This is a genomic window from Pseudomonas putida (assembly GCF_050990305.1).
GTDB lineage: Bacteria > Pseudomonadota > Gammaproteobacteria > Pseudomonadales > Pseudomonadaceae > Aquipseudomonas > Aquipseudomonas putida_AH.
Genome location: NZ_CP158817.1, coordinates 4523547 through 4580875, shown reverse-complemented (window position 1 = coordinate 4580875; position 57329 = coordinate 4523547). Strand labels below are relative to the sequence as shown.

The window sequence follows — 57329 nt, the reverse complement described above, 5'->3', positions numbered from 1 at the left end:
AGCGACAGTCACCCTGTGGGTAGTGCCGACATGGCGGGCAATCAGCCCGCTGTCGTTCAGTTCTCCGATCCTGAACGTGACATCCAGACCCTCGCTGACCAAATCCTGATTCTGATCACTCAGTTGCAGGTCAATCTGAACCTCAGGATGGCGCCTGAGGAACTCCGGCAGGCGCGGGGCAATCTGCAAGCGCCCGAAGCTGACCGAGGAGCCGATTCTCAGAGGGCCTGCGATGACTTCCCGGCCGGACTGGAAACTGTGCTCCGCAGCATCCACCGCTGCGAGGATTTGTCGGCATTGGGTGTAGTAGCGCTGACCTTCGTCGGTCAGGGACAGCCGTCGGGTACTGCGGGCAATCAATTTTCCACCCAGGTCTGATTCCAGTGCGCGCAACACTTTGCTGATGGTCGGTTGGCTGGTCTGTAATTCACGGGCGACGGCGGAAAAGCTGCCGCGCTCGACCACGCGAACGAAAACGGCCATTGCGTTGAGTTTGTCCACGGTGTTTCTCACTCATGCCAATAGGGCATGGTCACTATAGCTATATAGCGTCTTATCGGAATGAGAGAGGTGACGGAAGATCGACCCTGCATCCACCTCTGATGGGAATAGACGAAATGATTGACTCACTGCAAATGCGCGCGCTGATGGTTGATTCAGCCAATGCTCCATTGCGCTTGGCTGCCATTGCTCGACCGGTTCCAGGTGCGGGTCAGGTATTGTTGCGGATCGCGGCCAGCGGGGTGAACCCGCTGGATGGGAAAATCCGCTCAGGCCAGGCCACTCACGCGCGTCAGCCGTTGCCGGCGGTGTTGGGCATGGATTTGGCGGGAACCGTGGAGGCAGTGGGTGAGGGTGTCAGTGGCTGGAAGCCGGGCGATGAGGTCTACGCCATGGCAACCGGAATTGGCGGCGCCCAAGGATCGCTGGCTGAATTCGCGGTGGTCGATGCGCGGCTGCTGGCGCGCAAGCCTAGTAGTTTGAGCATGCGTGAAGCGGCGGGGTTGCCGTTGGTGCTGATCACGGCCTGGGAAGGATTGGTTGATCGAGCCCAAGTGCGCTCCGGGCAGAAGGTGTTGATTCATGGCGGGGCGGGTGGCGTCGGGCATGTCGCGGTGCAAATTGCTCGCGCATTTGGTGCCAAGGTATTTGCTACCGGCTCTGCGCGACAGCAGGGAATCATTGAAGAGCTGGGGGCGACCTTCATCGATTACCGCCACACTTCGGTCGAGGACTATGTGGCTGAGTACACGGCGGGAGAGGGCTTTGATATCGTCTATGACACGGTGGGTGGCGAGACCCTGGATGCCTCCTTCAAGGCCGTTCGGATGTATCACGGTCACGTGGTGAGTTGCCTAGGCTGGGGTCAGCACAGCCTTGCGCCGCTGTCGTTTCGTGGCGCCACCTATTCCGGGGTGTTCACCTTGCTGCCGTTGCTGACGGGGCAGGGACGTGAGCATCACGGTGAGATTCTCGGCGAAGCGGCACACTTGATCGAGGCGGGCGGGCTCAAGCCGATACTCGATCCGCGCCGCTTTACCTTGCAAACTGCTGAAGCCGCCCATGAGCTGCTTCTGTCAGGAGCGGCGCAGGGGCGGCTGGTCATCGAGATTTAGCTCAAGGCTTCGCGGACGAATTCCAGTCGGTCCTGGCCGAAGAACAGTTGACCATCGACAAACATGCTCGGGGCGCCGAATACACCACGTTGGACCGCTTTCTCGGTGTTGTCCTTGAGCGCGGTCTTGACCTCCTCATCAGCGGTCAAGGCCAGCACTTCGTTGGGGTCGAAACCGTTCTGAGTCAGAACAGCGGCGACGGTTGCCGGCTCGTCGAGACTACGGCCGTCAACCCACAACGCCTTGAACAGGCAATCGATGAAGGCGGCAAAGCGCTCGGGATGACGCATTTGCATGCCGGTGACGGCGCGCATCAGCATCAGGGTGTTGATCGGAAAATGCGGATTGAATTTCAGCGGCACGCCATAGCGGTTTGCATAGCGGGCGAGGTCCTGAAACATGTAGCGACCTTTGGCGGGAATAGCCGCTGGGGTGGCGTTGCCGGTGGCTTTGAACACGCCGCCGAGCAGGATCGGGACGTAAATCAACTGGCTGTCGGTTTGCTCGCAGATTTTCGGTAGCTGGGTGTAGGCCAGGTAGGTGGCGGGGCTGCCCAGGTCAAACAGGAACTCCACGGTTTTGCTCATGGTCGATGCACTCTGCTTATTGGCGTTGGGGAGGGTTTACCAGCGTTCGCTCCAGGGACGCAGGTCCAGTTCGAAGGTCCAGGCGTCGCGGGGTTGGCTGTGCAGGTACCAGTAATTTTCGGCAATGTGTTCGGGGTTGAGAATGCCATCCTCATCCTTGGTTGCGTACTTTTCGGGGAAGGTGTCGCGAATGAAGTCGGTGTCGATGGCGCCGTCGACAACGACGTGTGCGACATGAATGTTCATCGGCCCGAGTTCACGGGCCATGCTTTGCGCCAGCGCACGAATTCCGTGCTTGGCGCCGGCGAATGCGGCAAAGCCGGCGGCACCGCGCATGCCGGCGGTGGCCCCGGTAAAGAGGATAGTGCCCCGTTGGCGCTTGGCCATGCGTTTGGCCACTTCCCGGGCATTGAGAAACCCTGAGAAACAGGCCATTTCCCAAATCTTGAAGTACTTGCGGGCTGTTTCTTCGAGAATGCTGCAGGGCACGTTGGCGCCGATGTTGAACACGAACGCTTCGATGGGGCCAATCTCACTTTCGATCTGCTCGATCAGTGCCACCACGTCTTCTTCTTTGCGGGCATCGCAGGCAAACCCGTGGGCTTCACCACCAGTGGCCTTGATGGATTCCACCAAAGGCTGGAGCTTGTCCGCGCTGCGGCGAGTCACGCAGGCAACAAATCCTTCCTGTGCAAAGCGTTTGGCAATGGCGCCGCCGGTGGCATCACCTGCGCCGACGACCAGTACGACCTTCTTGTTATTCATGGGTAGATCCCTTTAGTAAACGATCGTTAACTAAACGAACGTTATGCTACGATTCGACCAACGTCAAGACGATCAACTCTGAGGGAAGGGCAATGCGTTACTCGGCCAATCACAAGCTGGAAACAAGGGAGAAGCTGCTGCAAAGCAGTGCGGTATCTGCCAAGAAGTCCGGTTTTTCCACGGTAGGCGTCGACGGCTTGATGAAAGCGATTGGCTTGAGTGGCGGTGCTTTTTACAGTCACTTTTCGTCGAAGGACGAGTTGTTCGCTTCAATCGTCGAACATGAATTGCGCCAGAGTCTGGAGCGATTGGGTGTGGGCCAGGATCGTGACAAGCTTGAGCGCTGCCTGAAGCGCTACCTCAACATGTCCCATGTCGAGCATCCGGAAACCGGCTGCGCGCTGCCCGCATTGGGTGCCGAGATTGCCCGTTCCGACGAGAGGATTCGCCAGCAGGCGGAGCACTGGATTTGTCAGCTTCAGCAGAGCTGGGCGCAGGTGTTGGAGAGTGACAGCCTGGCTTGGGCCATCCTGTCGCAATGTGTCGGAGCGTTGGTGGTGTCGCGGATGCTCGCCACGCCGGAGCTTCAGCGCACTGTGTTGAAGTCCAGTTACGATGAAATTGGCCGTCAGATTTCGGGCGCGGGAATCTGACGGCGCACGATCAGTTTATTTACAGATGACGATCATGCTGCGGCTGGTGTAGCCCGCGGGGTTGAGGCCGAATGGATAATCACCGGGTTCTTCCACGGCGTCCCCAGACTTGGCAATGACCTTGTATCCCTTGGGAGCGCAGGAGTCGGCGGCACTGGCGTAGCACTTGTCCCAAGAGGATGACAGGCCAGAACAGTTGATATGCAACCCTTTCTTGCCGTGCTTCACCTGTGTTTTCGATGTCGCCGCGCAGCCCGCAATGGCGAGTACGGCGATCAGTATCAACATTCGTTTCATTGCTGTCCTTGGTGCATTCCGGATCTCACGCCCGGTCTGACAATTTTCGCTTTCGCACGAAGTGTTCTGATGTCCCTATCCTGAAAAATCCCTGTCGAGCGCTGGGTTGCGGACCCAACCTTGGCCTAAATAAGCGGTAAATACCAGCGTCACTTCAAATGTTGCATCAATCCACCGCAACTGCGGGCTTGGCGGAGCTGCCCATGGTCATGGTGGCACCGATGGAGGCCAGAATGATGCAGAGGATAGCCATCCACTGTGACAGGGAGAGATATTCGTGGAGGAACAACAAGCCCGACAGTGCGCCGAAGGCGGGTTCAATGCTCATTAATGTACCGAAGGTTCTGGCCGGCATGCGTGTGAGGGCGACCATCTCCAGCGTATAGGGAAGGGCGGTAGACAGGATGGCGACACCGATGGCCACCGGGATCAGTGACGGAGTCAGCAGCGCGGCACCGGCATGCACAATGCCTATGGGGGCTACGAACAGGGCGGCGATCATCACGCCCAGCGCGGCCGTCTGCACGCCGTTATCAGCACCGGCCTTTTGGCCGAAAAGAATGTACAGCGCCCAGCAGACTCCAGCACCCAGTGCGTACCCGGCTCCCAACAGATCGATACCCGCCGTGGTGGCACCTGTCGGTATCAGCAGCAGCAAGCCGACAGCGGCGAGGGCAATCCATAGAAAGTCGATTGCCCGGCGTGAAGCATAAATGGCAACGGCCAATGGCCCGGTGAACTCCAGTGCCACGGCAATACCCAGCGGGACTGTACGCAAGGACATATAGAAGAGGAAATTCATGCCGCCCAGCGCCATGCCGTAAACGATGACAGTGCGCAGTGACTTGGCCGTGAGTTTCGCGCGCCATGGGCGCAGCAGAAGCAACATGATCACGCTGGCAAAGATCAACCGCAGGGTTGTGGTCCCTTGAGCACCGATTACAGGGAACATGCTTTTTGCCAGGGAGGCACCGGACTGGATCGACGCCATGGCTATTAATAGCAGGCCGACCGAAAACAAGGTCGAGGCAAGGCTGCGAGGCTGATCGTTCATTGAGAGGCATCGTCCGAAGTAGAGAGCAGGGGTGCTGTTCTTGATATTGGGCAATATACTGCGCAATCGTCGGTGCTGAGTCTATATATAGACAGCAATTTGTTCTTCTTGATAGAAAAACCAAATCAGGGCTTGACGGCAGATTCTAGAGGCCTATAATTCGCCCCACTTCCGGCGCAGTCGAAACGGAAAACTCCTTGGTAAACAATGAGTTACGCAGTTTTCGACAGCAGGTTGCTTCAGGTCATCGAAGCCGAAAGGAAGTTGAAAAAGAGGTGTTGACAGCAGCGAGTAACGCTGTAGAATTCGCCTCCCGCTGACGAGAGATCGAAAGCGCAAGTGGTTGAAGTTGTTAAGGAAATCCTTGAAAACTTCTGAAAATAATCACTTGACAGCAAATGAGGCTGCTGTAGAATGCGCGCCTCGGTTGAGACGAAAGATCTTAACCAACCGCTCTTTAACAACTGAATCAAGCAATTCGTGTGGGTGCTTGTGGTATCAGACTGCTAGTCAACAGATTATCAGCATCACAAGTTACTCCGCGAGAAATCAAAGATGTAACCAACGATTGCTGAGCCAAGTTTAGGGTTTTCTCAAAACCCAAAGATGTTTGAACTGAAGAGTTTGATCATGGCTCAGATTGAACGCTGGCGGCAGGCCTAACACATGCAAGTCGAGCGGATGAAAGGAGCTTGCTCCTGGATTCAGCGGCGGACGGGTGAGTAATGCCTAGGAATCTGCCTGGTAGTGGGGGACAACGTCTCGAAAGGGACGCTAATACCGCATACGTCCTACGGGAGAAAGCAGGGGACCTTCGGGCCTTGCGCTATCAGATGAGCCTAGGTCGGATTAGCTAGTTGGTGAGGTAATGGCTCACCAAGGCGACGATCCGTAACTGGTCTGAGAGGATGATCAGTCACACTGGAACTGAGACACGGTCCAGACTCCTACGGGAGGCAGCAGTGGGGAATATTGGACAATGGGCGAAAGCCTGATCCAGCCATGCCGCGTGTGTGAAGAAGGTCTTCGGATTGTAAAGCACTTTAAGTTGGGAGGAAGGGTTGTAGATTAATACTCTGCAATTTTGACGTTACCGACAGAATAAGCACCGGCTAACTCTGTGCCAGCAGCCGCGGTAATACAGAGGGTGCAAGCGTTAATCGGAATTACTGGGCGTAAAGCGCGCGTAGGTGGTTTGTTAAGTTGGATGTGAAAGCCCCGGGCTCAACCTGGGAACTGCATTCAAAACTGACAAGCTAGAGTATGGTAGAGGGTGGTGGAATTTCCTGTGTAGCGGTGAAATGCGTAGATATAGGAAGGAACACCAGTGGCGAAGGCGACCACCTGGACTGATACTGACACTGAGGTGCGAAAGCGTGGGGAGCAAACAGGATTAGATACCCTGGTAGTCCACGCCGTAAACGATGTCAACTAGCCGTTGGGGACCTTGAGTCTTTAGTGGCGCAGCTAACGCATTAAGTTGACCGCCTGGGGAGTACGGCCGCAAGGTTAAAACTCAAATGAATTGACGGGGGCCCGCACAAGCGGTGGAGCATGTGGTTTAATTCGAAGCAACGCGAAGAACCTTACCAGGCCTTGACATCCAATGAACTTTCCAGAGATGGATTGGTGCCTTCGGGAACATTGAGACAGGTGCTGCATGGCTGTCGTCAGCTCGTGTCGTGAGATGTTGGGTTAAGTCCCGTAACGAGCGCAACCCTTGTCCTTAGTTACCAGCACGTTATGGTGGGCACTCTAAGGAGACTGCCGGTGACAAACCGGAGGAAGGTGGGGATGACGTCAAGTCATCATGGCCCTTACGGCCTGGGCTACACACGTGCTACAATGGTCGGTACAGAGGGTTGCCAAGCCGCGAGGTGGAGCTAATCCCATAAAACCGATCGTAGTCCGGATCGCAGTCTGCAACTCGACTGCGTGAAGTCGGAATCGCTAGTAATCGCGAATCAGAATGTCGCGGTGAATACGTTCCCGGGCCTTGTACACACCGCCCGTCACACCATGGGAGTGGGTTGCACCAGAAGTAGCTAGTCTAACCTTCGGGGGGACGGTTACCACGGTGTGATTCATGACTGGGGTGAAGTCGTAACAAGGTAGCCGTAGGGGAACCTGCGGCTGGATCACCTCCTTAATCGACGACTCAGCTGTACCATAAGCTCCCACACGAATTGCTTGATTCATTGAAGAAGACGATAGAAGCAGCCCGAAATTGGGTCTGTAGCTCAGTTGGTTAGAGCGCACCCCTGATAAGGGTGAGGTCGGCAGTTCGAATCTGCCCAGACCCACCAATTTTGTGTGGGAAACGCCTGTAGAAATACGGGGCCATAGCTCAGCTGGGAGAGCGCCTGCCTTGCACGCAGGAGGTCAGCGGTTCGATCCCGCTTGGCTCCACCACTACTGCTTCTGAAGTAAGAGCTTAGAAATGAGCATTCCATCGAGTGATGGTGAATGTTGATTTCTAGTCTTTGACTAGATCGTTCTTTAAAAATTTGGGTATGTGATAGAAAGATAGACTGAACAGCACTTTCACTGGTGTATGTTCAGGCTAAGGTAAAATTTGTGAGTGACTCTTAAGAGTTTTGCGAATTTTCGGCGAATGTCGTCTTCATAGTATAACCAGATTGCTTGGGGTTATATGGTCAAGTGAAGAAGCGCATACGGTGGATGCCTTGGCAGTCAGAGGCGATGAAAGACGTGGTAGCCTGCGAAAAGCTTCGGGGAGTCGGCAAACAGACTTTGATCCGGAGATGTCTGAATGGGGGAACCCAGCCATCATAAGATGGTTATCTTGTACTGAATACATAGGTGCAAGAGGCGAACCAGGGGAACTGAAACATCTAAGTACCCTGAGGAAAAGAAATCAACCGAGATTCCCTTAGTAGTGGCGAGCGAACGGGGACTAGCCCTTAAGTGGCTTTGAGATTAGCGGAACGCTCTGGAAAGTGCGGCCATAGTGGGTGATAGCCCTGTACGCGAAAATCTCTTAGTCATGAAATCGAGTAGGACGGAGCACGAGAAACTTTGTCTGAATATGGGGGGACCATCCTCCAAGGCTAAATACTACTGACTGACCGATAGTGAACTAGTACCGTGAGGGAAAGGCGAAAAGAACCCCGGAGAGGGGAGTGAAATAGATCCTGAAACCGTATGCGTACAAGCAGTGGGAGCAGACTTTGTTCTGTGACTGCGTACCTTTTGTATAATGGGTCAGCGACTTATTTTCAGTGGCGAGCTTAACCGAATAGGGGAGGCGTAGCGAAAGCGAGTCTTAATAGGGCGTCTAGTCGCTGGGAATAGACCCGAAACCGGGCGATCTATCCATGGGCAGGTTGAAGGTTAGGTAACACTGACTGGAGGACCGAACCGACTACCGTTGAAAAGTTAGCGGATGACCTGTGGATCGGAGTGAAAGGCTAATCAAGCTCGGAGATAGCTGGTTCTCCTCGAAAGCTATTTAGGTAGCGCCTCATGTATCACTGTAGGGGGTAGAGCACTGTTTCGGCTAGGGGGTCATCCCGACTTACCAAACCGATGCAAACTCCGAATACCTACAAGTGCCGAGCATGGGAGACACACGGCGGGTGCTAACGTCCGTCGTGAAAAGGGAAACAACCCAGACCGTCAGCTAAGGTCCCAAAGTTATGGTTAAGTGGGAAACGATGTGGGAAGGCTTAGACAGCTAGGAGGTTGGCTTAGAAGCAGCCACCCTTTAAAGAAAGCGTAATAGCTCACTAGTCGAGTCGGCCTGCGCGGAAGATGTAACGGGGCTCAAACCATACACCGAAGCTACGGGTATCACTTAGGTGATGCGGTAGAGGAGCGTTCTGTAAGCCTGTGAAGGTGAGTTGAGAAGCTTGCTGGAGGTATCAGAAGTGCGAATGCTGACATGAGTAACGACAATGGGTGTGAAAAACACCCACGCCGAAAGACCAAGGTTTCCTGCGCAACGTTAATCGACGCAGGGTTAGTCGGTCCCTAAGGCGAGGCTGAAAAGCGTAGTCGATGGAAAACAGGTTAATATTCCTGTACTTCCGGTTATTGCGATGGAGGGACGGAGAAGGCTAGGCCAGCTTGGCGTTGGTTGTCCAAGTTTAAGGTGGTAGGCTGGAATCTTAGGTAAATCCGGGATTCTAAGGCCGAGAGCTGATGACGAGTTACCCTTTGGGTGACGAAGTGGTTGATGCCATGCTTCCAAGAAAAGCTTCTAAGCTTCAGATAACCGGGAACCGTACCCCAAACCGACACAGGTGGTTGGGTAGAGAATACCAAGGCGCTTGAGAGAACTCGGGTGAAGGAACTAGGCAAAATGGCACCGTAACTTCGGGAGAAGGTGCGCCGGTGAGGGTGAAGCACTTGCTGCGTAAGCTCACGCCGGTCGAAGATACCAGGCCGCTGCGACTGTTTATTAAAAACACAGCACTCTGCAAACACGAAAGTGGACGTATAGGGTGTGACGCCTGCCCGGTGCCGGAAGGTTAATTGATGGGGTTAGCTAACGCGAAGCTCTTGATCGAAGCCCCGGTAAACGGCGGCCGTAACTATAACGGTCCTAAGGTAGCGAAATTCCTTGTCGGGTAAGTTCCGACCTGCACGAATGGCGTAACGATGGCGGCGCTGTCTCCACCCGAGACTCAGTGAAATTGAAATCGCTGTGAAGATGCAGTGTATCCGCGGCTAGACGGAAAGACCCCGTGAACCTTTACTATAGCTTTGCACTGGACTTTGAATTTGCTTGTGTAGGATAGGTGGGAGGCTTTGAAGCGTGGACGCCAGTCTGCGTGGAGCCATCCTTGAAATACCACCCTGGCAACTTTGAGGTTCTAACTCAGGTCCGTTATCCGGATCGAGGACAGTGTATGGTGGGTAGTTTGACTGGGGCGGTCTCCTCCTAAAGAGTAACGGAGGAGTACGAAGGTGCGCTCAGACCGGTCGGAAATCGGTCGTAGAGTATAAAGGCAAAAGCGCGCTTGACTGCGAGACAGACACGTCGAGCAGGTACGAAAGTAGGTCTTAGTGATCCGGTGGTTCTGTATGGAAGGGCCATCGCTCAACGGATAAAAGGTACTCCGGGGATAACAGGCTGATACCGCCCAAGAGTTCATATCGACGGCGGTGTTTGGCACCTCGATGTCGGCTCATCACATCCTGGGGCTGAAGCCGGTCCCAAGGGTATGGCTGTTCGCCATTTAAAGTGGTACGCGAGCTGGGTTTAGAACGTCGTGAGACAGTTCGGTCCCTATCTGCCGTGGACGTTTGAGATTTGAGAGGGGCTGCTCCTAGTACGAGAGGACCGGAGTGGACGAACCTCTGGTGTTCCGGTTGTCACGCCAGTGGCATTGCCGGGTAGCTATGTTCGGAAAAGATAACCGCTGAAAGCATCTAAGCGGGAAACTTGCCTCAAGATGAGATCTCACTGGAACCTTGAGTTCCCTGAAGGGCCGTCGAAGACTACGACGTTGATAGGTTGGGTGTGTAAGCGCTGTGAGGCGTTGAGCTAACCAATACTAATTGCCCGTGAGGCTTGACCATATAACACCCAAGCAATTTGACTACTCGAAAGAGCATCAGATTGCGGTGTGTGAAGACGCAATGAACCGAAAGTTCGCGTAACTCGCAAATCACCGAAAGCTGTCACATACCCAATTCGCTGGAACGTCGCAAGACGGCCCGGCTCAAGAATTTCTTGACGACCATAGAGCATTGGAACCACCTGATCCCATCCCGAACTCAGAAGTGAAACGATGCATCGCCGATGGTAGTGTGGGGTTTCCCCATGTGAGAGTAGGTCATCGTCAAGATTAAATTCCGAAACCCCTATCTGCGTATGCAGGTAGGGGTTTTGTTTTGCCCGCAGGAAAGTCCAAGCAGCTATTTTCGAAAGAAAAACGCAAGACTGGGCCTATCACTCTTGAGCCAATAGCACGATTCCACCGCCAAGATGAAAAACTCTTCACCCTCCATGACCGCCGCTGGAGGAAATCACCCTCAATTGACCGGCCGGTTTTTGATAGGGTGCAACTCCTTTTTAAAGGACTGATTTGCGGCCCACGGATAGGCACCGTCTTTTCACGAGTTGCCGAAGAAATGCCCGAACCGATCCCAATCAAGGACCACGAAAAAGAGACGCGCCTGGTCAACAAACGACTGATGGCCTGCGCCTTGTTTGTCGTCGCCATCTCCTGCGCGCTGGTGGTGCGCATGTACATCCTGCAAGTGGTCGAATTCGACTATCACTCCACGATCTCCGAAAACAACCGCGTCCATGTCCTGCCGATCACGCCAACCCGTGGCTTGATCTATGACCGCAATGGTGTGGTTCTCGCGGACAACCGCCCCAGCTATAACCTGACCATCACTCGCGAACGCGCCACCGATGTCAAAGAGGAGCTGGACGAGGTCGTCAACCTGCTGCACCTACCGGCTGAAGATCGCTCTCTGTTCGACAAGGCGATGAAGCAGGCACGGCACCCCTTCGTGCCGGTCACGCTGTTCTATGAGCTGACTGAAGAACAGATCGCGGTACTGGCGGTCAACGAGTTCCGTTTGCCTGGTATCGATGTCGAGCCGCAGTTCGTGCGCCATTACCCGTTGGGCGAACACTTCGCTCATTCGGTCGGCTACGTCGGGCGAATCAACGAGAAGGAATCCAAGACCCTGGATTCGGTGGAGTACCGAGGCACCCAATCGATCGGCAAGACCGGCATCGAGAAGTTCTATGAATCAGAACTGCATGGCCATGTCGGTTACGAAGAAGTCGAAACCAACGCCCAGGGTCGTGTGCTACGCGTGCTGAAACACACCGACCCCATTCCCGGCAAAAACATCGTACTGAGCCTCGACGTCAAACTTCAGGAAGCCGCCGAGCAGGCCTTGGGTGATCGTCGTGGTTCGGTGGTCGCGCTCGACCCGTCGACCGGTGAAGTGTTGGCCATGGTCAGCAACCCGAGTTTCGACCCGAACCTGTTCGTCACCGGTATCAGTTCCAAGGAATACTCTACGCTTCGCGATTCGATCGACCGACCGCTGTTCAACCGTGTGTTGCGCGGGCTATACGCGCCGGGTTCAACCATCAAACCGGAAGTGGCGATTGCCGGCCTCGACACTGGCGTCGTTACCCCGCAGACCCGAGTGTTCGATCCGGGGTATTACCAACTCCCGGACTTTGATCACAAGTACCGCAACTGGAACCACAGCGGTGACGGTTGGGTGGACATGGACGCAGCGATCATGCGTTCCAACGACACCTACTTCTACGATCTAGCCCACAAACTGGGCATTGATCGCCTGCACGATTACATGGCGATGTTTGGCCTGGGTGAGAAAGTCTCCCTGGACATGTACGAAGAATCCCCCGGCCTGATGCCCTCCCAGGCCTGGAAGCGCGCCACACGCCGTCAGGCGTGGTTCCCGGGCGAGACAGTCATTCTGGGGATCGGCCAGGGCTACATGCAGGTCACGCCGCTGCAACTGGCCCAGGCCACCGCACTGATCGCCAACAAAGGCGTGTGGAACCGCCCGCACCTGGCCCAGACGGTGGACGGTGTTGCGCCGGTCGACGAGCACCCAATGCCGAATATCCTGCTCAAAGACCCGCGAGACTGGGAGCAGGTCAACCACGGCATGCAGATGGTGATGCACGATGCCCGTGGTATTGCCCGGGCGGCAGCAGCGGGTGCGCAATACCGCATCGCTGGCAAGAGTGGTACCGCGCAAGTGGTGGCCATCAAGCAAGGCGAGCGCTACAACCGCGAGAAAACCCGCGAGCGCAACCGTGACAACGCCTTATTCGTCGGTTTCGCCCCGGCCGAACACCCAAAAATCGTGATTTCAGTGATGATCGAAAACGGTGAGGCTGGTGGCCGCGTCGCCGGCCCCGTGGTCCGGCAGATCATGGATGCCTGGCTACTCGACCAGGACGGCCACCTGAAACCGCAATACGCCACCCCGACCAAGGCACCGGGCGATCCTCACGTCTAAACCGCGAAGGCTTCACAGCACAGGCTCACGAATGCTGAGCATGTGCTGGAAGCTCTCCAGGAACACCGTTTCGGCCTGGCTCATTTTCTGCTCGCGATTCCACAGCAGCTGGATGTCGAAATCCACCACCCCCTCTTCCGGCGGCAAGCGCCAGAGAACGCCTTGCTCGACATCCCGGCGTACCAAGTGCGTCGGTAGGGCACCAATCCCGTAACCGGCACAGATCAAGCGGTGAATTTCCTCGAAACTGGTAGAGGACGCGACGATCTTGCCGGTAAAACCTTGCTGGTCCCGGAACAGTGTCAGGGGGGAAAGATTGCCGCCGAGTTGATCGCTGGTGAAGCTGACGAAGTTTTCCGCCGCCAACTCTTCCAGCGTCAGATTCTCCTGCCCGAATAACCGATGACGCTGTCCGCAGAAGTACGCATAAGTCTCACGGAATAACACCCGTTGCTCGAGGCGCGGCTGGGGCAAACGGCACAAGCCGACACCCACGGTCGCTGTCTTTTGCAGCAACGAACTGATGATGTTCGAACTGCCCATCACCTCGACTTCCAGCTCGATTTTCGGGTGAGTTTCATGGAAGTCGGCAAGGAATTCATCGTAGTGCCGCGCCTGCACGCCACTGACAGTAAGGATGCGAATCTTGCCCACCACGTCATCGTGACGACTCTCCACCACCGTGCCCAAACGCGAAATATCGCCATAGATATCCGCCGCAATGCGCAGCACTTCTTCCCCGGTTTCCGTCAGATCGAAGCGCCGCCCGCTACGGGCGATCAACACGCACTCCAACTGCTCCTCAAGACGTTTCAACGCCTGGCTGACCGCCGATTGAGTGATGTGCAGGCGGGCAGCAGCGCGGCTCATGCTGCCTTCCTGGCCGATGACCAAATAAGTGCGCAGCAGGTTCCAGTCAAGGCGATCGTTCAGAAAGCGCCGGCCGACCCAGGGATTGGCAGTGGAGGACATAAAAAATCCATGTAGTAGCAGGGCTAATAGTAAAGATAAGGATATGAAAATTGACTAATCCTGGCATGGAAGCGATAAAGCCCACAAGCGCCACAGAGCGCAACCGTACCGGCCTTAGCACCTGCCCAAAACTATAAGTACACAGGGTCCTTGCATGCATACCACCCCCCAACCGCGCCGAGCCGCGGCCGCCGCCTTCATTGGCACGACCATCGAGTTCTACGATTTTTACATCTACGCCACCGCCGCGGCGTTGGTACTCGGGCAAGTGTTTTTCCCCAGCAGCGATCCGGTGATGAGCACCCTGGCCGCCTTCGGCAGTTTCGCCGTCGGCTTCATCGCCCGCCCCATGGCCGGGATGGTGTTCGGACATCTGGGGGATCGTCTCGGTCGCAAGAAGATGCTGCTGGTGACCATGGCCCTGATGGGAATCGCCACGGCAGGCATTGGTCTGTTGCCGAGCTACGCCAGCGTCGGTATCTGGGCACCCATCGGTCTGATCGTGCTGCGACTGATCCAGGGCATTTCGGTTGGCGGCGAGTGGGGCGGTGCGGTGCTGATGGCCAGCGAGCACGCGCCGGCCAAGCGCAAGACCTTCTACGCATCGTTTGCCCAACTGGGCAGTCCCGCCGGTCTGCTGCTGGCCCTGATCGCTTTCCGCTTGGTCACCTCTCTTGAGCCGGATGAATTCCTCGCCTGGGGCTGGCGTCTGCCGTTCCTCTTCAGCGGCGTGTTGATGATGGTCGGGTTGTTGATCCGTTCCGGGGTTCATGAATCGCCGGAATTCGCCAAGGTCCAAGACAACAACGAAACCGCCAAATACCCGGTCATGGACGTGATCCGCACCTGCTGGCGGCAGATCCTGTTCGCCGCGGCGGCCGTGACCATCGGTTCGGCCGGGTTCTTCTTCACCAACACCTTCATGATCACTTACGTCACCCAATATCAAGGCATCGCGCGCTCGACGATTCTCGATTGCCTGTTCCTGGTGACCATCATTCAACTGCTCTCGCAACCGGTCTCGGCGCTGCTGGCCGAACGCATTGGCGAAGACCGTTTCCTGAAGTTGGTCGCGCTGCTGTGCATGGTCACGCCGTACCCGATGTTCCTGCTGGTGGGCACGCAAAACATCCTGTTGATGACCCTCGGCATTGCCCTGGCCGTGGTGATTCTCTCGGCGCTGTACGCGGTGATCGCCGGCTACATGACCCAGGCCTTCCCGGTGCATCTGCGCTACTCGGGCATTTCCATCGCTTACCAACTGGCGTGCGCCGTGGCCGGTGGCACCACGCCGCTGATCGGCACGCTGCTGGCCAGCAAGTTTTCCGGACAATGGTTGCCGCTGGCGGTGTTCTTCACCTTGCTCTCGGCCCTGTCCCTGATCGGTGTTTGCGGCCTGGCCCGCCTGCGCGCCAACCCGATCGTCACCCACGCTGCTAAAGAGGTGTATTCGTGAGTAAACCTGCACACATCGACCCGGTTGAATGGCAAGCGCGCTGTGAGCTCGCCGCCCTGTATCGCCTGGTCGCGCACTTTCGCATGACGGATCTGATCGACACCCACATCACCCTGCGCATACCAGGGCCCGAGCATCATTTTCTGATCAACCGCTACGGGGTGATTTTCGACCGCATGCGTGCCTCGGACCTGGTGCGCATCGATCAGGAAGGACGCGTAGTCGATCCGGAATACGCAGGTCATCGGGTCAACGCCGCCGGCTTCGTGATTCACTCGGCGATCCACATGGCGCGCCCGGACCTCAACTGCGTGATCCATACCCACACCGCCGCAGGCATGGCGGTCGCCGCGCAGAAGCAGGGCCTGTTGCCGATCACTCAGCACGCGCTGAAGTTCTACGGCAAGCTGGCCTATCACACCTATGAAGGCATCGCCTTGTCACTGGATGAGCGTGAGCGACTGATCGCCGACCTCGGTCCGCACCGGGCGATGATCCTGCGCAATCACGGCTTGCTGGTCGGTGGCTCGGGCGTGGCCCAGGCGTTTCAGGAGATCCACTTCCTCGAGCGTGCCTGTCAGGCCCAAGTCCAGGCGCTGGCCGGTGGTTCGGAATTGCATTACCCGTCGCCGGAAATCTGCGCGCACACCGCCGAACAGTTTGATCGCGATGAACAGGACAACATCATCGACCTGGCCTGGCAGGCCGCTCTGACCCTGATCGAGTCCCAGCGCGAGTCTTATGAGTCATGAACATCGTAGTCCTACTGTCCCGCGATAACTTGCTGCTCAAGCAATTGCAGGCCGCGTTCGCCCGCAGTGCGCCACAACTGACGGCTGTGTTGGCCGACGATCCGAGGGCTGCCGACGCACAAATCGCCGCATGCTGGTTTCCACTGCCGGGCAGCCTCGAAGCATTGCCCAACCTGCGGGTGATTCACTCGGTGGCGGCCGGAATCGATCATCTGGACCACGATCCATCCTGCCCGGACCTGCCGGTCTGCCGAGTGGTCGATCCCGGTCACCGTCAGGGCATGACCGAGTACGTGCGTTGGGCGGTGATTCACTACCACCGTGGTTTCGATCAAGTGTTGTCGCAACAACGGGAGCAACGCTGGGAGCGGCCGCTGCAACGGACGGCTGGGCAATTCAAGGTTGGTGTGATGGGACTCGGTTCGCTGGGTAGCGCCATCGCCCTGGACCTGGCCGCAGCCGGTTACGACGTGCGCGGCTGGGCACGCAGCCGCAAGGAACTGTCGGGCGTGCAAACCTTTGCCGGAGCGCAAAACCTGCACCCGTTTCTCGATGGCGTGGAGTTGTTGATCAACCTGCTGCCGCTGACCCGCGAAACCCGAGGCATCCTCGGCAGCGCGACTTTCGAGCGACTGGCCAACGGCGCAGCACTGGTCAATTGCGGGCGCGGAGGGCACCTGAATATCGATGACCTCGAGCACGCCCTCAAACGAGGACAACTGCGCGGCGCCTTGCTGGATGTCTTCGAACAGGAACCGCTCCCCAGCGACCACCGACTCTGGACGATGCCCGGCGTGACCATCACCCCGCACATGGCCTCGGCTGCCTCCCATGACTGCATCGCCGAACAAGTGGCGGAAAACTTCCGCCGCCTGAATGCCGGCGAACCGTTACTCAACTGCGCCGACCGCCAACTGGGATATTGAACCAACACACAACCCCCTGTAGGAGCGAGCATGCTCGCGATGAACCCAAGAACACCGCGTTCAACCAGTGAACACGTGTAACCGTTAACGACCATCGCGAGCATGCTCGCTCCTACATGAACAGCATCACCTGTAGGAGCGTGGCTTGCCCGCGAAGAGGCCAGAAAACCCAATAAAGATATCGAATCAGAATAACAAGTAATGCCCTGCGCACTCGCCCACTAAACAAGTCGTGTGAGCCATAACAACAACCTTCGCCTCAACCGTTTTACTGCCAGTTCAAAACAATTAAATAAATTCCTGGAGTCAGTGATGAGCGATCTATCGTCCGCAGAAAAGTCCGCTGCACCACCGCAAGTGGCCATCAGCATGAAGAAAGTCGCAGTGGCCAGCGTGATCGGCACCACCGTGGAGTGGTACGACTTGTTCGTATTTGCCACGGCCTCGGCGCTGGTATTCAACAAAGTGTTCTTCCCGGATTTCGTGCCGCTGATCGGCACGCTTCTGGCCTTCGGCACCTTCGCGTCGGCGTACTTGGCGCGGATTGTCGGCGCGGCGTTGTTCGGGCATTTCGGTGACCGTTTGGGGCGCAAGTCGATGCTGTTGATTTCGCTGTTGACCATGGGCGCGGCGACCTTCGCCATCGGCTTGCTGCCGGACTTCGCCACCATCGGCATCTGGGCACCGATTCTGTTGCTGCTATTGAGGGTGGTGCAGGGCCTGGCACTGGGCGGCGAGTGGGGTGGGGCGGTGTTGATGGCGGTGGAGCATGCGCCGGCCAACAAGCGCGGTCTTTACGGTTCCTGGGTGCAGATCGGCGTACCCGCCGGGACTCTGATCGCCAACCTGGCCTTCCTGGTGATCGCCGCCTGCATGTCCCCTGAAGACCTGTTGGCCTGGGGCTGGCGCATTCCGTTCCTGGCCAGCGTGCTGCTGATTGCCGTCGGCTTGTACATCCGCCTGAACATCTCGGAAACCCCGGCCTTCAACAAGGTCAAGGAGGCCGACGTGCAAGTGAAAATGCCCCTGGCCGAAGTGTTCCGTAAGTACTGGAAGCAAGTGGTGTTGGGCGGTATTGCCACCATGTCCACAGGCGCCTCGTTCAACATCATCGTCGCTTTCGGCCTGACCTACGGCACGCAGAATCTCGGCTTCAGTCGCAGCGTAATGCTCGGTGTGGTGCTGCTGTCGTGCGCCTGGTGCATCGTCATGTTGCCGGTGTTCGGCGCGCTTTCGGACCGCTTCGGACGCAAGCCGATCATCGTCGGTGGCATCCTCGCCGAGGCGCTGGTGGCGTTCCCGATGTTCTGGTTGATGGACACCAAAGAGCTGTCGATGGTGGTCTTCGGTTACCTGTTGCTGATGACCGCGTTCGCCGCCAACTATGGGCCGATTGCAACCTTCCTTGCTGAACTGTTCGGTACCCGTGTGCGCTATTCCGGATTGTCGATTAGCTACATGTTGTCCGGCCTGCTGGGCAGCGCGGCCACACCGATTGTCACCACCGCCTTGCTGGCGGCGACCGGCAAAGGTTCGTCGGTGGCCTGGTACATGATCGGCGCGGCTCTGATTTCCCTGGTGGCGCTGTTGTTGCTGACCGAGACCTTCAAGCAAGACATCAGCGAAATCCCGAAAGTCGCCCCGACGGACGACGCTGCCCCCGGCAAACCCTTCAAATCGGCTACGGCCTGACTCCTGGAGTTAACACCCATGCGCAGAATTCAATCGGCCCCCGGCTACATCGGCCCGGTCGGCCCTTACTCTCAAGCCGTGGTCAGCGGCCACCTGGTGTTCACCGCCGGACAGATTCCGGCCCGTAACAACCTCGACGAACAACCCGCGGATTTTCCCGAGCAGGTACGGCAAACCTTGCGCAACCTGGAGGCGATCCTGATTGAAGCAGGCTCCAATTTCAGCCACGTGATCAAGGTCAACGCCTACCTGACCGATCCTGCGCAACTGGAGCCGTTCAACGCGGTGTATCGCGAGTTCCTCGGCCACGCGCCACCGGCTCGCACCACGGTGTGCGTAGCGCTGTGGGGTGTGTCGCTGGAGATCGACTGTGTCGCCGAATTGATTCACAAGGAGCCGCAACATGGATGAGTCGCCACTGATCGAACAGCTTAAGGCGGTGAGTTTTCCAACCCTGGGGCATTTTCTCGAAGAGGGTTTCGCCGATTCCCAACTGCGGGCCATGGTGCCCAATGTGAAAGTGGTGGGCCGTGCGTTGACCCTGAAACTGGCGGGCGCGGACGCGATCGCCGTCAACCAGGCGCTGGCGCGAATCCGGCCAGGCGATGTGCTGGTGATCGACACCGGCGGTGATCATCGCCACGCCCCGGTGGGCGCGGTCACCAGTTGCGCGGCACGTTGTGCCGGCGCGGTGGCCATTGTGGTGGACGGTGCGGTGACCGACCTGCTGGAACTGCGTGAAGCCGGGCTGCCGGTGTTCGCCCGTGGCACCAGCCTGTTGACCACAAAGTTGCACGGGCGTGGCGACAGTGAAATCAATCAGCCGATTCACTGTGCGGGCGTCACGGTGCAGCCGGGGGATTGGGTGCTGGCGGACGACAATGGCGTGCTGTTTCTCGACACGGCAACGGCGGCATCGGTCATCGAGCAGGCGCTGGTCTCGGATCTCGCCGAGCCGCGCCTGCTCGAGCGTTTGCGCGCAGGAGAACCGGTGGCGCAAGTCCTGCGCGTCTAATCCGTCAACCGCTGTTGCAGGCTTTGGAGAAAGATCGACTCGGCACGGCTCATTCGCTGTTCGCGGTTCCACAGCAAATGAATGTCCACATCGGCAATTCCTTCGTGGGGCGGCAGGCGCCAGAGCAATCCGGCGTCGACATCGGCCGCCACCACGTGTTCGGGCAAGCAGCCGATACCGAAGCCGGCGATCACCAATCGCCGGACTTCTTCCAGGCTTGGCGATGAGGCGACGATGCGTCCGCTGAAGCCCTGTTGATCGCGAAAAATCGTCAACGGCGACAGCATGCCGCCGATCTGGTCACTGGTGAAGCTGACGAAATTCTCCCGCTGCAAATCCCCTTCGGCGACGTCCTGTTGGCCGAACATCGCGTGATGTTTGCCGCAGAAAAACGCATAGCGCTGGCGCAGAAACAGACGTTGTTCCAGGCGCGGTTGCGGGCGGCGGTTTAGGCTCAAGCCCAGGGTCGCGGTTTTTTCCTGCAGGGCGCTGACGATGTCGGAGCTGCGCATCACCTCGACTTCTAGATCCACCCGTGGGTGCTGGCGATGAAAGTCTGCGAGGAAATCATCGAAGCGCTCGGAAAAGATCCGGCTGATGATCAACAGACGCACCTTGCCGATCACTTCGTCGGCCGGTGTTTCCAGCACGCTGCTGACCTGGGACATCTGCCCGTAGATCTCCCCGGCCAGGGCGAAGATCTGCTCGCCGACTTCGGTCAAGGCAAAGCGCGGCCCGCGACGGGCGATCAGTTGCCGGCCCAGTTGTTCTTCCAGTCGCTTGAGCGCCTGGCTCACCGCCGGTTGCGTCAGGTGCAGGCGGGCGGCGGCACGGCTGATGCTCAGTTCCTGGCCAATCACCCTGAAGGTGCGCAGCAGGTTCCAGTCCAGACGGTCATTGAGCAGGCGTTGCACGTCGCGTTCGGCCATGGCGGCTCTCGATTATAAGGTGGCGTAATACTGAGAATAATAAATAGAAAATTGACTAATCATAGCCCCGAGACGAAAAATCACCCCCAGACCGGCGCCGCCAGAGCGCCCCGGATTTGCCGTTTTCTCTCCTGCCAAAAAAACAATTCAAGGAGCCCGACCCATGAAGCCTCAAGCTTCGTCCCAGCCGCGCCGTGCGGCCGCCGCTGCCTTCATTGGCACCATGATCGAGTGGTACGACTTTTACATCTACGCCACCGCTGCCGCGCTGGTATTCGGCGCGCTGTTCTTTCCCTCCGACGACAAACTGTTCAGCACCATGGCTGCCTTCGGCACCTTCGCCGTGGGCTTTTTTGCGCGGCCGTTGGGCGGGATTGTCTTTGGCCATATCGGTGACCGTATCGGCCGCAAGAAGTCGTTGATCATCACCCTATTGATGATGGGCGTCGTCACGGTGTGCATCGGTTTGCTGCCGACCTACGCACAGATCGGCGCTGCGGCCCCGGTGCTGTTGATCCTGTTGCGCATCGTCCAGGGCATCGCCGTCGGTGGCGAATGGGGCGGGGCGGTGTTGATGGCCGGCGAGCATGCGCCCAAAGGCCGGCGCAATTTCTTCGCCTCGTTCGCGCAACTGGGCAGCCCGGCCGGTTTGATTTTGTCGCTGCTGGCGTTCAGTGCAGTCACCCGTTTGCCGGAAGAAGACCTGATGAGCTGGGGCTGGCGCCTGCCGTTCCTCGCCAGTTCCTTGTTGCTGCTGGTGGGCCTGGCGATTCGCCTGGGGGTGAACGAATCGCCGGAATTCCTCGCCAGCCGCGAACAGGCCAGCAAAAAACAGCGCAAGGAACAGGCGCCGGTCATGGAAGTGTTGCGTACCGCATGGCGTCCGCTGCTGTTGTGCATCGGCGCCAACACCCTAGGCATCGCCGGCGTCTATTTCACCAACACCTTCATGATCGCCTACACCACCCAGCAACTGGCGCTGCCACGCTCGCTGATCCTCGAGTGTTTGTTCTTCGTCGCGATCATCCAGTTCTGCATTCAGCCGCTGGCGGCGTGGATCGCCGAGAAAATCGGCGCGACCCGCTTCCTGTGCCTGGTGTCACTGCTGGCCATGGCTTCGCCCTACCCGATGTTCGTGCTGGTCAGCTCGGCCCAGGCGCCTTTGATCATCCTCGGTATTGCCCTGGCGGTGGTGTGCATGGCGTCGTTCTATGCGGTGATCGCCGGTTACGTCAGCGGCATGTTCGAGACCCGCGTGCGCTACACCGCGATCTCCCTGGCGTACCAGATTTGCGGCGCGGTGGCCGGCGGCCTGACGCCGCTGATCGGCACGATGCTCGCGCACAAGTTCGCCGGGCAGTGGTGGCCGATGGCGGTGTTCTACAGCCTGATCGCCGCGACCTCTCTTGTCTGTGTCCTGTCCCTTGCCCGTCGCCATGCCAGCGCTGAACGCGTCGAACTGGCCAAAGCCTGAACCCGTAGGAGCCGGCTTGCTGGCGATGGCAGCGCATCAATCAGCATTGATGGCGCCTGACCTACCGCTATAGCAAGCAAGCCGGCTCTTACGGATCGCATCGTTTTGAATTTTTTTTGGAGAAACCCATGTTGAAAATTAATGGCGAACGCCTCTGGGCGAGTCTGATGGCCATGGCTGAAATCGGCGCCACCGCACGTGGCGGTAGCTGCCGCCTGGCCCTGAGCGATGAAGACAAAGCCGGTCGCGAACTGTTTGCCCACTGGTGCCGTGAAGCCGGCATGACCCTGAGCGTGGATGCCATCGGCAACCTGTTTGCCCGTCGCGCCGGCACCGATCCGGACGCCGCGCCGGTCATGATGGGCAGCCATCTCGACACCCAGCCCGAAGGCGGGCGGTTCGATGGCGTGTACGGCGTGCTCGCCGGCCTGGAAGTGGTGCGTTGCCTCAACGACCTGGGGATCAAGACCCGCAAACCGCTGGAAGTGGCGGTGTGGACCAACGAAGAAGGCGCACGCTTCACCCCGGCGATGTTCGGCTCGGCGGTGTTCACCGGGATCATGGATCTGGACACGGCGCTGGCAGTACGGGATGTGAACGGCATCAGCGTTGCCGACGAATTGCGGCGCACCGGTTATGCCGGCGAGCGTCCGCTGGGCGGGGCGGTGGATGCGTATTTCGAGGCACACATCGAGCAGGGCCCGATCCTGGAAGACAACGCCAAGAGCATCGGCGTGGTCAGTGGTGGCCAGGCCATTCGCTGGCTCGACGTGCGGGTCGAAGGCATGGCCGCCCACGCCGGTACCACACCGATGCCGTTGCGCAAGGATGCCTTGTACGGCGTGGCGCGGATGATTCAGGCCATCGAAGGCCTGGCGGCGGATTTCGCCCCTGAAGGCCTGACCACCGTCGGCGAATTGAGCATCAACAAATCCTCGCGCAACACCATTCCCGGATTGGTGAACTTCACCGTCGACCTGCGTCATCACCGCGACGACGCCATCGCGGCCATGGAAGAGCAGGTGCGTGCGCGGCTCCAGGCCATTGCCGACGGTCGCGGCTTGAATCTGACCATCACCCCGCACTGGATCAGCCCGGCGACACCCTTCGACGCCGACTGTGTGGCGGCGGTGCAGCAGGCGGTGGACGGGCTGGGCTACGCTCAGCAGTCGATCGTCAGCGGCGCCGGGCACGACGCGATCCTTCTGGCGCGGTACTGTCCGACGGCGATGGTGTTCATTCCCTGCGTTGGCGGCTTGAGTCACAACGAAGCCGAAGACGTACTGCCCGAAGACGTGCGCCAGGGCACCGACGTACTGCTCAACGCCGTGCTGGCCCGCGCCGAAAAAATCTGAACAAACACCAAACCCCTGTAGGAGCGAGCGATGCGGCGACCCGACTTGCCCGCGAAGGCGTCAGCACATTCAACATCGACGTTGACTGACATATCGCCTTCGCGGGCAAGCCTCGCTCCTACGGTAGAGCTCACCCGGTTTCAGGATCTAAATTAACTGACAGGAATTGACCCCATGCGCAGTTTTTTCCACCCCGAACAATTGCTCCACCATCCCCGCAGCTACTACTCCCGTGGCCAGATGCGCACCCCGCAGGAAGTGCCGGAACGTGCACAGCGCCTGGTACAAGCTGCACACGCCTTGGGCTTTCGCGTCGAGCAACCCACCGATGCCGGACTAGAGCCGCTGCTGACCGTTCACGGCGCCCCCTACCTGGCCTTCCTGCAGGAAGCCCACCAGCGCTGGAAAGAAATTCCCGAGGATTGGGGCGACGAGGTGATGTCCAACATCTTCGTACGCGAGCCCAATGCCCTGCGCGGCATTCTCGCCCAGGCCGCACGGTACCTGGCCGACGGCAGTTGCCCGGTGGGCGAGCAGACTTGGCGCTCGGCCTACTGGTCGGCACAAAGTGCAATTGCCGGTGCCAGGGCTCTACTGGATGGCGAACCTGCCGCCTATGCCGTGTGCCGTCCGCCGGGCCACCACGCCCGGGCCGAAGCGGCGGGGGGCTTCTGCTACGTGAACAACGCGGCGGTGGCGGCGCAGGTACTACGTGACAAGTTCGCACGGGTGGCGGTGCTGGATACTGATATGCACCACGGCCAGGGCATCCAGGAGATTTTCTACGACCGTGACGACGTGCTCTACGTCTCGGTGCACGGCGACCCGACCAACTTCTATCCAGGTGTCGCCGGCTTCAATGATGAACGCGGTGTTGGCGCGGGGGAGGGTTTCAACCTCAACTTGCCGATGGCTCATGGCGCCAGCGAGCAGGACTTCCTCGGACAACTGGAGATCGCCTTGCAGGCCGTGACCGACTTCGGTGCCGAAGTGCTGGTGCTGTCCCTCGGTTTCGACATTTATGAACTGGACCCGCAAAGCAAGGTGGCAGTGACCCGCGAAGGCTTCGCCGCACTCGGCGAGCGGATTCGCAGCCTCGGGCTGCCGTGCCTGATCGTGCAGGAGGGCGGGTATCACCTGGAGAGCCTGGAGGACAATGCGCGGGCGTTTTTTGTGAATCCCGAGGTGTGGCAGCGCTGAGCTCAATGGCGTCTGTGATGACGCCTTCGCGGGCAAGCCTCGCTCCTACAGGGGATCGCGCCAGACCTGTAGGAGCGAGGCTTGCCCGCGAACAACGATAACGCGTCGGCGAGGTACTTGTGGCGAGGGGGTTTAGCGAAACGTCGCACCGCCCCGTTGGGCTGCGCAGCAGCCCTAAAACCAGCGACCACATGTCCGCAGATGTACAACGTTCGTCGGTTTGCGACTGCTGCGCAGTCGAACGGGGGTAAACCCCCTCGCCACAGGACTTGCCATTGCCCTGACGTTAACGTAAACATGGCTCCACAGCGCCGACATAAAAAGTAACGGCGCAGGGCGCACGACCCGGAGCGCGTGATGACGCTAATAAAAACAAACACTCCCAAAGAGCACCACGAAGCCCGGCTGGCCCGGGAAAAGCTGCACCTGGAAGGCGAAGTGCCGGACGGCGTGCTGCGCGCGGAAATCGATGCTTCGTGGCGACGCAGCCTCAGCCATGGCGTGCATTTCAATGCCAAGCATGAGCTGGCGCTGGAATCGAGTGCCAGCCTCGACGTGTTGCTGGCCAGCAACCGCCTGCTGATCGACGCCGCGTTGCCTTCCATCGATTACCTGGCCGAACGCCAGGGCAAGGAAGGCCTGATCATCCTCGCCAACTCCGACGCCACCATCCTCGCCGTCGAAGGGCGCGCCGACCGCCTCAAGGGCAGCGGCCTGCAAGACATCACCCTGGGTGCCTGCTGGAGCGAAGCCGTTCGCGGCACCAACGCCCTCGGCACCGCGCTGGTCGAAGCCCGTCCGACCCTGATCGATTGCGGCGAACACTACCTGGATCGCCTCAGCGATTTTTCCTGCACCTCGGTGCCGATCCATTGCCCGCAAGGCGAGATCCTCGGCGTCCTCGACCTGACCCGCGAAGGCCCGTTGGGTCGTGCCCACGACAGCACCGCGCTGCTGGCCATGGCGGTCAGCCAGATCGAAAGCCGGGTGTTCAACGCCAGTTACCCCGACGACATCGTCCTCGCGTTCCATAGCCGTCGCCAATACCTCGAATCCCCTTGGCAGGGCCTGCTGGCGGTAAGCCTTGGCGGGCAGATCCTCGCCGTCAGTGCCCAGGCCTGCCAATTGTTGCGTGCCGAACGCTCGGCGCTGGTCGGCCGGCGTTGCGAAGAGTTTCTCGGTGTCGATGGCCTGCAATTGCTGGCACGTCTGCATCAGGGCGGCGCCGGCAGCCTGCAGACCGCCAAGGGCGAATTCTTCTACAAAACCCTGCGCGCGCCACAACGAACCCTCAACATCGGAACGCCGCCACGCACCCCGGCGAAACCCGCCAAGGCCCAACCGGACCTCGAATCCCTGGCCGGTAGCAACGAGCGTTATGCCCGCGCCTTGCGCATGGCCCGCCAAGGCCTGGCCAACCAGTTGCCGGTGTTGCTGCTGGGGGAAACCGGTACCGGCAAGGAAGTCATCGCCCGGGCCCTGCACATGGCCGGCAGCCGCTGTGATAAACCCTTTGTCGCAGTGAACTGCGCGGCAATCCCCGAAGGCCTGATCGAGTCCGAACTGTTCGGCTACCGCGAAGGCGCGTTCACCGGCTCGCGCCGGGGCGGCATGGTCGGTCGCCTGCAGCAGGCCCACGGTGGCACGCTGTTTCTCGATGAAATCGGCGACATGCCGCTGGCCCTGCAAGCCCGGCTGTTGCGGGTGTTACAGGACCGCAAAGTCGCGCCGCTGGGCGCTGGCGAAGAGCAAGACATCGACGTCGCCCTCATCTGCGCGACCCACCGCGACCTCAAGCGTCTGGTGGAAGAAAAACACTTTCGCGAAGACCTGTTCTACCGGGTCAACGGCATCAGCGTGATGCTCCCGGCCCTGCGCGAACGCGAAGATTTCACTGCGTTGGTCGGCCGCCTGCTGGCCCGGCTCGAGGCGCCGACGGTGGTCTTGCATGACGACTTGAGCCGCCTGCTCGGCAACTACCACTGGCCGGGTAACATCCGTCAATTGGAGATGGTTCTGCGCACGGCGTTGGCCATGCGCGAACCGGGTGAAACCGTCCTCACCCTCGACCATTTGCCCGACAGCATGCTCGACGAGCTGACCGCGACCGAACGTCCTCAGTCCGGCAGCATCCGTGAAAACGAACTGGAGATGATTCGCCAGTCACTGGACAACCATCAGGGCAATGTCTCGGCCGCCGCCGATGCCCTGGGCATCAGTCGCGCGACCCTGTATCGCAAGCTCAAACAGTTGCGTTCGTGATGCGCCGCCTGATCGTCCGGCTGATCGACAGCCAGAACCCCGAAGCCCTGCAAGCATCGCTGCACTGGCTCTACAGTTTTGTTCGGCCCCATCGGCTGGCGATTGCCGGCTTGCTCGGGCTGTCGGTCTGCGCTTCGGCGCTGGTGCTGGTGCAGCCGTGGCTGACCAAACTGCTGATCGACGATGGCCTGCTGGCGCGCAACTTCCCGATGCTGGTGCTGATCGCCGGGCTGATGATCGTCGCGGGGCTATTGGGCACGGCGCTGTCGGGGATCAACCGTTATCTGCACACGCGGCTGTCCGGGCGCATGCTGTTTGCCCTGCGCGATGACCTTTATCGGCACTTGCAGACCCTGTCGCCGAGCTTCTACGGCCAGCGGCGTATCGGCGATTTGATGTCGCGCCTGGATGGCGACGTTGCGGAGATCCAGCGCTTTGCCGTGGACTCACTGTTCTCGGCAGTGTCCAGCGTGATTGGCCTGGTGGTGGCGGTGGCGATGCTGCTGACCCTGTCCTGGAAACTGTCGCTGCTGGCGCTGGTGCTGATCCCCCTCGATATACTCTGGCTGCGCTGGATGCGACGTAAGGTCGAGCGCGATGTGCGGCAATTGCGCGAACGTTCGGCGGACATGTCGTCGTTCATGGTCGAAACGCTGCCGGTGATGAAGTTCATCCAGTCCGCCGGCCAGCAACAGCGCGAAGCGCAACGACTTGAGCGATTGGGGCAGGGCTACATGAGCCAGTTGCTGCGCCTGCAAGTCACCGAATTTTTTACCCAGGCCGTGCCAGGTACCTTGACCTCACTGTCCCGCGCCTGTGCCTTTCTGATTGGCGGTTACTGGGTGGTGCAGGGCACTTGGCAATTGGGCGCGTTGATCGCGTTTTCCACGTATCTGGGCATGGCGGTCGGGCCGGTTCAGAGCCTGCTCGGGCTCTACGTGGCGATTCAACGCATGACCGTCAGCCTCGGTCGGGTAATGGAATTGCGCGGCGAACAGCCGACCGTGCTCACACCCGACGTACCCAAGCCGATGCCGAGCTCTGGCGAGCTGCGCTTCGACGACGTGCACTTCAGTCATCCCGGTCGCTCGACCACCCTGCGCGGTATCGAAGCGCGGATTCCCTACGGTTTGAAAGTCGCCCTGAGCGGCGGTTCCGGCGTCGGCAAATCGACCCTGATCGACCTGCTGCAACGCCACCACGACCCGCAATCCGGACGGGTGCTGCTCGGCGAGGTGGATGTGCGGGATCTGGACCTGTTCCAACTGCGCCGGCGCATCGCCGTGGTCAGCCAGGACATCGTGCTGTTTCGCGGCAGTCTGGCCGATAACCTGGCCTACGCGGTGCCGGACGCCAGCCGCGAAGCCATTGCCGAAGTGGCGCGCCTGGCGCAGCTCGACAGCCTGATCGCCTCCTTGCCCGAAGGCCTCGACAGCCCGCTGGGCGAGCGTGGCCAGCAGTTGTCCGGTGGGCAGAAACAACGCATCGCCATTGCCCGGGCGCTGTTGCAGGACCCGCTGATTCTGGTGCTCGACGAAGCCACCTCGGCCGTGGACGAAGCCACCGAGCGCGAAGTGATCGAAGCCATCGACCGGCTGTTTGCCGGGCGTACGCGCATCCTCATCAGCCATCGTCCCTCAACCCTGGCCGATGCCGACCTGCGTTTTGAATTGCTCGACGGCGTGCTGATTTCGAAAACGGTGTTGCATGAAGCCTGAGCGGTATGAAAAGCCCGAGCTGCGCATTGGCGTAGTGGACAGCGGTCACTCGGCGGCGCAGCGGGTACAGGTGATTGCCGGGCGGCGCTTTTCGCTAGTGGAGGACGGGCTCGCCGAAAGCGACTTGCGTGACGACCCGCTGGGCCACGGGAGCGCGGTGATCGAAGCTATCAGCCGACGTGCGCCGTCGGCGTTGTTTTGCGTGGCCCAGGTGTTCGACCAGCGTGGCGTCACCAGTGCCTTGCAGATCGCTTCGGCGATTGACTGGCTGGTGGCGCAGGACGTGCGTTTGATCAATCTGAGCCTGGGATTGCGGCAGGATCGCAGCCTGTTGCGCACCGCTTGCGCAGCGGCTGTGGAGCGCGGTGTCTTGCTCTGCGCCTCGAGCCCGGCGCAAGGCGAAGGCGTGTACCCGGCCAATTATCCACAGGTGCTGCGGGTCACCGGCGACGCGCGCTGCGCTGAACTGGAATGGTCATGGCTCAACAGCGCTCAGGCGGACTTCGCCGCCTGCGTGCATGGCACCTATCCGGGGCAGTCCGGAGCCAGCCTCGGTTGCGCAGCGTTGAGCGGGCACATCGCGGCGTATCTTGTGGAGCACCCCTTGGCGAGCAACCAACAGGTCATCGAGTACCTACGGCAAAACGCCCGTTACCGTGGACCTGAACGGCGCTTCGGGCCATGACCACGATTGTGATTCTCGGCGCCGGGCCTGCGGGCGTGGCGGTGGCGTTGGGGCTGCGGCGGCTTGGCTATGCGGTCACGCTGGTCAGCGAATGGCGACGGTTCGCCGCGCTGGAAGGGGTGTCCCTGCGGGTGCTGGAGGCATTGCGCGGTGCCGGTTTGCATCAGGCGCTGGCGCAAGCGCTGTTGCCTTCTCAAAGGCAGGTCAACTGGAACGGCCAGCAACATGCGCAGAACGTCGAATACCTGCTGGATCGCCCAACCTTCGATCGCGGCCTGCGCGAAGCGCTGCGCGTGGCCGGGGTCGAGCTGATCGAAGGCCGGGTGCTGTCGGTGCAGACCTCGACCACAGGCCATCGCATCGAGATCGACGGGCGCCAGGCCCTGGACGCGGACTTTCTGGTGGAGGCCCGCGGTCGACAGGCGCCAGCCCTTGGCAAAGGCCTGCGCGGGCCGGAAACGGTCAGCTTGCTCAATCGCTGGCAAGGCCCACTGGGCGCCACCGCCAGCGCCGTGGAAAGCCTCGCGGACGGCTGGGCGTGGATGGCACGCCGGGCCGATGGCCAGTGTTACTGGCAATGGACGGTGGACGTGGCCAGCGCCGAATTGCCGGGCAAGGCGCAGTTGCTTGAATACTGCCAGCGACGGCGCCAGGCATCGGCGCTGGCCCTAGCCTTTTTCGAGGGCGAGCCCGAAGTCGACCTGCAACTGCACGCCCGCAGCAGCACCGCGATCCTCAGTCCGCAAGTGTGCGGCGACAACTGGATTCGGGTGGGCGATGCGGCGATGGCGGTGGACCCGCTGTCGGGCAACGGCATCTTTCAATCCCTGTCCTCGGCCTTGCAAGCGCCCACGGTGATCAACACCTTGCTGCGCAAACCCGAAAGGGCGGCGTTGGCCCAGCGCTTCCATCAGCAGCGGGTAGAGCAGTTATTCCTGCGGTTCGCGCGCATTGGCCGGGATTTTTATGCCGATGAACAACGCTGGCTGGACCAGCCGTTCTGGCAGGCGCGGCGGCAATGGCCGGATGCTGTGGTCGCCCATGCCGAGGCGGATTTCGATGCACTGCGCATCGAGCGGGCGCCGGTGCTGCGCGAGGGGTTTGTCGATGAAGCCGAAGTGGTGATCACGGCGGATCAGCCGCTGGGGATCTGGCATGTGCAGGGGGTGGAATTGGCGCCGTTGGTGCGCAGGTTACGGACCGAACCCGCCGAGCAGGCGCTCGCGGGGTTGACGGTGGAGCAGGGGAGGTTGGTTCGGGGGTGGTTGCTGGCTCAGGGTTTCAAGCCCTGAGTCTTGTGTTTGCAAGTCCGGCCCCTTCGCGGGCAAGCCTCGCTCCTACGAGGGACCGCAATCCCCTGTAGGAGCAAGGCTTGCCCGCGATGGCGGACTAAAGAACGCCGCCAATCACAGCTTGATCAACACCGACTTCAACTCCGTGTAATGCTCAATCGCCGCATACCCCATCTCCCGTCCAACCCCCGACATCTTGTACCCGCCAAACGGCAGCGCCGGGTCCAGCGCGCTGTGGCAGTTGACCCACACCGACCCCGACTTGATCCGCGGAATCATCCGGTGCACCGCCGCCAGGTCGTTGGACCAGATGCTCGCGCCCAAACCATACGGGCTGTCGTTGGCCAGGCGCAGCGCCTCGGCTTCGTCATCGAACGGAATCGCCACCGCCTGCAGGCACTAAAACGAATACTCCCCGTATAAAGCAATAGGCTTATTTGGGGGGAGTTAGTGTGTTTAAACATAGTCTGAAAAACGTCTTCCCTCCTACGAAATAATCGGAAATAACCTGCAGGCCAGGATATTGACCGGTTTGGTGAGAAGTTATTAAATCTCCACAGGTTTTAAAGAGGCGCCAGTGTCTGCTAGGCAGCTCCTTTTAAATCTGTAAGTGGTTTATGCAAAGATAAAATTTGGATATCAAAAAATCTACAAATGGACTGGGTGGGTTTATGGCAACTACTATTAAACAATTAATTCTTAGTGAAAAGGAATGCCAACAGGTTCGTGGACTGCTTGACGAAATAATTGAAGTTCCTGCGATGACAAATCAGTACGATTTCATGGAGAAAGCAGCGCTTTATGCTCAGGAGTTACCACGAAAAATTCGCCAGGAGTTTTATGATTTTAAGCGAAATGAAGAAGCGGCGGCACTCTTGGTTTCCGGAAATCCAGTGCTTGGTGCCGGTGCTGGGCCAAGCCCCTCAAGATATATTGAGCTGGATGAAGAATACTGTTTGAATGACGCGAAAATCTTGCATGGCTTGTATGGGGCATTGCTGGGGGAAGGCGTTGGGTTTACCTCACAGCGTGGTGGGAGTCTTTATAATAATATTATTCCGCTGCAAGAACTGAGTGGTGTTGCAAATTCGAGTAGTGGTTCTGTCCTGAACTTTGGGTTTCACGTTGAAGATGCTTTTCACCCCGCACGCGCTGAATACTTGGGGCTTGTCTGTATGCGTAATGATGAACGTGCTTCAACCACAATTTCGTGCATTGATGGGATCGAGCTTAGCGCTGAAGAAAAACAGGTTTTGTTTGAGCCACGTTTCAAAATTCCTCACAATCCAATCCATAGTACGTCCGACATTGTAGAGGAAACCTCCCAATCAATCCTATTTGGTCATAGGGATGCGCCATACGTAAAAATCAATGCAGCCGCTTTAAATGTTGATGAGTATCATGGTATCGAATTGCAAGCTTTGAAAAAGCTTCTGAACTATTTTGCCGAGAATCGCATGACAGTCATTCTCGAAGCAAAAGATTGTATATTTATAGATAATTACCGTTGTGTGCATGCGCGAGACTCATTCAAAGCAAACTATGGCGACGGGGCCCGATGGCTGGCAAGGGTAGTGTTTGCTTCCAGTCTGCGGAAGTCGCGTGAAATGCGAAGCTCAATCAAAACTCGTGCCATTAATGCATAAGGTAAATGCCATGAATACCCTCGGTTCTGCATGGTCAAATATTCCAAAGCTGTGGCTTGGAAATGGATCCAGGTTTGATGGAGTGCAAGTGCTCAAGACTAGACGTCCAGTTGTAGTATTTGATTCTGGCGTAGGCGGCTTGACAGTTGTACGTGAGCTAGAGAGGTTGGTTCCAAATGCTAATATTCTATATGTGGCGGATAACGATTGGTTTCCCTACGGTAGCAAAACAGGATCTGATGTTGCTCAGCGGGTCGAACAATTGTTGGAGGCGCTTTGTACGAAACTTGACCCGGAGGCGATAGTCGTAGCCTGTAATACTGCATCAGTCGCAATAGTAGATCACTGTACCGAAAATTTTAGGCGAAAATGCTTCTTAGTTACGCCGCAAATAAATGAAGCTGTTGATGCTTCCAAGACCAAGTGTATTGTTCTTCTTGCAACCGCTGGAACACTAAAAAGCAGTCATGTCATCCAGGCTATGGCCAGATCCAAGATGAGTGCAAAAGTATGGCCGATTGCGACGCAACTGCTTGTAGCCCTAGCGGAGGCGATGCTGGCAGGTGAAGAGGCGAGTTTCGAAAGTTTTGAAGAGTTGATCTGTTTGCACCTTACAGAAGAGCAGCGATTATCTGTTGATACAGTTGTTTTAGGTTGCACTCATTTCCCGCTATTGATCGATGGTTTGCGAAGAGTATTTCCAGCTGCTGATAACTGGATTGATCCCGCCAGAAAAGTTGCTTTGCAGGTGGTTGCGTCAACTAAATTAGAGTCTGAATTCACTGGCAAGGTATCTAAGGTGGCTACTTTCACCAGAGGGTGCGATGCAACCAAGTATCAGCAGGTCTTCTTGAAGAATGGTTTTGGTTAGTTTTTCTTATTTGTGGAAAGCTCCTTCTGGTCAAATGTTTTTGTCAGTTGATTAATTGTTTTTATTGCTGGTAGATGCGCTGGGTGAGTTGGTGTGCGTAAACTTTTTGTGGTAAGGCGGTAGGGTGTTATTGTTATGTTTATAGTGGGGTTATATGTATGAGAATTTTTTCCAAACAATATCGCTGGGTGATTTTAGCTGTTGCCACATTTGCTCAGGCGTGTGCTTGCTTCTTTGTTCAGGGGTTTGGGTCTATTGCGCTAAATGTTCAAGCTGAAATGTCTCTCAGTAACTGGCAGATAGGTGTATTGGTTTCAGCAGCACAGTTGATACCACTTGTTGGGCTTTTGGTTGCTGGTGAATTGCTGGACAGATACAGTGAGCGGTTTGTTGTGGGGGTGGGGACTGTGATTGTTGGGGTTGCATTGTGCGCAGCAGCTCTAGCTGATTCCTACATTCAGTTACTGATATTTCTTACAATCTTAGGTCTTGGGTATAGTACAGCCCAGCCAGGGGGAAGCAAATCAGTATCTAATTGGTTTGCAGGTGATAAGTTAGGGTTTGCCATGGGGATTCGGCAGGCTGGATTACCACTTGGTGGTGCCTTAGCGACACTGATTCTTCCGTATATTGCCATTCGATTTTCGGTTCAGGCCGCTTTCTTGGCAGGTGGGGTAGTAGCGTTGTTCGGTGCGGTTATTTTTATGTTGTTATATCGTTCTCCACGAACTCATAACATCCTAAAAAAGCAACCCGCAAACTTAAAGCTGGCGATTTCATCACGGCTAGCGATGGCAAAAGAACCCTCAATGAGAAATGTCATGTTGTCGGGTGCCAGCCTCACTGCTTCACAGTACGCGATCTCAGTCTTTCTGGTTTTATATCTCCATACTTCGCTTGGGCTTGATAGTTTAGTTGCTACAACCATGTTCTTTGTCGTGCTTGGCTCAGGTATAGCGGGAAGAATAATACTTGCAACGTGGAGCGACCGCTGCAAGGCTGGGAGGTACTACCCGGTGTTGACTTGTTTGGGGGCGGTCAGTGTAGTCCTAATGCTTCTACCGCTATTGGAAACTAAAAATCTGGCTGTCGTGAGTGTACTTATGGTTCTGACCGGATTTTTTGCATATGGGTGGTATGGCCCTTGGGTGGCTTATATTGCTGAAACCGCTCCTGTTGAGCGAAAGGGCTTCGCCCTCGGAATGGCGATGACAGCTAATCAAGTTTCCGTAGTATTGGTGCCTCCAATTATTGGCCTTTCGAGAGACAGTCTCGGAACTTTTGCTTATGGTTGGGGGGTATTAGCCATAGTATCTGCCATTTTGTTATTTACTACCCGTAAGAGGAGCAAGCAAATCTTGGCGGTCTCAGAGTAGCTATTTGGAGAGTGCTGCTGATCAGAGCGAATGCCATGTTGCGAGATGGTTCTGAGTGGCGGTAACAAATGGCTGGGTGAAGACAGTTGCTCCCACAGTGATTTGTGTGATGTCGAAAATTTCAGCATCACCAAAAACCCTGTAGGAGCAAGGCTTGCCCGCGATGGCGGCCTAAAGGACGCCGCAAATCAAAGCTTGATCAACACCGACTTAAGCTCCGTGTAATGCTCAATCGCCGCATACCCCATCTCCCGTCCAACCCCCGACATCTTGTACCCGCCAAACGGCAGGGCCGGGTCCAGCGCGCTGTGGCAGTTGACCCACACCGACCCCGACTTGATCCGCGGAATCATCCGGTGCACCGCCGCCAAGTCGTTGGACCAGATGCTCGCGCCCAAACCATACGGGCTGTCGTTGGCCAGGCGCAGCGCCTCGGCTTCGTCATCGAACGGAATCGCCACCAGCACCGGGCCGAAGATTTCTTCCTGCACCAGTGAATGCTTCTGATCGACATCGACAATGACCGTCGGCTTGACGAAGAAGCCCGGCCCAAATTGTTCGCCACCGCAGGCGATGGTCGCGCCGCTTTCCCGGCCCTTCTCGATGTAGCCGTAGACGCGCTCCTGCTGCCGGGCGGAAATCAACGGGCCCATCTCCACGCTCGGGTCCAGGCCGTTGCCGAGTTTCATCGCGTTGGCGATGTCGCTGATGTCTGCCACCACGTTGTCGAAATGCTTGCGCTGCACATACAGGCGTGAGCCTGCGCAGCAGACCTGTCCCTGGTTGAAGAAGATCGCACTGGCGGCACCGGCGGCGGCGCTTTGCAGGTCGGCGTCGGCCATGACGATGGTCGGCGATTTACCGCCCAATTCCAGGGTGACCCGGGTCATCGAGTCCATGGCGATTTTGCCGATCTGCTTGCCCACGGCGGTGGAGCCGGTGAAGGTCAGCTTGTCCACCAGTGGGTTGTGGGTCAGGGCGGAGCCGGCGGTGATGCCGGTACCGGTGACCACGTTGAACACACCTTCGGGATAACCCGCTTCCAGTACCAGTTCAGCGAGTTTGAGCGCTGTCAGCGGGGTTTCGTCGGCAGGCTTGAGTACCACGGTGCAGCCGGTAGCCAACGCCGGGCCGAGCTTCCAGCAGGCCAGTAGCAGCGGGAAGTTCCAGGCGACGATGGCGCCGACCACACCCACTGCTTCGCGACGGATAAAGCTGTGGAACTGGTCATTGGGCATCAACGGTGCCGAGACATCGACCGTGGAGCCTTCAATCTTGGTCGCCCAGCCTGCCATATAACGCAGGAAGTCGATGGACAACTGCACGTCCATCACTTGCGCCACAGCGGCGCTCTTGCCGTTGTTCAGGCATTCCAGTTGCGCCAGCAGTTCGGCGTCGCGCTGCATCAGGTCGGCGAGTTTCCACAGCAGGTTCTGCCGCTCACGGGGGCGGGTGCGTGTCCAGGCCGAGTCATCGAACGCCTGGCGGGCGGCCAGCACGGCGCGGTCGACATCCTCAGGCGTGGCCCGTGGCACGACGCACAGCACCTCGCCGGTGGCCGGGTTGTGCAGGTTCATGGTCTGGCCGTCGGCGGCCTCGACCCAGTCACCACCGATGAGCATGCGCGGGGCACGCTGGATAAACGCCGACGTGGCGGGAAGCAGGTTAGGGAGCGACATGGCGGGGCCTCTTGTTGTTCGTGTGAACAGGGCTTTCGCAATGGCTGTGCCAAGTGTTGGCGAGGACCGATCAGCCCTTGTCGCGCGGGGCTTTTGCCGAAGCCGGGGAGGGCCGGCACGGTCCAAGGTTGTCGCAAATCGCGACACACGATGAGACGACGAACAGCCCGACCGTCATCTTGAGGCGCCCCTCGGCGAGGACTAGAATTTTCTCGTTCGATGGGTGAAATGACGGACCTTTTTCCCGGTAACCCACTGGCGTGAGGGAGGTAGCGATGAACCTTTCACCCCTGGAAATTCAAAGCATCATAGAGCGCTGTTTCCTGCCGTCGGTGTGCACCTGCAGCCTGGCGCCGGATCAGTCCCTGACGATCCGGGTCTGCGATTGCCTGACCGGCGAGGTGGATCTGGTGGCCACCCACGTCCCGCTGTGGAAACTGGACACCGTCCACGGGATCGCGACCTTGGTGGCGGAAATGCGCCAGCAGATCGAGTCGCACAAAGGCGCTCCGCCCCCCCAATACCATTGAGCCCGTTTGCGCCGCACCACGGCGGTGGTGCGGCCTGGATCGCCCGTCTTCAAGCGTAACGCTGTTCATTTAAGAGATAGATCGCGCAAGCAATTACCTGTGGCGAGCGAGCTTGCTCGCGTTGGGGCGCGAAGCGACCCCAAAAGATGGGACTGCTACGCAGTCCAGCGGGAGCAAGCGCCCTCGCCACAGTTACAGTGATTGTTCTTAAGTGAACAGTATTTCCTCTCAAGCAGCCATTTTTCGCGATATTTCATCGAACGTGCTGCTATCGGCCGCAACCAGCAGTCTTCGATCATCCTTTAGTGTCAGAAGAAAGGTCACTTCGGTTTCCTTGCCCGCCAGCATGAACCCGGCGAATGCACCGAGCGGTCCGAGCAACATGGCGCCGGCGACGCCGAAGCCAATCGCTTCTTTGATGTTGTTGATCGATTCCTCGTTGGCCACTTCCAGGTGTTTGAATTTGGACAGCGAAAGCTTGATACCGGGCCATGGATGAAGTGAGGTTCTGAGGGTAAATACGCCATCTCGGTAATCCCCGTCACCCTGCAGAAAGTCCCCCGCCAGGACAGTGATGCTTGCCATTGTTTTATCCCCTGCTTGGCAATCGGTGAACAACCATTTCGCGCTCGCCTGTATGCCCCGTCAATGGCTGACCGATGAGCTGTTTCGGCAGGGGCATCTATGCTGTCTCAGACTGCAACAGATGTCGCGATATTAGACGCCGACAACTGCGTCCAGGCATGGCTTTGTGCAGGCAATCAAACGCAAGCTATTGATTGGAAAGATTTTCGGCAAGCTGGCACGTTCTATGTATTGCTCATCGCAGACGTTTCTCTTGCCTCCGTCAGCGGATCAAAGCTGACGGCAGAAACCAAAAAAACGATCAGCAACAAAAATAAGAAAGCACCGTGCGAGGTTCGACGTTGATGAAGAGAAAACTCCGATCAGGCCTGAGTGCCAGTCTGTTGGCCGTGGCCGCTTGTGTGGCGCTGCATTCGCCTTACAGCCTGGCAGCCCGCGACGCCCAGACCATCCTCAAGGAAACCTGTCAGGGCTGTCACACCCCCGAAGCCAATAACGCCCTCAGTCGCATCAGCCACCAGCGCAAAACGCCGGAAGGCTGGCTGATGAGCATTGCGCGCATGCAGACCATGCACGGTTTGCAAATCAGCGATGAAGACCGGCGGACACTGGTCAAGTACCTGGCCGACACCCAAGGCCTGGCACCGAGCGAAACCGACGGCGTGCGCTACGCCATGGAACGCCGGCTCAACACTGTGGAAAAATTCGACGACCAGACCAGCCAGATGTGCGGACGCTGCCACTCCGGTGCGCGGGTCGCCCTGCAACGCCGTCCGGCCCAGGAATGGGAACGTCTGGTGAATTTCCACCTCGGCCAATGGCCGTCGCTGGAATACCAGGCCCTGGCCCGCGACCGCGACTGGTTCGATATCGCTCGCAAAGAGATGGTGCCGCTGCTGGCCAAGCGTTATCCGCTGGACAACCCAGCCTGGAAAAAATGGCTGGGCACCGCGCCGAAAAGCGAGGCGCTGGTGGGTGACTGGAGCTTCAGCGGTCACATGCCGGGCAAGGCTGAACTGGCCGGTGTGATGAGCGTAACCGCCGACGGCAAAGACACCTTCAAGGTCAGCGTCAAGGGTCAATACGCCGACGGTACGCCGTTCAACGGCGACGGCAGCGCGATCCTCTATACCGGCTACGAATGGCGCGGCAACGTGACCATTGATGGCGTGACCCTGCGCCAGGTGTTCGCCGCGCAGGGCAACGCCATGCAGGGCCGGATGTTCGAGGCCGAGCACGATGAGCGTGGCCTGGACTTCGTCGCCGCCAAGCAGGGTTCCCAGCGCTTGCTGGCGGTGCAGCCGGGCTATGTGAAGGCCGGCAGCGAAACCGAAGTGACTTTGATTGGCACCGGCCTGACCGGCAAGCCAAACTTCGGCAAAGGCCTGGAAGTGGTCGAAGTCGTCTCCCAGAGCCCGGAGCAGATCAAAGTCAAAATCAAGGCGGCCGCCAATGCCCAGCCGGGCCTGCATGCAGTGACTGTCGGTACGCTCAAAGGCCCGCAGCTCTCGGTCTACAGCAAAATCGATGCGGTCAAGGTGGTGCCTGAGTTCTCCGTGGCGCGGATCGGCGAGGGCGGCGGTTCGACGCCGAAAGTCCAGGGTCGTTTCGATGCCGAAGCCTGGGGCAAGGGCGCCGATGGCAAGCCGTATCGCATTGGTGTGTTCCCGGCGCAGTGGAAGGTCGAGGCCTTCGACGACCGCGCCAAGGAGGACGAAGACGTCAAGTTCGCCGGCACCATGCAGGCCGACGCGGGCGTGTTCACGCCGGGCGATGCCGGGCCGAACCCAGCGCGCAAGATGTCCACCAACAATGCCGGCAACCTCAAGGTGATCGCCGCCGTCGACGACGCAGGGAAATCCCTGACCGGCGAAGGCCACATGATCGTGACCGTGCAACGCTGGAACAACCCACCCATTCCATAAGTTGCTTGATCGCTTAACGGATCCAGACACTTTTTGGAATGACCGCAAGCCCCGCCAAGGGGGGCCTGCACAGGAGGTTTGCCATGGGCGCTATCTTGAATCTGGTCGAACGCAACCTGCACGAAGTGCAGGTCGACGCCGACCGCATGCTGTTCCACATCCCCAGCAGTTCGCTGTTCGCCAGTGATGAACTGACGGGCACCATTATCGACACCTTGCGTGGCCCAGGCTGCTCTTCGGACGACCTGATCCAGCGCCTGGACGGGCGTTTCAACGGCGAGGAAATCACCGAGACCCTGCGCGAGTTGATGGCCCTGGAGCTGGTCAGCGACGGCTCGCCACTGACCCCGGACATCGCCACCAAGCGCGTCGAGCGCACCGCCATCAACACCGTGGTGCTCAACGTCAACACCGGTTGCAACCTGAGCTGCACCTACTGCTACAAGGAAGACCTGGACAAGCCATCGGCCGGCAAGAAGATGGACGTCGAAACCGCCATCGCCTCGGTGGAAATGCTGCTCAAGGAATCTCCGGACGAAGAACGTTTCACCGTGGTGTTCTTCGGCGGCGAACCGCTGAGCAATCGCAAGCTGATCGAGTACATGGTCGATTACTGTGAGAAGCGCTTCAGCGAGGCCGGCAAGTTCGTCGAGTTCGTGATGACCACCAATGCCACGCTGCTCACCGAAGAAACCGTGGACTACCTCAACGCCCACCGCTTCGGCTTATCGGTGAGCATCGACGGTCCGAAAACCGTGCACGACCGTAACCGTATTACCGTGGGCGGGCAGGGCACTTACGACGTAGTACGACGCAAGGCCGAGATGCTGCTGTCGCGCTACAACAGCCGTCCGGTGGGCGCGCGGGTGACCCTGACCACCGGCGTCACCGACGTCGAAACCATCTGGGATCACCTGTTCAACGAATTGGGTTTTGCCGAAGTCGGTTTTGCCCCGGTGACCTCCGGCGACATCAGCAGCTTCAACCTCACCAGCGAAGAACTGGTGCAGGTGTTCGCCAACATGAAGGCCCTCGGCCGGCGTTACCTGGAAGCGGCGCTGGAGCACCGCAACATCGGCTTCTCCAACCTGCACCAGTTGATCACCGACATTCATGAAGGCCACAAAAAAGCCCTGCCATGCGGCGCGGGCCTGAAGATGCTGGCGGTGGATCACAAGGGCGAGCTGAACCTGTGCCACCGCTTCACTGGCTCGTCGATGCCGACCTTCGGCAACGTGCACAGCGGCGTGAAACAGATGGAGTTGAACGACTTCCTGTCCGAGCGTCTGGACCGCACCAACACCGGCTGCAATGACTGCCAGATCCGCAACCTGTGTTCCGGCGGCTGCTACCACGAGAGCTATGCCCGCTACGGCGACCCGACGCACCCGACCTATCACTACTGCGAACTGATGCGTGACTGGGTCGACTTCGGCATCGAGGTCTACACCCGGATCATGGCCAATAACCCTGCGTTCATCAGCAGCTACATCACTCCGCGCAAGGCTCACTGATATGAAACATCTCAAGGCAATCAATAACAAAGCGTTGAAGCTGGATCAGGCCGCGGACGAGAACCGCATTGAAGAAGTGGTGGCCATGAGCTCCGTGGCGGGCTGTGCGTCGACCACCGACCCGGGTTGGGAAATCGATGCGTTCGGTGGTGTGTCGTCGCTGTGCCAGCCGATGGAAGCCGACCTGTATGGTTGCTCCGACCCTTGCTGGTGGCCGGCCCAGGTGCCGGACATGATGAGCACCTACCCGGACTGGAACAAGGATGCGCAGGCGTCCAACGACAACTGGCGAAACCTCGGCACTGTCTTCCCCAAAGACAAGTGATGCCCGTAGAAAAAGCGGTACATAAGAAGGATTCCAGCATGCAAAATTTGAAAGCCTGCGGCTTGGCCGCGTTCGCGGTTCTGAGCACCTGTTCGCTCTCGGTTCTGGCCGATGAAAACACCGCGTTGCAAGACGGTCACGAGTACATGTTGACCACCAACTACCCGAACAACCTGAACGTGATCGACCTGGCCACCGACAGCGTGTTCAAGACCTGCAAGATGCCCGACGCTTTCGGCCCCGGCACCGTGCAGCTGTCGCCGGATCGCAAGACCGCCTACGTGCTGAACAATCACTACGCGGACGTCTACGGCGTCGAACTGGACAATTGCAAACAGGTATTCCACGCCAGCATCACCCAGAAGCCGGGGGAGAAAGCGCGCTCGATGTTCGCCTTCACCCTCAGCCATGACGGCAAGGAATTGTTCACCATCGCCAACCCGACACTGATGATGAACGATCACTATGAAGTGCAGCAGCCGCGCCTCGACGTGTACAAGACCGACGCCGGCATGGACGCCAAGCCGGTGCGCAGCTTCCCGGCGCCGCGCCAGCTGACCATCATGCAGAGCGGTGACGACGGCACGTTGTATGTGGCGGGGGCGGACATCTACAAGGTCAACGTGCAGACCGGCAAGTTCGACGTACTGATCCCCAGCCGCCACTGGAAACGCGAGAACTATGCTGCGCCGGACGTGCTCTACGTGTGGAACCAGCAGACCTATCGCCATGACTTCTCGTTGCTCTACACCACCGCGAAGTTCAAGGACAAGAAACAGGACCCGGCCACCGCCGATTACCTGTACGGCCAGTTCAGCGTCGATCTGAAGACCGGCAAGACCGAAACCACCGACTTCGGCCCCCTGACGGAAATCTACTTCAGCGGCATGCGCTCGCCCAAAGACCCGAACCTGATGTACGGCGTGCTCAACCGCCTGGCCAAGTACGACGTCAAGGAGAAGAAACTGCTGCAGGCGGCGACGCTTGATCACTCCTACTACTGCATTTCCTTCAACAAGGACGGCAGCAAGATCTACCTGGCCGGGACCTTCAACGACGTGGCGGTCTTCGATGCCGACAGCCTGAAGCCGATTGGCAAAATCAAAATGCCGGGCGGGGACATGGCGATTACCACGGCGCAGGTGTTTGTGCGGTAGTTTGCGGCGACGCCTTCGCGGGCAAGCCTCGCTCCTACAGGGATTACGCGTTACCCGTAGGAGCGAGGCTTGCCCGCGAAGACTGAATTCCAAACACTGAAGATGCATCGGATGTACCGACCCCTTCGCGGGTAAGCCTCGCTCCTACAGGGATTGCGCTTTATCCGTAGGAGCGAGGCTTGCCCGCGAAGAGGCCCTCAAAAACACCGAAGATTCAAACCCCCGGCACCGGACACCCCAAATCCCCCTCCTGACACTTCAAATACGTCTTGAACGTCTCGACCCGCGACTGGGTCAACTCCGTCACGCAATTGCCATAGATCAGCGGATAAACACTTCCACCGCCCACCCCGGACGCCGAGAACTCGCACTCTGCATCGCGAAACGCAAGCCACGCCCGCTGGGCATTGACCAGCGATTTCTTGCCATCCGGATTGCCCTTGAGCCGCGAAGTGATCTGCTGGTACAGCACATTCAACTCCTTGTCCGCTGCGGCATGCTGCTGCGCCGCACACTGGTTCATCGTGGCCTGATCGGTGGCGTTGGTGCAGTCCACGGCCTGCGCCAGGGCGGGGAACAACAATGGCGTCAGCGCCAGGAGAATGCGTGAATACATGGAAGAAACTCGCTGTGAAAGGAAAGTTGGAAGCAGTGTAGCCAAGCGAGTGGCGTTACAAAGATCGCGATTACGACCGTTGATACCCCATTCATACAACTTTTGCACTGGACATGTGGTCTTACAGGCCTACTGTTGTTCAGTACAGGAGGTGACCTATGAAACCAGTACCCAATAGTTTTGAGCGCAAAATAATACTCAAATCGCCGCGCTCCCATGTCTGGCGTGCCCTGGTCGACGCAGAAGCGTTCGGTCAATGGTTCGGTGTGGCGCTTGAAGACAGGCGGTTCATTGCCGGCGAGTGGACCCAAGGGCAGGTCACGTACCCAGGTTTCGAACATGTGTTGTGGAACGTGCTGGTGGAGCGGGTCGAGCCGCAGCAGCTGTTTTCCTTCCGTTGGCACCCCTATGCGGTGAATCCGAAGATCGACTACTCCCAGGAGCCCACCACCCTGGTTAAGTTCGAACTGGAAGATACAACGGGTGGCACGCTGCTCAAGGTGTCCGAGTCAGGTTTCGCGCACATTCCCGACATACGCCAGAAAGAGGCCTACTACATGGACAGCCGTGGCTGGGAAGAGCAGCTGGGCAGGCTGGAGCACTTTCTGGCCGAAAGCGCCAAGGCCCGCGAGCGTGAGAATGAATGACGGATCTAAGGGTTTTCGGAAGGGCGGCTATGGCGAATGTCTTACACGCGATACAGCTATATCTTCTGTTACAAATTGGATCCCATGCGTATTCTGGCCCCATCCACTGACGCACAGGGAGTGCTCAGGATCATGGATGATCGGCCATTTGCAGGGATTGCTGACGACAGGGAGTCGTAATGGTCTTGGAAGAACCCGCTTCGGCGGGTTTTTTTATGGGCGCCTCAAAAGCAGGAGCCTTGAATCCCGTAGGAGCCGGCTTGCTGGCGATAGCGATGTACCAGTCGACGCCGATGTTGAATGTGCGACCATATCGCCAGCAAGCCGGCTCCTACAGGTTTTTATTGTCAACCGAGTTTCGCGGCCGCCCGCTCGGTGATTTGCGCCCGCAATTTCAACGAACCCGCAGCACCCGGGCTGGCGCGTATTCGAGCTGCAATTGCACCAGCTCGGCGGCCAGGCTCAGGGCAAAGTCGATACCCGCCGTGAGACCACCTACCTGTAGGAGCCGGCTTGCTGGCGATACGGTCGTACATTCAACATTGGCGTCGACTGTGACACCGCTATCGCCAGCAAGCCGGCTCCTACAGGTTTTTATTGTCAACCGAGTTTCGCGGCCGCCCGCTCGGTGATTTGCGCCCGCAATTTCAACGAACCCGCAGCACCCGGGCTGGCGCGTATTCGAACTGTAATTGCACCAGCTCGGCGGCCAGGCTCAGGGCAAAGTCGATACCCGCCGTGATACCACCTACCTGTAGGAGCCGGCTTGCTGGCGATACGGTCGTACATTCAACTTTGGCGTCGACTGAGACACCGCTATCGCCAGCAAGCCGGTTTCTACAGGTTTTTATTGTCAACCGATTTTCGCGGCCGCCCGCTCGGTGATTTGCGCCCGCAATTTCAACGAACCCGCAGCCCGCTCACGGGCCTGCTGCAGCACCCGGGCTGGCGCTGTTTCCGGACTGCCCGCTTGAAACGGCGGAGCCGGCGCGTATTCGAGCTGCAATTGCACCAACTCGGCGGTATCCCGGTCGAACAGCTCGGCGGCCAGGCTCAGTGCAAAATCGATACCCGCCGTAATACCACCCCCGGTCAGCAGATTGCCGTCGCGCACCACCCGATCCTTCACCGCAATCGCCCCCAAAGGCGTCAGCAGTTCGTGATAGGCCCAGTGAGTCGTCGCCCGTTTACCCTTGAGCAAACCTGCCGCGCCCAGCACCAGCGCACCGGTGCACACCGACGTGACATAACGCGCCGTCGCGGCCTGAACTCTGAGAAACGCCAGAGTTTCGTCATCCTCCATCAACGGCCCGACCCCGCTGCCGCCGGGCACGCAAATCACATCCAGCTTCGGGCAATCATCAAAAGTGGTGGTCGGCTTCAGCACCAGGCCGGTGCTGGCGGTGACGGGCAACAGATCCTTCCAGACCAGATGCACCTTCACATCCGGCAACGACGCCAATACATCGTAAGGGCCGGTCAGGTCGAGTTGCTGCACCTGTGGAAACAACAGAAAACCGATCTGCAAGGTCATGGCGTTTTTCTCCTGAAGTGAATGGACAAGTTCACTTTAGGCGCTCAGGATTTGGCGTATACGCCAATCATCCCACGAATTACGCCAAAATGACCAAGACCATTCATGTGCTGGCATTCACCAACGTGCAATTACTCGATGTCACCGGGCCCTTGCAGGTGTTCGCCTCGGCCAACGACATCGCTCGCCAGCAAGGCTTGCCCGCGCCCTACGCACCATCGGTGATTGCCAGCGGCGGCGGGGCGGTGATGTCCTCCGCAGGCTTGGCGATGTTGGCCGAGCCCTTGCCGGAGCAGGGCAGCGACACCCTGATCATCGCCGGAGGCTGGGGCGTCTACGCGGCAGCGCAGGATCAGCCGCTGGTGAACTGGGTGCGCGAACATGGCTTGCACTGCCGACGAGTGGCCTCGGTGTGCACCGGCGCGTTCCTGCTGGCGGCCAGCGGCTGGCTCGATGGCCGGCGCGTGGTGACCCACTGGACCCGCTGCGAGCAATTGGCGCAGCAGCACCCGCAATTGCAGGTCGAACCCAACCCCATCTTCATCAACGACGGCCCGGTGTGGACCTCGGCCGGGGTCACCGCCGGCATCGACCTGGCACTGGCGATGGTCGAAGCGGACCTCGGCCGAAGCATGGCCCTGGAAGTCGCCCGGCAACTGGTGGTGTTCCTCAAGCGCCCCGGCGGCCAATCACAATTCAGCGTGACCCTGTCCTTGCAGCACGAAGGCAATCGTTTCGACGAACTTCACGCCTGGATCAGCGAAAACCTCACCAAGGACCTCGGCATCCCCACCCTGGCCCTGCAAGCCGGCATGAGCGAACGCAGTTTCGTACGCCATTACCGCGCCGACACCGGTCAAACCCCGGCCCGTGCCATTGAGCTGATTCGCGTCGAAACCGCACGGCGCCTGCTCAGCGACACCGGCGTGCCGATCAAGCGAGTCGCTGTGCAATGCGGGTTCGGTAGCGAGGAAACGTTGCGTCGTAGTTTTCTGCGGGCCATGGGAGTGACGCCGCAGGCTTATCGTGAAAGGTTTTCCGTGGAACCGGTCATTCCGTGAGCGCTATTCAACCGACTCCACTTCCGCCACCTGATTGAAATACTTCGCCCGATCCGGCGTGAACGTCACCACCATCCCTGTGCGTGAACACGTCAGCGCCCGTTCTTCACTCAAATCCACGTCCAGATCCTCCCCGCGCAAGCCTTGCCACTGGGCGAGGTACTTGAGGGAACCGTACTTTTCGAGTTTTTTCAGGCTGCGGCTGACGCCACCTTTCCAACCGAGCACCGGCAATTCACCGGCCTGACATTGGCGGGCCAGGTCGGGGAAGCGAGCGGCGCGCTGGCGGCCGATCTCCCAGCATTTGATCAGGCCCTTGTCGTGGGCCTCCCACAGGTCGTCGCGGTTCAAGCCGGTGCGAAGGGGGAGGTCGATACTGCGGTGGATGCGTTGGGTCATTCCGGTTCCTTGAATTCGGGTGTTGTTGCACAGCTCCGCCGTGCCCGTTGAAGCGGGATGTTAGGTGGGGATGTAACAGCTGGCAACAAGGTATTTCTGGGTGATTTGTTTAAAAAATGTAGGACTTTGACTTGCGTGCAGTCTCTGGCTAGCGAGCTTTTGTGGCGAGGGGATTTATCCCCGTTCGGCTGCGCAGCAGACGTAAAAGCATTAAGTCGTGCAATACCTGACTGACCGCATGTTTTGAAGTTGGGGCTGCTTCGCAACCCAACGGGGATAAATCCCCTCGCCACAAAAGCCCGTTCGCCAAATGCGATGGGTGGTTTCCGGACAGATCCTGCTCAAGGCTGCCAAAACCCCTTCTCCCCACTCAACTTCCGATCCAGAAAACACGCCGCACTGATCAACGCCAGATGCGTCAACGCTTGCGGCGTATTCCCCATATGCCGTCCATGACTGTCGAACTCCTCCGCGTACAGCCCCAACGGATTGGCATAGCGCAGCAACTGCTCGAACTCCAGATGGGCCTTTTCCACCCGCCCGGCGCGGGCCAAACATTCGACGTACCAAAAGGAGCAGGCAGCGAACGCGCCTTCAGTGCCGGGCAAACCGTCGATATGAGTGTGCTCGTTGCAGTAGCGGTAAACCATGCCGTCACGCACCAGGCTTTTTTCGATGGCGTCCAGGGTCGCGAGCCAGCGTGGGTCTTTAGCGCTGACGAAACGCACCAGCGGCATTAGCAGCATCGAACCGTCGAGACCGGTGCCGCCGATGTGCTGGACGAAATGGCCGCGCTCTTCGTTCCAGAAGTTGTCCCAGATGTCGGCATAAATCGCCTGGCGAGTCTGGTCCCAACGGGCAAACGGGGCAGGCAGGGAGCGTTTGGAGGCCAGGCGTATCGCCCGGTCCAGCGCCACCCAACACATCAGACGCGAGTGCAGGAAATGATGTTGTTCACCGCGCATTTCCCAGATACCGACGTCTTCCTGCTGCCAGGTGTCGCAGACCTGATCGACCACTTCCACCGTGTGCTTCCAACCTTCATGGGAAATGGCTTCGCCGTACTTATTGACCAGGTACACCGCGTCCATCAGCTCGCCGAAGATGTCGAGCTGCACCTGTGCATACGCCAGGTTGCCGATGCGCACCGGCTTCGCGCCGCCGTGACCGGACAAATGCGCGAGTTCGATTTCTGGCAGCTCCTGGCGGCCGTCGATGCCATAGAGGATGTTGAGTTTCATCGATTGACCATGACAGTCGCTGACCCGCCCGCGCAGCCAGCGCATGTAGGCGTTGGCCTCTTCGGTGAAGCCCAGGCGCATGAAGGCGTAGACGGTGAACGAGGCGTCGCGGATCCAGGTGTAGCGATAGTCCCAGTTGCGTGAGCCGCCGACGGTTTCCGGCAGGCCGAAGGTGGCGGCGGCGAGGATCGCACCGTGTTTGCGCGAGGTCAAAAGCTTCATCGCCAGCGCCGAGCGATTGACCATCTCCCGCCAGCGACCGCGATAGTTGGATTGGCCGATCCAGTCACGCCAGAACTTCAGGGTGCGTTCAAGGCACAGATCCGCAGCACCGTTCTTGAAGCGTGGGTCGTCGATGGCGCCGAGCAGGAATTCGGCGGTCTGGTCCTGTTCGAGGGTGAACAGAGCAACAGCGGTGCCACCGTCGAGGCTTAAGGACTGGTCCGATGACAAGCGCAGAGGCGGCTGGTCGCTGGCTTCAAAGATCACGTCCTTTTTATCCAGGCGGGCACGGGTATCGGCGCGAGCATAGTCGTGGCGCACGGCGCAACGCAGATGAAAACTCGCCTTGCCACTGACCACCCGCACCCGGCGCATCAACAGCGGCAAATCATCCTCGGTGTCGCCAATGGGCAGCAGGTCGGTGATTTCCACCACGGCACGGTCGCTGAGCCAGCGGGTTTGCAACACGTTGGTATCGGGCAGGTAGATTTGCTCGCGGCGCGCGTCGGGAAGGTCCGGGGACAGCTGGAAAATGCCGGCCTCGGGCGTGTCCAGCAGCGAACAGAAAATCGACGGGCTGTCGAACTCCGGCCAGCAGAAAAAATCCACGCTGCCCTTGTCATTGACCAAGGCGGCGCTGCGCAAGTCGCCGATGATGCCGTGGGCGTCGATGGGGCTTTGGCGTTCGGGGTGGTGGTCGGGCATTTTCGGCAAAACTCCGCAGCTGAGACCCTGAACAGAGGACTGGTCTGGCAGTCTGGAGTTCATTTGTCTGAGCGTCGGGTTTGCCAGCCGCTTCGAAGAAATCTCCTGATTGCGTTACATCGGATCAACCTGGTACCGCGCACTGTGTTTGTGCCATTCCAGATTCCCGGCAATCCATGCCGTCAAGCCCGTGAGGTAGCGTCGGAGCAGAGGAGAGGCTTCGATCAACAGATGTTGCTCGGCGGCTTCGTAATCACGCATCACATCGTCGTGAATATCGGCGATGCGATCAATCGCCTGTTGCAGGGTGCAGTTGTGCTTGGCGGCAAGCAGATAAGGCAGTTTGAACTCTCCTACTTCGTTGACGTGCTCCTTGTAGGCGGAATAAAGGTCATTGACCAGCGTAGTCGCGAGGGACGCCAGTGCAGTGATGCGATGCACGTCAGGTCGCGAATACAGATCGGCCGGTACCTCGTATCCACCCACAGGATCGATCAATACCAGGCACGGCCAGAAGCTGTTGACCTGACGGCTGGCCAGGTATTCCGCAATAGTCGGTCGGGTGCCATAGATGCGCCAGGCACCCTCGGCGGCCATGGTCACAAACATGGCAATGCTTATCTGGCGAACCCGGGCGACTTGTGAGGGCGTGCAAAACTGTTCGACGCGTTTCATGTAAGCACGCAGCCCTATCAAAACCGGGTCACTGTCGAGTTGGCGCTCCAATTCGGTGTCGAATGTTCGCGGCAGATAGACCGGATCCATCGCGGCAATCGCAAACGAAAGGCGAGGCGCAACGGTGGCGGGGCTGCAGCCGAGTGAGCGGTCATCGCAAAAATGATCATCGACCGCGAACAATGCCGCGAGACACTGCCCCTGTAGCAAGAGTCGATCAGGATCGTCTGTATCGGTATGACACAGCATCGCGTAGCGACCGAAATTCGAATCACGAATTTTTTCCAGTTTGCTGGCAAAAATTCCAATGCTTTCGACCCAGGACATCAGCCGATCATTGACCTCCTCGCCGAGTGCATCATCGATTCGTAGCGCAGATGGACAGCGCAGCGGGCGCACCACAAAAGGTGCAATCGTCAGTTTGTGGGCATCTGTCCCCAGCGTTGGTTGATCAGTCATGGGAATTCTCCATTTTCCATGGTCGCCCGGATTCAATGGCGCGTCTGTGCCATCTCATTCCAGGCTTTCAAATCGGCGGGGCTTCTGGTTTCAAAAATCCGCCGAAACCAGATGCTGAACGTGTCGGGGGCAGCGGCAATGCGCGCGGTAATTTGTGAAAGCGCCAACCACTGCCAACTGTGGGCCTCTTCGGGATTGGCGACGGGATCGGTATGACACAGGCCTGCAAAGACGTGGTCGTATTCATGTTCGATGAGCTGGTTTGACACCTGTTCTCGGTAGAGCAGTGTGGCAACTTTGCGCAGGGGGCAGGATATGCCCATCTCTTCCTGCAAACGACGTTTGGCCGCCGCCATCGTTCGTTCGCCTGGCCGGGGATGACCGCAACAGGTATTGGTCCATAACCCTTGGGAGTGGTACTTGCCCAAAGCACGTTGTTGCAGCAGGAGGCGGCCATCTTTGTCAAATATGAAAATCGAGAATGCCCGATGCAGCAAACCTTGTTGATGAACCAGCAACTTGGGCGCGTAACCGCGTTTTCGATCGTGGGTATCGACCAGGATGAGTAACTCTTCCATAGCTGGACTCCGTTGTGTCTTCGCTACTGGCGTTACTACTGACCGACTGCGTAGTGAAAATAGGGCAGGGTGACGAACAAGAAACTAGTTGTGGGGGAAAAAGCTTTCAAGTGTTTACTTAGATTGTTTGGATGTTGAATGGAGTTGTTTTTTGCTTCTACGGATTTATGGAATTTGTATAACCCAATAGCTGAGTTGCCAGTAAAGCCTTCACATTCAGCCAACAATTTGCTGCTTCCCCCTCGATCTATCCCTATGGCAACTTGCAGACCTTTTGTTGAGGCCAACCCCATGGCAAACCCCTACCGCGAACTGTTCAACGCCCCCGGCAGCCGCGCCTTCGTCCTGGCCGGAATGATCGCACGCATGCCGATTTCCATGACCGGCATCGGCCTGATCACCATGCTCTCGCAGGTCAAGGGTGGCTACGGCCTGGCGGGCGCAGTGGCGGCGACTTTTGCCCTGGCCACCGCATTTTGTGCGCCACAGGTGTCGCGGCTGGTGGACCGTTTTGGTCAGCGCCGGATCTTGCCCGTGTCGGCGCTGATCGGTGGCGGGGCGTTGCTGATGGTGTTGCTCTGCACCCGATTGCAGACACCGCACTGGACACTGTTCGTGTTCGCCGCCATCGCCGGCTGCATGCCGAGCATGTCGGCGATGGTGCGGGCGCGCTGGACCGAGTTGTATCGCGGCCAGCCGCAATTACAAACGGCGTATGCGCTGGAATCTGTGTTGGACGAGGTCTGCTTCATCGTCGGGCCGCCATTGTCAGTCGGCCTGTGCGTGGTGGCGTTCCCCGAGGCCGGGCCGCTGGCGGCATTGTTGATGCTGGCCATCGGCGTCACTGCGTTCGTCCTGCAACGCAGCACCGAGCCTGCGGTGCATCCCCATGAGGCACATCACGTCGGTTCGATCATCCGTTCGGTGGACATCCAATTGCTGATGCTGTTGATGGTCGCCATGGGCACCATCGTCGGTGTGGTCGACGTGGTCAGCGTGGCCTTCGCCCAGCAGCAGGGGCAACCGGCGGCGGCGAGCATCGTGCTGTCGGTGTACGCCATCGGCTCTTGTATGGCCGGGTTGGCCTTTGGCGCGCTGCGCTCGAAAGTGCCGCTGCCGCGCCTGTTTCTCTACGGTGGGGTGGCGACGGCAGTGACCACCTTGCCGTTGCTACTGGCGGTGAACATTCTCGGCTTGTCGCTGGCGGTGTTTGTCGCCGGACTGTTTTTCGCCCCGACCCTGATTGTCGCCATGGCGTTGGTGGAGCAGATCGTACCGCCGGCCAAGCTCACCGAAGGGCTGACCTGGCTGGTCACCGGGTTGAGCGTTGGCGTGGCGATCGGCGCGGCCAGTTCCGGGTGGATGGTGGATGCATTCGGGGCGCGCAGCGGGTTTTGGGTGGCGATCGCGGCGGGGGCTGTCGTATTGGGGTCAGCGATACAAAGCTATCGTCACCTTAGATAGTCGTTTTCCTGTGACATTCGTGGCGCCTCCTTCGCGGGCAAGCCTCGCTCCTACGGAGGATCAACGCATGACCCGTAGGAGCGAGGCTTGCCCGCGAAGGCGTCATCTCAGACGACTAATTTTGCGCAGGGTCCATCCGTTCTCCCATACAGACAAACTTCGAGGAAAGCCCGGTGACCCAGCTGACATTGTTGTGCCTGCCTTATTCAGGCGCGAGCGCCATGGTTTACAGCCGCTGGCGCAACAAGCTGCCGCAGTGGCTGAAAGTCCAGCCGGTGGAGTTGCCAGGGCGGGGCGCACGGTTCGGCGAGCCGTTGCACACCGACATGCGACGGCTGGCGCTGCAATTGGCGCAGGAGCAGAAAACCACGCTCAAGGCGCCGTATGCCCTGTTCGGTCACAGCCTCGGCGCGTTGCTGGCCTGTGAAATGGCCCATGCGTTTCGCTCGCTCGGCTGTCCGGAACCAGTGGCCTTGTTTGCCTCCGGCACCGCAGCACCAACGATGCGCGAGGATTATGACCGCGGTTTCGCCGAGCCCAAAACAGATGCGGAGCTGATCGAGCAACTGCGCACGCTCAACGGCACCCGTGAAGAAGTGCTGGCCAATCAGGAGCTGATGAGCCTGACCCTGCCGATCCTGCGCGCCGACTTCCAGTTGTGCGGCCGCTTCGAGCCTATGCAGCGCCCGTTGCTCAACTGCCCGGTGCACGTGCTCGGCGGCAAGACCGACCGCGCCACCACCGAACAACTGATCGGCTGGCGCAAGGAAACCCGTGGCAGCTTCTCCGTGGACATGTTCGGCGGCGGGCACTTCTTCATCCATGAGCATGAGGCCAAGGTGCTCAAGGTGATCAAGAATCAGTTGGAAGTGCATCATCGCCGACATGCGATGGCTGCCAGCGCCTGACGCCGCAACCCCTGTAGGAGCAAAGCTTGCTCGCGATGACTGACTGACATTCAACATCGATGTCGACAGGTATACCGCTATCGCGAGCAAGCTTTGCTCCTACAGGGGAATTCCCGCCTGATAAGTATTCCCATTCATTAATTTTTCCGGTCTGCATTCGTTCTACAGGGACGACGTGCCTTTGTGCTTCCCGCCACTGATCCGGATACCCAGAAATGAATGCTGAAGACGCCTTGAAACTTGCTCGCCGGTTTATCGGGTTGCCCCTGCAAAAGCGCCAGATGTTCCTTGCGGCCTTGAACAAGGAGGGCGTGGAGTTCGCCCGGTTTCCGATTCCTGCCGGGGTCGAGGCCGAGGACCGCCAGGCACTGTCCTATGCCCAGCAACGCATGTGGTTCCTCTGGCAACTGGACCCGCACAGCGGCGCCTACAACCTGCCGGGTGCAGTGCGCCTGACCGGTCGCCTGAACCTGCCTGCACTGGAGCAGGCCTTCGCCAGCGTGGTGGCGCGTCACGAAACCTTGCGCACGGTGTTTGTCTCGCAGGCCGATGACAGCTTGTTGCAAATGCCGGCGACGGCGCCGTTGGTGATCGATCAGGTGGATTTCAGCACGCTGCCGGCCGCAGGGCGTGAACGGGCAGTCGCTCAAGCAGCCGAACAGCAATCGGTGCAGCCGTTCGACCTGGGAACCGGTCCGCTGCTACGCGTCACCTTGCTCAAGCTCGCCGAACAGGAACACGTGCTGCTGCTGACCCTGCACCACATCGTCTCCGACGGCTGGTCAATGAACGTGCTGATCGACGAATTCATCCGCTGCTACGACGCCTTCGATGCCGACGCGCAACCGCAATTGCCGCCCCTGCCGATCCAGTACAGCGACTACGCCCTGTGGCAGCGCCGCTGGCTGGAGGCGGGCGAGCAGGCTCGCCAACTGGAGTACTGGCAGGCGCAACTGGGCAGCGAGCATCCGGTGCTGGAACTGCCCACCGATCACCCGCGCCCGGCGATGCCGAGCTTTCGCGGCACCCGCTTCGAGTTCGCCGTCGACGGGCAACTGGCCGAACAACTGCGGGCCACCGCGCAGAAACACAACATCACTCTGTTCATGCTGCTGCTCGGCGCCTTCAACGTGCTGCTGCATCGTTACACCGGGCAGAGTGACATCCGCGTCGGCGTGCCGATTGCCAACCGCAACCGCGCCGAAATCGAAGGCCTGATCGGCTTCTTCGTCAACACCCAGGTGCTGCGCACCCAGCTGGATGGCCAGACCCGGGTTGACGAGCTGCTGCAACGAATCAAAGATACCGCCCTCGGCGCCCAGGCCCATCAGGACCTGCCGTTTGAGCGTTTGGTGGAAGCGCTGAAACTGGAGCGCAGCCTCAGCCACACGCCGCTGTTCCAAGTGATGTACAACCACCAGCCGCAGGTGGCGGACATTTCCACCGTCACCACGCAATCCGGCCTAGCGCTGAGCGCGATCGAATGGCAGGGGCGCACCACCCAGTTCGACCTGACTCTGGATACGTACGAGAAGGGTGGCAAGTTGCACGCCGCACTGACCTACGCCAACGACCTGTTCGACGCGGCGACCATCGCGCGCATGGCGCAGCACTGGACGCACCTGCTGCAAGGCATGGTGAGCGACGCATCGCAACGCATCAGCGACCTGCCGATGCTGGAGCAGGCTGAATACCAGCGCATCGTCCATGACTGGAACTCTGCCGACGACAGCTTCGAACAGGACCTGTGCATTCATGAACTGATCGAGCAGCAAGTCGCGGCCACCCCGGATGCACTGGCCGCGACGTTCAACACCACGCAACTGACCTATCGCGAACTCGACACCCAGGCCAACCGCCTGGCGCACAAACTGATCGAACTCGGTGTCGGCCCGGAAGTGCGGGTCGGCGTGGCCATGCAGCGTTCCGAACAGCTGCTGGTCGCTTTGCTGGCGGTGCTCAAGGCCGGCGGCGCCTACGTGCCGCTGGACCCGGATTACCCGGCGGACCGCGTCGCCTACATGCTTGAAGACAGTCGCGCACGGGTGCTGCTGACCGAACAATCGGTCGCCGCGACACTGGCCGTGCCGGACGGAACAACCCTGTTGCTGCTCGACAACATCGAACTGGCGAATGACCCGATCAGCGCCCCGACCACCCACGTCACGCCCGACAACCTGGCCTACGTGATCTACACCTCCGGCTCCACCGGCAAGCCCAAGGGCGTGGCCATTGCCCATCGCAACGTACTGGCGCTGATCGATTGGTCGCAAACGGTGTATAGCCGCGACGACATTCAAGGCGTGCTGGCCTCGACCTCGGTGTGCTTCGACTTGTCGGTGTGGGAGCTGTTCGTGACCCTGGCCAACGGTGGCTCGGTGATCATCGCCCGCAACGCCCTGGAACTGCCGCTGCTGCCGGCCCGGAATCAGGTACGCCTGATCAACACCGTGCCGTCGGCGATCAACGCGTTGCAGCGCGACGGCCAAATCCCGTCGAGCGTGCGCATCATCAACCTGGCCGGTGAGCCGTTGAAGCAAAGCCTGGTGGACGCGCTCTATCAGCAATCGACCGTCGAGCACGTCTACGACCTCTACGGCCCCTCGGAAGACACCACCTATTCCACCTGGACCCGCCGCGAAGTTGGCGGTCGCGCCAACATCGGCCACCCACTCAAGCACACCGCCAGCTACTTGCTGGACGCCGACCTGCAACCGGTGCCCCAAGGCGTGTCCGCCGAGCTGTACCTGAGCGGCGCCGGCATCACCCGTGGGTATCTGGCGCGACCGGGCCTGACCGCCGAGAAGTACGTACCGAATCCGTTCTCCAACACAGGCGAGCGCCTGTATCGCACCGGCGACCTGACCCGTTATCAAGCCGACGGCAGCCTGCAATACGTCGGCCGCATCGACCATCAGGTCAAGGTGCGCGGTTTCCGTATCGAGCTGGGCGAAATCGAGGCACGGCTGCTGCAACAGGACGTGGTGTGCGAATTGGCGGTATTGGCTCAGGATGGTGCCAGCGGTCAGCAACTGGTGGCCTGGATCGTGCCCAGCGATGCGGCGTTGCTCGATGATGACGACGCGCAGACGAGCCTGCGAGAGTCCTTGAAAGCAGCCCTGCGTCAGCATCTGCCGGACTACATGGTCCCGGCCTTCCTGCTATTCCTCGACCACCTGCCGCTGACACCCAACGGCAAGCTCGACCGCAAAGCCCTGCCGGCTGTTGACGGCAGCACCCAACAACACAAACACGTTGCGCCGCGCAGCGAACTGGAAAAATCCCTCGCGGCGATCTGGCAGGACGTGCTGACCATCGACAACGTCGGCCTGGAGGACAATTTTTTCGAACTGGGCGGCGACTCCATCGTCTCCATGCAAGTGGTCAGCCGCGCCCGTCAGGCCGGCATCGTCCTCAGTCCCAAGGACCTGTTCCAGCACCAGACCATTCGCAGCCTGGCGCAAGCCGCTCGTAGCGGCGAACTAGCCCAGATCGACCAAGGCCCGGCGGTTGGCGCGGTAGCGCTGGCACCCGTGCAACAGTGGTTCTTCGAGCAAAAGATCCCCGAGCGTCAGCACTGGAACCAATCGCTGTTGCTGGTGCCGCGAGTGCCGTTGAACGTCGAGACGCTGGAGCGCGCCCTGGAACAACTGTTGACCCATCACGACAGCCTGCGCCTGCGTTATCAACAGGCCGACGGCGACTGGCAGCAAGCCTATGCCGCGCCGACTACCGATTCGGTGCTGTGGCGCCGTGAAGTGTCATCGGCCCAAGCGCTGAACACACTGTGCGATGACGCCCAGCGCAGCCTCGACTTGCAGAACGGCCCATTGCTGCGTGCATTGCATGTCGCCCTGGCCGACGGCAGCGAACGATTACTGCTGGTGGTTCACCACCTGGCCGTGGACGGCGTGTCCTGGCGCGTGTTGCTCGAAGACCTCCAGCAGTTCTACAACGGCGCGCAAGCGCCTGCGAAAACCAGCAGCTACCAACGCTGGATCGCACGTTTGCAGGATCACCTTCCGGCCTTCGAAAACAGCCTCGAGCACTGGCAGACCCAACTGCAAGACGCCCCCATCGATCTGCCGTGCGAACGCCCGAACGGCGCGCTGGAAAACCGTTTCGAACACAAACTCGAAATTAAGCTCAACACCGAACAAACCCGCCAGCTGTTGCAACAGGCCCCGGCGGTCTACCGCACCCAAGTCAACGACCTGCTGCTGACCGCCCTGGCCCGCGCCGTGTGCCGCTGGAGCGGGCAGGGCAGCACGCTGATCCAGCTCGAAGGCCACGGCCGCGAAGACCTGTTCGACGACATCGACCTGACCCGCACCGTCGGCTGGTTCACCAGCCTGTTTCCGGTCAATCTCAAGCCTGGCGTCGATCTCGGCGCCTCGATCAAAGCCATCAAGGAACAACTGCGCAACGTTCCGGAAAAAGGTTTGGGCTACGGCGCGCTGCGCTACCTCGGCAGCGCACAGACCCGCGCCGAATTGGCGGCTCTGCCGCAACCGCGC

General features: G+C 59.1%; 45 protein-coding genes, 2 tRNA genes, 3 rRNA genes and 3 pseudogenes (2 of these 53 cut by a window edge). 35 read left to right on the top strand and 18 right to left on the bottom strand.

Annotated features, from left to right (window positions below; genetic code table 11):
• Positions 1-501: the 5' portion of a LysR family transcriptional regulator gene (locus ABTV22_RS20485; protein ID WP_433736304.1), read on the bottom strand. Its footprint begins 396 nt before the window's first position; only the first 501 of its 897 coding nucleotides appear in the window; the start codon lies at positions 499-501; the stop codon falls past the left edge of the window.
• A gap of 116 nt (positions 502-617) precedes the next feature.
• On the opposite strand from ABTV22_RS20485, the gene ABTV22_RS20480 reads away from it, so the two are divergent.
• On the top strand, positions 618-1616 hold the full coding sequence (locus tag ABTV22_RS20480) for a zinc-dependent alcohol dehydrogenase family protein (RefSeq protein ID WP_433736303.1): 999 nt from the start codon (positions 618-620) through the stop codon (positions 1614-1616).
• On the opposite strand, the gene ABTV22_RS20475 is transcribed toward ABTV22_RS20480, so the two are convergent.
• Positions 1613-2203 carry a 2-hydroxychromene-2-carboxylate isomerase gene (locus ABTV22_RS20475; RefSeq protein ID WP_433736302.1) on the bottom strand — a complete coding sequence of 197 codons (591 nt, stop codon included), beginning with the start codon at positions 2201-2203 and terminating at the stop codon, positions 1613-1615. The genes ABTV22_RS20480 and ABTV22_RS20475 overlap by 4 nt on opposite strands.
• A 36-nt stretch (positions 2204-2239) precedes the next feature.
• On the bottom strand, positions 2240-2968 hold the full coding sequence (locus ABTV22_RS20470) for an SDR family oxidoreductase (protein WP_433736301.1): 729 nt from the start codon (positions 2966-2968) through the stop codon (positions 2240-2242).
• A 92-nt stretch (positions 2969-3060) separates the two neighbouring features.
• Here ABTV22_RS20470 and ABTV22_RS20465 point away from each other — a divergent pair, with 92 nt between their 5' ends.
• A complete protein-coding gene (locus ABTV22_RS20465; protein ID WP_433736300.1) occupies positions 3061-3621 on the top strand; it encodes a TetR/AcrR family transcriptional regulator in 561 nt (186 codons plus the stop codon).
• A gap of 15 nt (positions 3622-3636) precedes the next feature.
• Here ABTV22_RS20465 and ABTV22_RS20460 read toward each other — a convergent pair whose 3' ends face one another.
• Both ABTV22_RS20460 and rhtA read right to left on the bottom strand, forming a co-directional pair.
• Positions 3637-3918, bottom strand: coding sequence for a hypothetical protein (locus ABTV22_RS20460; RefSeq protein WP_433736299.1), 282 nt, complete (start codon positions 3916-3918; stop codon positions 3637-3639).
• A gap of 166 nt (positions 3919-4084) precedes the next feature.
• Positions 4085-4972: a threonine/homoserine exporter RhtA gene (gene rhtA / locus ABTV22_RS20455; protein WP_433736298.1), complete on the bottom strand. Its 888-nt coding sequence runs from the start codon at positions 4970-4972 to the stop codon at positions 4085-4087.
• Positions 4973-5584: 612 nt separating this feature from the next.
• On the opposite strand from rhtA, the gene ABTV22_RS20450 reads away from it, so the two are divergent.
• From ABTV22_RS20450 to mrdA, 6 genes are all read left to right on the top strand, one after another.
• Positions 5585-7121, top strand: a 16S ribosomal RNA gene (locus ABTV22_RS20450).
• Positions 7122-7201: 80 nt separating this feature from the next.
• Positions 7202-7278 (top strand) — tRNA-Ile (locus ABTV22_RS20445).
• 30 nt (positions 7279-7308) lie between these two features.
• A tRNA-Ala gene (locus tag ABTV22_RS20440) sits at positions 7309-7384 on the top strand.
• Between the two features lie 243 nt (positions 7385-7627).
• Positions 7628-10519: ribosomal RNA gene (locus tag ABTV22_RS20435) — 23S ribosomal RNA — on the top strand.
• Between the two features lie 153 nt (positions 10520-10672).
• Positions 10673-10788, top strand: a 5S ribosomal RNA gene (rrf, locus tag ABTV22_RS20430).
• Together the 16S, 23S and 5S rRNA genes with 2 tRNA genes alongside form the textbook arrangement of a ribosomal RNA operon.
• A 286-nt stretch (positions 10789-11074) precedes the next feature.
• Entirely contained in the window at positions 11075-12967 is a 1893-nt protein-coding gene (mrdA, locus tag ABTV22_RS20425; RefSeq protein ID WP_433736297.1) for a penicillin-binding protein 2, read from the top strand.
• Between the two features lie 12 nt (positions 12968-12979).
• Here the strand turns inward: mrdA and ABTV22_RS20420 are convergent, their stop codons facing one another.
• Positions 12980-13939: a LysR family transcriptional regulator gene (locus ABTV22_RS20420; RefSeq protein WP_433736296.1), complete on the bottom strand. Its 960-nt coding sequence runs from the start codon at positions 13937-13939 to the stop codon at positions 12980-12982.
• Positions 13940-14093: 154 nt separating this feature from the next.
• Here ABTV22_RS20420 and ABTV22_RS20415 point away from each other — a divergent pair, with 154 nt between their 5' ends.
• From ABTV22_RS20415 to ABTV22_RS20390, 6 genes are all read left to right on the top strand, one after another.
• On the top strand, positions 14094-15395 hold the full coding sequence (locus ABTV22_RS20415) for an MFS transporter (RefSeq protein ID WP_433736295.1): 1302 nt from the start codon (positions 14094-14096) through the stop codon (positions 15393-15395).
• The gene (locus ABTV22_RS20410) at positions 15392-16147 is read left to right on the top strand and encodes a class II aldolase/adducin family protein (protein WP_433736294.1); all 756 of its coding nucleotides are present in this window, start codon (positions 15392-15394) and stop codon (positions 16145-16147) included. The genes ABTV22_RS20415 and ABTV22_RS20410 overlap by 4 nt, the downstream gene beginning before the upstream one ends.
• Positions 16144-17073, top strand: coding sequence for a 2-hydroxyacid dehydrogenase (locus ABTV22_RS20405; RefSeq protein WP_433736293.1), 930 nt, complete (start codon positions 16144-16146; stop codon positions 17071-17073). Before ABTV22_RS20410 ends, ABTV22_RS20405 begins: the two co-directional genes overlap by 4 nt.
• A gap of 312 nt (positions 17074-17385) precedes the next feature.
• Positions 17386-18765 carry an MFS transporter gene (locus tag ABTV22_RS20400; RefSeq protein ID WP_433736292.1) on the top strand — a complete coding sequence of 460 codons (1380 nt, stop codon included), beginning with the start codon at positions 17386-17388 and terminating at the stop codon, positions 18763-18765.
• 18 nt (positions 18766-18783) lie between these two features.
• Positions 18784-19176, top strand: a complete 393-nt coding sequence (locus tag ABTV22_RS20395) for a RidA family protein (protein ID WP_433736291.1) — start codon at positions 18784-18786, stop codon at positions 19174-19176.
• The gene (locus ABTV22_RS20390) at positions 19169-19780 is read left to right on the top strand and encodes an RraA family protein (protein WP_433736290.1); all 612 of its coding nucleotides are present in this window, start codon (positions 19169-19171) and stop codon (positions 19778-19780) included. Before ABTV22_RS20395 ends, ABTV22_RS20390 begins: the two co-directional genes overlap by 8 nt.
• Here ABTV22_RS20390 and ABTV22_RS20385 read toward each other — a convergent pair.
• Positions 19777-20709: a LysR family transcriptional regulator gene (locus tag ABTV22_RS20385; protein ID WP_433736289.1), complete on the bottom strand. Its 933-nt coding sequence runs from the start codon at positions 20707-20709 to the stop codon at positions 19777-19779. The two genes, ABTV22_RS20390 and ABTV22_RS20385, sit on opposite strands and share 4 nt — an antisense overlap.
• 163 nt (positions 20710-20872) lie before the next feature.
• Here ABTV22_RS20385 and ABTV22_RS20380 point away from each other — a divergent pair, with 163 nt between their 5' ends.
• The 7 genes from ABTV22_RS20380 (at position 20873) to qhpG (ending at position 30695) form a co-directional block, all read left to right on the top strand.
• On the top strand, positions 20873-22183 hold the full coding sequence (locus ABTV22_RS20380) for an MFS transporter (RefSeq protein ID WP_433736288.1): 1311 nt from the start codon (positions 20873-20875) through the stop codon (positions 22181-22183).
• Between the two features lie 128 nt (positions 22184-22311).
• Positions 22312-23538, top strand: coding sequence for a Zn-dependent hydrolase (locus tag ABTV22_RS20375; RefSeq protein ID WP_433736287.1), 1227 nt, complete (start codon positions 22312-22314; stop codon positions 23536-23538).
• Positions 23539-23712: 174 nt separating this feature from the next.
• On the top strand, positions 23713-24738 hold the full coding sequence (locus ABTV22_RS20370; RefSeq protein ID WP_433736286.1) for a histone deacetylase family protein: 1026 nt from the start codon (positions 23713-23715) through the stop codon (positions 24736-24738).
• A gap of 357 nt (positions 24739-25095) precedes the next feature.
• Positions 25096-27000 (top strand): sigma-54-dependent Fis family transcriptional regulator, encoded by a 1905-nt coding sequence (locus ABTV22_RS20365; RefSeq protein WP_433736285.1) that lies wholly within the window; start codon positions 25096-25098, stop codon positions 26998-27000.
• The gene (locus ABTV22_RS20360) at positions 27000-28718 is read left to right on the top strand and encodes an ABC transporter ATP-binding protein (protein ID WP_433736284.1); all 1719 of its coding nucleotides are present in this window, start codon (positions 27000-27002) and stop codon (positions 28716-28718) included. The genes ABTV22_RS20365 and ABTV22_RS20360 overlap by 1 nt, the downstream gene beginning before the upstream one ends.
• The gene (gene qhpE, locus ABTV22_RS20355) at positions 28708-29403 is read left to right on the top strand and encodes a subtilisin-like serine protease QhpE (protein WP_433736283.1); all 696 of its coding nucleotides are present in this window, start codon (positions 28708-28710) and stop codon (positions 29401-29403) included. Before ABTV22_RS20360 ends, qhpE begins: the two co-directional genes overlap by 11 nt.
• Positions 29400-30695 carry a flavin-dependent monooxygenase QhpG gene (gene qhpG / locus ABTV22_RS20350; protein WP_433736282.1) on the top strand — a complete coding sequence of 432 codons (1296 nt, stop codon included), beginning with the start codon at positions 29400-29402 and terminating at the stop codon, positions 30693-30695. Before qhpE ends, qhpG begins: the two co-directional genes overlap by 4 nt.
• A 114-nt stretch (positions 30696-30809) precedes the next feature.
• Here qhpG and ABTV22_RS20345 read toward each other — a convergent pair.
• Positions 30810-31082 (bottom strand): annotated as a pseudogene (locus tag ABTV22_RS20345) (aldehyde dehydrogenase family protein); the annotation flags it as partial.
• A gap of 245 nt (positions 31083-31327) precedes the next feature.
• Here ABTV22_RS20345 and ABTV22_RS20340 point away from each other — a divergent pair.
• The 3 genes from ABTV22_RS20340 to ABTV22_RS20330 all read left to right on the top strand — a co-directional run bounded on the left by ABTV22_RS20340 (position 31328) and on the right by ABTV22_RS20330 (position 34588).
• Positions 31328-32341, top strand: a complete 1014-nt coding sequence (locus ABTV22_RS20340) for a TauD/TfdA family dioxygenase (RefSeq protein ID WP_433736281.1) — start codon at positions 31328-31330, stop codon at positions 32339-32341.
• A gap of 10 nt (positions 32342-32351) precedes the next feature.
• A complete protein-coding gene (gene murI / locus ABTV22_RS20335; RefSeq protein WP_433736280.1) occupies positions 32352-33212 on the top strand; it encodes a glutamate racemase in 861 nt (286 codons plus the stop codon).
• A 158-nt stretch (positions 33213-33370) separates the two neighbouring features.
• A complete protein-coding gene (locus ABTV22_RS20330; protein ID WP_433736279.1) occupies positions 33371-34588 on the top strand; it encodes an MFS transporter in 1218 nt (405 codons plus the stop codon).
• A 188-nt stretch (positions 34589-34776) separates the two neighbouring features.
• Here the strand turns inward: ABTV22_RS20330 and ABTV22_RS20325 are convergent, their stop codons facing one another.
• Positions 34777-36267, bottom strand: coding sequence for an aldehyde dehydrogenase family protein (locus ABTV22_RS20325; RefSeq protein ID WP_433736278.1), 1491 nt, complete (start codon positions 36265-36267; stop codon positions 34777-34779).
• A gap of 275 nt (positions 36268-36542) precedes the next feature.
• Here ABTV22_RS20325 and ABTV22_RS20320 point away from each other — a divergent pair, with 275 nt between their 5' ends.
• A complete protein-coding gene (locus ABTV22_RS20320) occupies positions 36543-36797 on the top strand; it encodes a DUF1652 domain-containing protein (RefSeq protein WP_433736277.1) in 255 nt (84 codons plus the stop codon).
• Positions 36798-37025: 228 nt separating this feature from the next.
• Here the strand turns inward: ABTV22_RS20320 and ABTV22_RS20315 are convergent, their stop codons facing one another.
• Positions 37026-37382, bottom strand: a complete 357-nt coding sequence (locus ABTV22_RS20315; protein ID WP_433736276.1) for a hypothetical protein — start codon at positions 37380-37382, stop codon at positions 37026-37028.
• Between the two features lie 99 nt (positions 37383-37481).
• Between ABTV22_RS20315 and ABTV22_RS20310 the strand changes: the two genes are divergently transcribed.
• The 5 genes from ABTV22_RS20310 (at position 37482) to peaD (ending at position 42303) form a co-directional block, all read left to right on the top strand.
• Positions 37482-37727 (top strand): hypothetical protein, encoded by a 246-nt coding sequence (locus ABTV22_RS20310; protein ID WP_433736275.1) that lies wholly within the window; start codon positions 37482-37484, stop codon positions 37725-37727.
• Positions 37727-39307, top strand: coding sequence for a quinohemoprotein amine dehydrogenase subunit alpha (gene peaA / locus ABTV22_RS20305; protein ID WP_433736274.1), 1581 nt, complete (start codon positions 37727-37729; stop codon positions 39305-39307). Before ABTV22_RS20310 ends, peaA begins: the two co-directional genes overlap by 1 nt.
• 83 nt (positions 39308-39390) lie before the next feature.
• Complete coding sequence (gene peaB, locus ABTV22_RS20300; protein WP_433736273.1) at positions 39391-40821, top strand: quinohemoprotein amine dehydrogenase maturation protein; 1431 nt, start codon at positions 39391-39393, stop codon at positions 40819-40821.
• Between the two features lies 1 nt (position 40822).
• Complete coding sequence (gene qhpC / locus ABTV22_RS20295) at positions 40823-41146, top strand: quinohemoprotein amine dehydrogenase subunit gamma (RefSeq protein ID WP_008016081.1); 324 nt, start codon at positions 40823-40825, stop codon at positions 41144-41146.
• Positions 41147-41184: 38 nt separating this feature from the next.
• Positions 41185-42303, top strand: a complete 1119-nt coding sequence (peaD, locus tag ABTV22_RS20290; RefSeq protein WP_433736272.1) for a quinohemoprotein amine dehydrogenase subunit beta — start codon at positions 41185-41187, stop codon at positions 42301-42303.
• Positions 42304-42517: 214 nt separating this feature from the next.
• On the opposite strand, the gene ABTV22_RS20285 is transcribed toward peaD, so the two are convergent.
• Positions 42518-42919, bottom strand: a complete 402-nt coding sequence (locus ABTV22_RS20285; RefSeq protein ID WP_433736271.1) for a lysozyme inhibitor LprI family protein — start codon at positions 42917-42919, stop codon at positions 42518-42520.
• Positions 42920-43077: 158 nt separating this feature from the next.
• Here ABTV22_RS20285 and ABTV22_RS20280 point away from each other — a divergent pair, with 158 nt between their 5' ends.
• A complete protein-coding gene (locus tag ABTV22_RS20280) occupies positions 43078-43566 on the top strand; it encodes an SRPBCC family protein (protein WP_433736270.1) in 489 nt (162 codons plus the stop codon).
• A gap of 347 nt (positions 43567-43913) precedes the next feature.
• Here the strand turns inward: ABTV22_RS20280 and ABTV22_RS20275 are convergent.
• From ABTV22_RS20275 to inhA, 3 genes and pseudogenes are all read right to left on the bottom strand, one after another.
• Positions 43914-44074, bottom strand: a pseudogene (locus tag ABTV22_RS20275) (DJ-1/PfpI family protein); the annotation flags it as partial.
• A 92-nt stretch (positions 44075-44166) separates the two neighbouring features.
• Positions 44167-44315, bottom strand: a pseudogene (locus ABTV22_RS20270) (DJ-1/PfpI family protein); the annotation flags it as partial.
• A gap of 104 nt (positions 44316-44419) precedes the next feature.
• Positions 44420-45100, bottom strand: a complete 681-nt coding sequence (gene inhA, locus ABTV22_RS20265) for an isonitrile hydratase (RefSeq protein ID WP_433736269.1) — start codon at positions 45098-45100, stop codon at positions 44420-44422.
• A gap of 89 nt (positions 45101-45189) precedes the next feature.
• Between inhA and ABTV22_RS20260 the strand changes: the two genes are divergently transcribed.
• The gene (locus tag ABTV22_RS20260; RefSeq protein WP_433736268.1) at positions 45190-46161 is read left to right on the top strand and encodes a GlxA family transcriptional regulator; all 972 of its coding nucleotides are present in this window, start codon (positions 45190-45192) and stop codon (positions 46159-46161) included.
• A 3-nt stretch (positions 46162-46164) separates the two neighbouring features.
• Here ABTV22_RS20260 and ABTV22_RS20255 read toward each other — a convergent pair whose 3' ends face one another.
• From ABTV22_RS20255 to idi, 4 genes are all read right to left on the bottom strand, one after another.
• Complete coding sequence (locus tag ABTV22_RS20255; RefSeq protein WP_433736267.1) at positions 46165-46560, bottom strand: hypothetical protein; 396 nt, start codon at positions 46558-46560, stop codon at positions 46165-46167.
• A 341-nt stretch (positions 46561-46901) separates the two neighbouring features.
• The gene (locus ABTV22_RS20250) at positions 46902-48728 is read right to left on the bottom strand and encodes a glycoside hydrolase family 15 protein (protein ID WP_433736266.1); all 1827 of its coding nucleotides are present in this window, start codon (positions 48726-48728) and stop codon (positions 46902-46904) included.
• A gap of 114 nt (positions 48729-48842) precedes the next feature.
• Positions 48843-49862 carry a terpene synthase family protein gene (locus ABTV22_RS20245; protein WP_433736265.1) on the bottom strand — a complete coding sequence of 340 codons (1020 nt, stop codon included), beginning with the start codon at positions 49860-49862 and terminating at the stop codon, positions 48843-48845.
• Between the two features lie 32 nt (positions 49863-49894).
• A complete protein-coding gene (gene idi / locus ABTV22_RS20240) occupies positions 49895-50440 on the bottom strand; it encodes an isopentenyl-diphosphate Delta-isomerase (RefSeq protein WP_433736264.1) in 546 nt (181 codons plus the stop codon).
• Between the two features lie 291 nt (positions 50441-50731).
• Here idi and ABTV22_RS20235 point away from each other — a divergent pair, with 291 nt between their 5' ends.
• The 3 genes from ABTV22_RS20235 to ABTV22_RS20225 all read left to right on the top strand — a co-directional run.
• Positions 50732-51904 (top strand): MFS transporter, encoded by a 1173-nt coding sequence (locus ABTV22_RS20235; RefSeq protein ID WP_433736263.1) that lies wholly within the window; start codon positions 50732-50734, stop codon positions 51902-51904.
• 173 nt (positions 51905-52077) lie between these two features.
• A complete protein-coding gene (locus ABTV22_RS20230; RefSeq protein ID WP_433736262.1) occupies positions 52078-52812 on the top strand; it encodes a thioesterase II family protein in 735 nt (244 codons plus the stop codon).
• A 215-nt stretch (positions 52813-53027) separates the two neighbouring features.
• On the top strand, positions 53028-57329 hold the 5' portion of the coding sequence (locus tag ABTV22_RS20225; protein WP_433736261.1) for an amino acid adenylation domain-containing protein. 6783 nt of this gene lie beyond the right edge of the window; the window shows 4302 of its 11085 coding nt (coding positions 1-4302); its start codon is at positions 53028-53030; its stop codon lies off the right edge, out of view.

What these genes read in the sequence shown, in the direction of transcription:
- ABTV22_RS20480 (WP_433736303.1), top strand. Translation starts at nt 618, where the DNA reads ATGATTGACTCACTGCAAATGCGCGCGCTGATGGTTGATTCAGCCAAT.
- ABTV22_RS20475 (WP_433736302.1), bottom strand. Translation starts at nt 2,203, where the DNA reads ATGAGCAAAACCGTGGAGTTCCTGTTTGACCTGGGCAGCCCCGCCACC.
- ABTV22_RS20470 (WP_433736301.1), bottom strand. Translation starts at nt 2,968, where the DNA reads ATGAATAACAAGAAGGTCGTACTGGTCGTCGGCGCAGGTGATGCCACC.
- ABTV22_RS20465 (WP_433736300.1), top strand. Translation starts at nt 3,061, where the DNA reads ATGCGTTACTCGGCCAATCACAAGCTGGAAACAAGGGAGAAGCTGCTG.
- ABTV22_RS20460 (WP_433736299.1), bottom strand. Translation starts at nt 3,918, where the DNA reads ATGAAACGAATGTTGATACTGATCGCCGTACTCGCCATTGCGGGCTGC.
- rhtA (WP_433736298.1), bottom strand. Translation starts at nt 4,972, where the DNA reads ATGAACGATCAGCCTCGCAGCCTTGCCTCGACCTTGTTTTCGGTCGGC.
- mrdA (WP_433736297.1), top strand. Translation starts at nt 11,075, where the DNA reads ATGCCCGAACCGATCCCAATCAAGGACCACGAAAAAGAGACGCGCCTG.
- ABTV22_RS20420 (WP_433736296.1), bottom strand. Translation starts at nt 13,939, where the DNA reads ATGTCCTCCACTGCCAATCCCTGGGTCGGCCGGCGCTTTCTGAACGAT.
- ABTV22_RS20415 (WP_433736295.1), top strand. Translation starts at nt 14,094, where the DNA reads ATGCATACCACCCCCCAACCGCGCCGAGCCGCGGCCGCCGCCTTCATT.
- ABTV22_RS20405 (WP_433736293.1), top strand. Translation starts at nt 16,144, where the DNA reads ATGAACATCGTAGTCCTACTGTCCCGCGATAACTTGCTGCTCAAGCAA.
- ABTV22_RS20400 (WP_433736292.1), top strand. Translation starts at nt 17,386, where the DNA reads ATGAGCGATCTATCGTCCGCAGAAAAGTCCGCTGCACCACCGCAAGTG.
- ABTV22_RS20395 (WP_433736291.1), top strand. Translation starts at nt 18,784, where the DNA reads ATGCGCAGAATTCAATCGGCCCCCGGCTACATCGGCCCGGTCGGCCCT.
- ABTV22_RS20390 (WP_433736290.1), top strand. Translation starts at nt 19,169, where the DNA reads ATGGATGAGTCGCCACTGATCGAACAGCTTAAGGCGGTGAGTTTTCCA.
- ABTV22_RS20385 (WP_433736289.1), bottom strand. Translation starts at nt 20,709, where the DNA reads ATGGCCGAACGCGACGTGCAACGCCTGCTCAATGACCGTCTGGACTGG.
- ABTV22_RS20380 (WP_433736288.1), top strand. Translation starts at nt 20,873, where the DNA reads ATGAAGCCTCAAGCTTCGTCCCAGCCGCGCCGTGCGGCCGCCGCTGCC.
- ABTV22_RS20375 (WP_433736287.1), top strand. Translation starts at nt 22,312, where the DNA reads ATGTTGAAAATTAATGGCGAACGCCTCTGGGCGAGTCTGATGGCCATG.
- ABTV22_RS20370 (WP_433736286.1), top strand. Translation starts at nt 23,713, where the DNA reads ATGCGCAGTTTTTTCCACCCCGAACAATTGCTCCACCATCCCCGCAGC.
- ABTV22_RS20365 (WP_433736285.1), top strand. Translation starts at nt 25,096, where the DNA reads ATGACGCTAATAAAAACAAACACTCCCAAAGAGCACCACGAAGCCCGG.
- ABTV22_RS20360 (WP_433736284.1), top strand. Translation starts at nt 27,000, where the DNA reads ATGCGCCGCCTGATCGTCCGGCTGATCGACAGCCAGAACCCCGAAGCC.
- qhpE (WP_433736283.1), top strand. Translation starts at nt 28,708, where the DNA reads ATGAAGCCTGAGCGGTATGAAAAGCCCGAGCTGCGCATTGGCGTAGTG.
- qhpG (WP_433736282.1), top strand. Translation starts at nt 29,400, where the DNA reads ATGACCACGATTGTGATTCTCGGCGCCGGGCCTGCGGGCGTGGCGGTG.
- murI (WP_433736280.1), top strand. Translation starts at nt 32,352, where the DNA reads ATGAATACCCTCGGTTCTGCATGGTCAAATATTCCAAAGCTGTGGCTT.
- ABTV22_RS20330 (WP_433736279.1), top strand. Translation starts at nt 33,371, where the DNA reads ATGAGAATTTTTTCCAAACAATATCGCTGGGTGATTTTAGCTGTTGCC.
- ABTV22_RS20325 (WP_433736278.1), bottom strand. Translation starts at nt 36,267, where the DNA reads ATGTCGCTCCCTAACCTGCTTCCCGCCACGTCGGCGTTTATCCAGCGT.
- ABTV22_RS20320 (WP_433736277.1), top strand. Translation starts at nt 36,543, where the DNA reads ATGAACCTTTCACCCCTGGAAATTCAAAGCATCATAGAGCGCTGTTTC.
- ABTV22_RS20315 (WP_433736276.1), bottom strand. Translation starts at nt 37,382, where the DNA reads ATGGCAAGCATCACTGTCCTGGCGGGGGACTTTCTGCAGGGTGACGGG.
- ABTV22_RS20310 (WP_433736275.1), top strand. Translation starts at nt 37,482, where the DNA reads ATGCTGTCTCAGACTGCAACAGATGTCGCGATATTAGACGCCGACAAC.
- peaA (WP_433736274.1), top strand. Translation starts at nt 37,727, where the DNA reads ATGAAGAGAAAACTCCGATCAGGCCTGAGTGCCAGTCTGTTGGCCGTG.
- peaB (WP_433736273.1), top strand. Translation starts at nt 39,391, where the DNA reads ATGGGCGCTATCTTGAATCTGGTCGAACGCAACCTGCACGAAGTGCAG.
- qhpC (WP_008016081.1), top strand. Translation starts at nt 40,823, where the DNA reads ATGAAACATCTCAAGGCAATCAATAACAAAGCGTTGAAGCTGGATCAG.
- peaD (WP_433736272.1), top strand. Translation starts at nt 41,185, where the DNA reads ATGCAAAATTTGAAAGCCTGCGGCTTGGCCGCGTTCGCGGTTCTGAGC.
- ABTV22_RS20285 (WP_433736271.1), bottom strand. Translation starts at nt 42,919, where the DNA reads ATGTATTCACGCATTCTCCTGGCGCTGACGCCATTGTTGTTCCCCGCC.
- ABTV22_RS20280 (WP_433736270.1), top strand. Translation starts at nt 43,078, where the DNA reads ATGAAACCAGTACCCAATAGTTTTGAGCGCAAAATAATACTCAAATCG.
- inhA (WP_433736269.1), bottom strand. Translation starts at nt 45,100, where the DNA reads ATGACCTTGCAGATCGGTTTTCTGTTGTTTCCACAGGTGCAGCAACTC.
- ABTV22_RS20260 (WP_433736268.1), top strand. Translation starts at nt 45,190, where the DNA reads ATGACCAAGACCATTCATGTGCTGGCATTCACCAACGTGCAATTACTC.
- ABTV22_RS20255 (WP_433736267.1), bottom strand. Translation starts at nt 46,560, where the DNA reads ATGACCCAACGCATCCACCGCAGTATCGACCTCCCCCTTCGCACCGGC.
- ABTV22_RS20250 (WP_433736266.1), bottom strand. Translation starts at nt 48,728, where the DNA reads ATGCCCGACCACCACCCCGAACGCCAAAGCCCCATCGACGCCCACGGC.
- ABTV22_RS20245 (WP_433736265.1), bottom strand. Translation starts at nt 49,862, where the DNA reads ATGACTGATCAACCAACGCTGGGGACAGATGCCCACAAACTGACGATT.
- idi (WP_433736264.1), bottom strand. Translation starts at nt 50,440, where the DNA reads ATGGAAGAGTTACTCATCCTGGTCGATACCCACGATCGAAAACGCGGT.
- ABTV22_RS20235 (WP_433736263.1), top strand. Translation starts at nt 50,732, where the DNA reads ATGGCAAACCCCTACCGCGAACTGTTCAACGCCCCCGGCAGCCGCGCC.